We start from the raw sequence: 57,671 nt of genomic DNA on the forward strand, positions 1-57,671 counted from the left end.
TCATCTTTGCGACTCCGCGGCTCTGCGTGCAAATCCTAAAGTTTATTTAACTATAAATCCTCGCTAAGGCGCTAAGACGCTAAGATTTTAATACCCTTCTTGGCGACTCCGCGACTCTGCGCGCAATTTTAACGATTATTATAAATTATTTACCACTCTTGTTACTCCTTCTTTTATTAAGGATTCATTGAAATTAATTAGCAATCCAAGCTTAAGCCCAGTAAGCTTTAAGTAGGTTAACACTTGCTTAAAATGAACTGGTGCAATAGCACTTACAGATTTTAATTCTAGCAATACCAAGTTCTCAACAATCAAATCCGATCGAAAACCAGGCCCCATTTGGACACCTTTCCAAATTACGGGAATGGTTTGTTGACGGGAAACGCGCAAGCCTTTCTGACTTAGTTCATAATACAAAATCTCCTCGTAAACTGACTCAAATAAACCCGGGCCAAGCGTCACATGAATCTGATAACAAGTATCTACTATAATTTTAGAAAGTTCGTTTTCGGTCATCTTTTTACGGGTTTGATCTCTATATCCTCGCAAAGGCGCTAAGACAAAAAGATTTTAAATACCCTTCTTGGCGGCTCCGCGGCTCTGCGCGCAATTTTTAATGTTTATTTAACTATAAATCCTCGCTAAGACGCTAAGGCGCAAAGATTATAAATAACTCTTCTTGGCGGCTCCTCGGCTCTATGTGCAATTTTTAAAGTTTATTAACTCTAAATCCTCGCTAAGGCGCTAAGACGCAAAGATTTTAATACCCTTCTTGGCGACTCCGCGACTCTGCGTGCAATTTTTAATGTTTATTTAACTATAAATCCTCGCTAAGACGCTAAGGCGCAAAGATTTTAAACACCCTTCTTGGCGGCTCCTCGGCTCTATGTGCAATTTTTAAAGTTTATTAACTCTAAATCCTCGCAAAGGCGCTAAGACGCAAAGATTTTAATACCCTTCTTAGCGACTCCGCGGCTCTGCGCGCAATTTTTAATGTTTATTTAACCATAAATCCTCGCAAAGACGCTAAGACGCAAAGATTTTAATATCCTTCTTAGCGACTCCGCGTACAATTTTTAATGTTTAACTTATAAGTTAGCATTTTTTTCGAACTCATTCAAAAACTCGGGCTACAGCAAGTCTAGATTATTTTTTTCAATTTCCACTTAACTTATCCCAAGCATATTTTGCTGGTTTTCAGACCTTCGCCCATGAAACACCTAGGCTCCGTTTTATTTTTGGCATGGTATTGGAAAAGATTATTATCCTCGCACAGACGATTTTAAATGAAATTTGAATCCAGAAGCTTAAAATAATTCTCGCATTATGTCACAGGGCTCCAAAGAACAGAAGTACAGGTTAAAGGACACTTGGTCTTTATTGAAGGCAACTTATAAAGAGTGGTCGGATGATGACGCTTTTGGTAATGCAGCTTCAGTAGCCTACTACGCAGTTTTCTCATTACCTGGTCTGTTACTTATTATTGTATCCATAATTGGAATTTTTATGGACAGGACAGATACTGTCGCAGAAATCACTTCAGGATTGACAAGTATGATAGGCGCTGAATCTGCAGAAAGTATCGCGGAAATTTTAGTCAATGCGAATATAGCCGATCAATCCGTCCTTATGAGCATCGTAGGGCTTGGCACCATGCTTTTTGGTGCCACAGGGCTTTTTGTTCAATTACAGAAATCTTTAAATTCTATTTGGGAGGTAAAAAAGAGTGAAAAAGCTGGTATAAAAACCCTTTTGAAAGACAGGGCTACCTCACTTGGGATTATTATAGTAATAGGCTTTTTACTGCTCATTTCATTGGTATTGAGTACTACAATCTCTTCAATAGGTGGTTGGTTGACACGTAATTTTGGTGAAAGTCTTTTTATCGTGGCTTATTTAGCCAATATTGTTCTTTCAATAGTCATCATTGCACTGCTTTTTGCAGCAATATTTAAAGTTTTACCAGATGTAAATATTAAATGGCGAATGGTATGGACAGGTGCTATTCTCACATCAGTACTATTTACGATAGGAAAAGCACTTATTGCATTTTATTTAAGTGAGTCAAATCCGGGCGCAACATTTGGTGCTGCAGGAGCAATTATTCTTTTTCTGCTGTGGATTTCCTATTCCTGCCTTATTCTTTTCTTTGGCGCTGAATTCACCCAAGTATATGGAAGAAAATACGGCTATCAATTAGAACCCTCCAGCCATGCCGTTAGAACTTCTGATTTTGAACAGAAGAAAGATAAACTAATCAAAACGCAAAAAGAGGATAAAAAAGTGCTTTGAAAGCAATGTTATCCGAAAGGAATTTTTACAAATTATTTACAATTCTTGTTAGGTTATTGTTCCTCGCTAAGGCACCAAGACGCAAAGGTTCATAAGGTTAATTCTTTTTGAATTGGTAAACGTTTACCTGGTTTTCTTTTTCTTTGCGACTCTGCGGCTCTGCGGCTCTGCGTGCAATTTTTAAAAGTCCTTTTGTAAGTTAATGTTCTCGCTAAGGCGCTAAGACGCAAAGCTATAAAGGATACTTCATTTTGAATTGGTAAACCTTTACTGAGTTTTCTTTTTCTTCGCGACTCCGCGGCTCTGCGTGCAATCTATCCTATAAGTTAACAATTTTTCAAATCAGCTCAAAAGAATATATCCTACCAGCTTTTTATATATTTACCAGATAGTCACAAATGACCCAAAGCTGTATAACTTATACCATGAAGTATCTGAGAAGCATTGCCTGTATTGCCCTACTTTTTATAACCCAACACTTAATGGCGCAAGAGCCATGGAAAAACCCAATCCAGAAAGAAGAACGGCTGGGTTCACCCCTCGTGGAAACCTCGCCGTTTGTGTTTCAAAAGAAGTTATACCTTCTGGAAAATAACCAGCGATTTTGGGATATTCCGGGAGCAAAACCGGGCGACTATTTTCATGAGGACGAAATCCGTATTAGAGACCTAGAAACAGATCAAATAATTTCCACTCCTCTGAAAAACCATGGCTTTGGAACAGTTTTGACATGGGAGGGCAAGGTATATGTTTTTGCCGGGGATTATGGGGAAGGAAAACCCTGGCGAAAAATGACGGAAATCACAATGACTAGCTCTGAAGATCTTATCAATTGGAGTAAACCAAAAACTGTCCTTCGTGCAAATGACAATGAGTATTTTTTTAATACTGCTGTTACGAGGGGGAAAGATGGTTTTGTACTGCTGTATGAAACCAGTGACCAACAGTGGAAACCTTTTACCTTTAGGTACATGAGCTCTTCGGATTTGGAGACTTGGGAAGAAATTCCGGGGGCGATTTACGGAGTGGACAAGTATGTTGGCGGACCAGCCCTTTATTATGAAGGGGATTGGTATTACACACTCTACCTAGAATCTCTTAAACCAGGCTATGAAACACGCATTACCCGCTCCAAAGACCTTGTCAATTGGGAAGATGCACCCGAAGACAGACCTTTCGTTACTTTTAATCCGGAACATAAAAACATTCCATTGATTGATCCTGACATCTCTGAGAACAACGCTTCTGATGTGGAACTCTGCTATTTTCAAGGTAAAACCATCCTTTATTTCACAGGAAGCGATCAAACTACAGCAGGGGATTTACAGCGAGCTACTTACGATGGAACACCCAAGGAATTGTTTGAGCATTTCTTTAAAGCTGAAGGGCAATCCGATGTAGCACCAAAACACCAAGGAGACTGGCTACCGGTATTGGAAGCAGGCACAGAAGGTGGCGGAACAGCCATTTTTTCTACTGAGCCATTACGAACTCGCCCCACAGAAAGTCAATTGGCTTACCAAGAAAGGCAGTTGGGGGCCTTTATTCACTTTGGGCCTGCCACCTATATAGGCTCTGACATGATGAGTGTCCCCGCTGCAGAAATATTTAATCCCAACAGACTTGATGCGGAACAATGGGCCAAAACAGCCAAATCTTTTGGCGCCAAACACATCGTATTAACAGCAAAACACCACAATGGCTTTTGTCTCTGGCCTACGGAAACCACAGATTATTCGGTGAAGAATGCTACTTGGAAAAACGGTAAAGGAGATGTTGTCAGGGAGTTTGTAGATGCTTGTAGAAAGTATGACCTGGAAATTGGTCTCTATGTATCCGGTGGAGACAAGCATTTTGGCTGTACCAGCACACCCAATCCACAAGGAGAACGCAAAATTGTAGGAGACATCCACAAGTACTTCCCTATTTTTCTGGAGCAGCTCAGAGAGTTGCTGACCAACTATGGAGAAATCTCCTACCTTTGGTTTGATGGTGCCTATGATCCCTTTGGTTGGGATGTCATGGATCCTGAGACCAAGCAACCATTGGGCACGGCCTATGGCGATGCAATACACAATATGGTGCGGCTTTTGCAACCAAAGGCAATTGTAATGGGAGGAACCAAACCTGATGTTCGCTGGTCGGGAAGTGAACAAGGATGGGCGGCTTATCCTTTAGACAATGTGGTGCAGCCGGGAGAAGGTTTTGATAAATGGGTAGGTCCACAAAGTGCGGGATGGATTCCTGCTGAAGCCAACCTCCATACCCGATCAACTTGGTTTTGGCAACCGGATTCAGATAAAACCTTACGTGACCTTCCTTTTATGATGAATGTATATTCCGAATCAATCGGTCGAGGGGCCAACCTTTTGGTCAATATGACTCCTGACACCAGCGGCCTGATTCCAGCTGCTGAAGTAATGCGACTGGAAGAGTTTGGAGAAGCCATTACGGAAATTTTTTCACATCCAGTGGCCAATTATGATCAGCCGCAAAGCAATAACAATACGATTTACACCCTTACAATTCCTAAAAACCAATCACCCAACCTAATGGTTTTGGAAGAAAACATTGCCAATGGACAACACATCAAGCAATATACTCTTGAAAGTTTTAAAGGTGGAAAGTGGCAAACTGTAGCGGAAGGGCAAACCATTGGCAGAAAGCGCATCCACTATTTTGATCCCGTAAAAACGGATAAACTCCGCCTTTCTTTGGTAGGAGAAGATAGTAAAATGGAATTGAAATCATTTACAGTTTATCGAGCAGATTAAGTAAAGCAACTAATCGAAAACATTAATATTCTAATATGGCAACATTAAATGGAGCCATGGGCAGCCCTTCTTGATTAAATATACTATTGACAGGATAATCTCCCCAAGCATACCTTAAGGACTTAGCTTGTACATTTTCGGGGATTTGGAGGTGAATTTTATTTTCCTCCAAGCTTGCTTCTACAGGATGAAATTTACCCATTGCGTCCGAAACTTCAAAACCTGATTCTGTAGCATTTATTTTTAAAACCAATTGTTGGCTGGGGTCTTTTACCTGAATTACCAATTCCCTCCCTTTAATCTCATAACTTTTGAAAAAGGGACCATCAGCCACGACCTCTTTTCCATATACTTTATTCAAGGCCTGAAGCGCAAGCCGATTTCCGAAATCCTGTTTGTTTTTTGGATGTACATCAAAAGGGTCTCCGATATCCACAGACACAACCATTCCAGTTTTCACTAAATCAAGTGCTTGCTCCTGAGCTTCTCTAAGATAACTTCTGGAGAAAGTTCTCTCTTTAAAATGGTGATTGGCATAAGTTCCGGTGTTTTGAACAAACAAAAAAGGCAGTTCATTGTTGTGCCATAAATCTCTCCAGTCACTAATCAAACGCTTAAACATGGCCTTATAAAGCACCGGCCTGCCCGCATCTGCTCCCCCTTGATCCCAAATAAAACCTTTTATTCCATAAGGTATTACCGGTGCCACCATCCCATTAAAAAGATAGCCAGGCAAATTAAAATAAGAAGGCAATGCTTCTGGAATTTCCTCAGCATACTCGAGAACATTCCAGGTTCCAGCCAAAGACAAGACTAAGTCTCCCTGTCCATTGGTAAGTGAAAATGATTGTTTCGCATTATAAATGGCCCCATTTCCCCATGGGCTTGCCAAACGAATAGAGATTGTATTCTTCCCATCATTCACCAGACTATCCGGCACCATAGCTTTTACAGGAGAGGGATACTGAAAATAACCAAGAGACCGACCGTTCCAATAGACATGGCTTTGCCGGTTAAGAAACCCCAAATTCAAACTCAAATCACCAATTAAAGAAGATGTATCCAGAGAAACTTCTTTTTGAAACCAAGTAACATGGTCAAGCTTCAAGTTATCATCAGGCATGCTTACTTTTTCCCAACTAAGATCTGGCGCTTTCCCCGATAAAACGCGAGTCCTGACCTCCACATTTGGGTAACTTATGGCATTTCGCCTAAGCTTGTGGTTATCAATACTCGCCGCAACTTTTTCTTTCCACATTTCTACTTCATAATCAGGAGGAATCGGGACTAAGTTCAAGGAATCCTTGAAATCCCTTAGACTTGATGGGTCTGTCCAGGTACGGATAGAGGTTCCTCCCCAAGAACTATGGATGATTCCGATAGGTATGCCCAGTTCCTGGTATAGTCGCTTAGCAAAAAACCATGCAGAGGCTGAAAATCCTGCCAAAGTATTTGCATTGGCCCTTTCCCATTTACCTTCAGGAAGATCCTCCAAAGGTACCGGAGAAGGAAACACCTGAACGTTAAACAAACGTATGTTAGACACATATGCCTCTTCCAATACCTTTTCAGCATCCCTTATGGAAGATTGGGGAATCCGCTCCCACCCTTTAACGGCGTGCTCCATATTGGATTGGCCGGAAGCAAACCAAACATCTCCTATTAGAACATCAGTGAATTGAAGTTTTTTTTTGAGCTATTTACTGAAAGCGTAAAAGGTCCACCGGCTGCCAAGGGAGACAAATTAACCTTCCACGCTCCACTTTGATCCACAAGTGTATTTACCTTCTCCTTTCCCAATAGGATACTTACCTCTTCACCGGGACTACCCGCTCCCCAAACCGGAATGGGCTGGTCGCGTTGCAATACCATATGGTCTGAAAAAATCTTGGCCACACTAATTTCCCTAAGTGGAGCCACAGGCAATACGGTAGTTATAGTAACCGGACCAAAAATTCCGGAAGGAATCAAAGGAGCATTTTTCCATGGCACTCTTAATTTGGGAATACCTTTTATCACCGTCGCAGCTACATGTGTTTTTGTAAATTGCTCCCCTGTCAACGCATCCCCTGTCAACCTATTGGACCAGGTATTGGCTACTTCAATTTTTAATTGATTAATCCCGGGTTTAATCGCATCTGTCACATCAAACCGATAGGGCTTTGCCCAGGTAATTCCCAAGGGCTTATCATTTAACCACACCTCAGCGACATGGGAAAGATCACCTAAATCAAGGTAAATCTTAGACTTTGGAAACTCGGAAGCATGCATTTTATGAATAAATTGCTTTTCATAACGCGCTGTACCGGAGAAGTATTTGATACCTTCAATTGCTGACTCCGTCCAAGATTTTAACTCCGGAAAAATTGCTTTTTCAGTAGCACCAAAGCCTTCCGGGAAATAAACCTCCCAAGCCCCATCAAGCTCTTCCTTATGAAGTCTGGTGGATAGTTCCAATAAATTTTCATCTTGTATCAGGCCGAAATCACCCTCCTCCCAAAACTCAATACCATTTTCAGTGTAGCGAAGCTGAGGTGGGTGGATGCCATTATGTTTTACTTTTGTATAGTGCTCAGGATTACTCCCCCTTTGAAAAACCACAAATACACTTTCGTGTGGAGCAAGCGTCAAAGGCAAGGTGGTACCTTTTTCTGTTTTTTCATAAACGGGAATGCGGGTTATTTTGCCATTTTCAGGATTCCATAAAGCAGGAATTTTGTCGTGCTGTCTAAATTTTAAGTTTCTGGACATCCAAGTATCCGTGGTATTTACCAGAAAATAGAAATCCATTCCTCCCTTTTGATAATGGGTGTAATCCAAGGTATAAAAGCCTTTGTCCTTATAATCAAAGTCAGGGCATACATTCAATGCATTAAGTAGCTCTCCAATTGAAGCATTATAATAAATAGACCTGTCCCCGGGTTTGAATGTTGCTTTATTGAATGGCTTCCATAACCTTTCCAGCCAGCCATTCATGTCCGGTAGACCCTTCGTGTTTCTTTCAGGAGCTATTCGAATGGGTTTAGGTCCCGTAATAATGGCTCCGTCCTTAAGCATTTGTTCAAGTTTTGCTAAGACTTTAGGATTGATTTCATATTCCTTGGTCAAGGCCAGTAGACTAAATTCCGCTTTATTTCGAGGATTGAAAATTTTTCCGTTTCTCACTTCAAGACCAAGAAGCACTTCGGTATTCACTAATTCATAATCATATCCTTCTCCCGGATTGAAGCGACTGCGTTTGTGTCCTCCGTAATTAGGGATAGTATCTCCATAATAATACAAAACATCCGCTTTAAAGTCAGCCTCTTGAAGGACATATGATATCCGAGCCAAGTATTCATTAAAAGGTCTAATTTTCTTCCACCAAACCCTTTTGTCATTATAGTGGGTGCCTGCGTGGTAAACAATGCCCGGGTTCCCTGTGCCATCAGGGTTATGAGTAGATCCATGGACAACCACCCTGTTCATACCTTCAGCAAAAGCCCTGTCTCCCATAGGCTTCATTTCAAAAGGCCCTTCCTGCCATTGTTGAAAAGTTGTAAAGGCCTCCATCTCCACGATCCCTAATCCATACATATTGGATGCAGAAGACACCTCTTTCACTACACGTAACACATCCATCCCCTCCTCACTAAAGTTATGATGATTGATCCAAAACTCCCCTCTAGGGATGTCCAAGCCTTTACCCAAAGCCTTTAATGGTTCCACCGGAACATTATGTAAAGGATAACCCGGACCTCCTGCTTCACTATTGTTTTTCAATCCATGGGCATTGCAAATCTCCTTGGACTTCATGTAAAAGTTCTTAATCATCAACTCAGACAAAGTCCTTTGAAAGCCGGCCCTGAAAGCAGAAGTTACCTCCTCAGAAAGTTTGATTTCATCGAAAAGTATTGGAAGGAATTTCTTTATATCATACCCATTTAGCTCCTGAAATTCCCGGGGTAAAGTCGGTGTCCAATTGAAGCCCCTGGCTTCATAACTAGCCATGTATAGGTTTTTAAGGGCTGTTTTTCGCAAGTCTCCCAAAGCCGACTCCAATCGACCTATAATATAATTAAAGTGAAAGGCTGTAGCTTCCGCATCAAAATGATCTACTATCGGACCAGCAGAATACTTGCTGGGTAACACTAAGTTTTCTCCGGAATTGGAACTCACATACCTGACAATTTTCCATTCTCCCGCCGGCACTTCCCAATTCAACACCTCTTTTTTTGCATCAAAATAATGAGAAACATCATGTATCCGACTGGTGTCCATCTCCACATTTCCTTCAAGCATAGGAATCGCCAAAACGGCTATCTCTTGTGAATAAACCGGCTTCCCATCTTTGTCATAGGAAATAATACGCGTCCTTCCCCTAGGGTCCTTTTCGGGAATCTCCGGAAAAGGCAAATTAATTTTTTTCTTCGCCCCTCCGGTAACTGTCACCTTGCGTTGGTAAATGGATTTTGCAGCATGCTTTGGCCTTAGCCAATTTCCACCTGCATTCCAGCTACTCGCTGTATTCAGCCCAACTTCCATCCCGTATTTACCCGCTTCTTTCACCGCAACTTTTATCGTCTTCAGTGATTCCTCACCCAGGAATTCAGGACCTGTACCTACAAGCACGGTATCTCTTGACCCTATTTCAAAAATGGTAAAACCTGCAATCCCTGCTTCATCGAATGACCGTATTTCCTCTTTTAACCTGACAGTGTCCACATGCCCCCCTAACCACCAATGATAAACGGTAGGCTTGGCTGTGCTTGGTGGATCCTGAAAATTTTGTCGCATTTCTTTATAGATTGTGCTTTCCTGGGCCTGGATCAGAAGAGGCCATGTGCAACAAAATCCGACAATTAAACAAAAGAGGTTTGTGCTAAATTTCATGGTTATTCGTGTTTGTTTAAACGATTAAAGGACGGAGGCTACCTATTCCTCATTCACATTCGGCAAAGGATGCCATTGAAAAAAGTCATCCTCTGCGGCAACGATCCATTCCTTCAATGCCTTGTTCAATTTTATTTTAACAGGTGCATAAGCTTCCTGATAAGCAAGATTATTTTGTTCGCCGGGATCTTTCCACAAGTCAAATAACTGTTCATTTCGCTCGCCCTGATTGTACAAATTGTATTTGTATCGATCATTTCTGATCATCCTGGCCTGCCTACTCGAGTCCAACTTATCATCAGCCAGTTGTACCACCAAATATTCCCTCAACCTTTCGCCCGGATTTTCCAAAATCGGCTTAAGGCTTTTACCTGTAAATTTAGCTGAGGAAGCCAGTCCTGCATAATCAACAATCGTGGGAGCTAGGTCAATCCCTGATACCAACTGATTTCTATCAATGTTTTGTGCAGGGACCCTGCCCTTGTACCGAATAATAAAAGGTACAGTGGCTGCTTCTTCATAGAGGCTTAACTTGGCAGCCCATTTATGAGCAGCGCCCCCATCTCCATGTTCACTGGTTAAGACTACAATTGTATTCTCATCAAAGCCATTTTTCTTTAAGGCTTCCATGATTTTTCCAATTTCCTTGTCCACCATTTCAGTAAACCGATAATAATGGTACAAGTAGGCTTGCCAATCTTCATCGGTATAGTCCAAGGTCTTCAACAATTCATCTCCATAATGATCCATCAAACGCTTTTCTTTTAGGAATTGTGGTTCATCAGGATCTATTGCGTAATTAATAGGAAGGGGCGGCAAGTCTTCCAACTCATGGGCTTTGGCATACTCATCCGGCCTTCTTGGAACATGGCAGATATCATGTGGATTATGAAGAGAAACAGCCAATAAAAAAGGTTGGTCTTCTGAATAATTGTTAAGGTAATTAACAGTTGCATCCGCAATAGGTCCATCTGTATCTTCACCCAAGTCCCATTCTTTTGAAAGGGATTGAAAGGAAATTACTTCAAAACCGGCAACAGAATCCATCTCACTTTTGGCAGGATAAGATTGGGGCAAATGCCATTTCCCTGCCCAAGCAGTATTGTATCCTGCTTCTTTAAAAATCTGACCTATGGTTGGTACTTCCTGATGGATATTCGTGGAGTTCCAGATCACTCCTGTTTCATGTGGCATTCTCCCAGTAATCAGACTACTCCTTGCAGGGCCGCAAACAGGGGATGTACAATAAGATGCGGTAAAAAAGGTTCCTTCTTCAGCTAGCTGATCCATTGCAGGCGTCTTTAAAAAAGGATTCCCCAAATAACTTAGCGCATCATTGGTGTGCTGGTCTGTTAGAATAACCAATACATTAGGCCTTTTGTCCCTCTTTTCTGTTTCGCCACTTTGGCAACTTGTCAGCAGACTTAATACAGCATTTATATATAAGGCATGAAAATAAATTCTACCGTTTCTATTTCTTCTCATTGTTATTTTACGGTTTATCTAAAATACTAGAAAACATTTATTATTCATCTTACCTATTTCAACAAATCTCCAACCATGAATCATTTCAAAAAAATTACAGTCCCCATTCTTTCAAAAACAAAACTTTTAATAAGTGTTTTCATAGTCAGTTATTTTGGGTTAATCGTTAATTAAGATCAGACTACTATTACCGATTCTATATTTAAATAATCGGCAATTTTTTGAATACTCTTGGCATGGTGACCAATACCTAAAGCAAAATGATGGGTTGGCCCTTCCTTGATCCAGTTTGTTAGGAAAGTCCTAACATCCGGTTTGAAAAAGCCCCTAGTATTGGTATTTCCTGTAGGTGGTATGGGGCCTTCTACAGACTCTCCTTCGGCAATGACAAATTTGAATTTCCCTTCATAATTTGAACTAATACTCAACATGGTAATAGGCCCCTCCTTAATTTTAAATTCCACTCCTGCACCAAAACCCGGTTTGCCATGGTATTTTTTCAAACTTCGGAGAACAGGTTTACCTTGGGCTATGGAAATATTATGCGGGCCATCATGTCCCACCAAAACAAAGTTTTCTTTAAAATCTACCGGATGAAACTCAGCAAAACTTCCTCCTATACCGAAACGGTCCATGATAAACATGGCCATACAACATTTAAGATCAGATTCACCACACATGGGAAAACCGGAGCTGGTCAAAAGTGAGTTACCTACAATAAGGTTTGACATTACCAATTGTGTTTCACTGTGGTCTTCGCCATTGTAATAATAGGCAAGACCATCTAGCCCTTTGTCATTTACAAATTTCTTTAAAGCTACTGAAACACTAGCTGCTACCTTTAAGTCCTCCTTTTTTAATTTTTCTGAAATCGGGTCAGAAACCGGGTCCGGAGTATCAAAAAATGATAAAATGCGTTCCTCTTCCTCAGCCACTTCCGCATCAGAAACATTGTTGGCATAGTTACCGACAATTTCATTGGCTTCACATTGAACAATATGCACCCCAAAATGTGCAGTAAGCATCGTAGAGTCGGTGTGCATATCAAGCATGGCCTCAATGGGGTGACCTATATGGCCAATTCTAGCCGTCTTAAGCCCATGTAAAACATTTGCCATTCTACAATACTTACTGATCAAAAGCTCTGACTCAGGATCATCATGTAAAGTACCAATGATTACTTCCGGAACGTTTTTACCCATCCTAACCGCAACACCTGCAAATTCAGGTAGGGAGCAGACATCATCATTGTATAATTGCATATAAGTAGATGCCCTACTATAATCCATAGCCTTGTCCGGCTGTAGAGCCACCAGTACTATCGGTACATTAATGTTTTTAATTATCGTCCCAAAAGTACTTGAGGTGGCATAGGTGAGCATGTCACAAAATATCAAGTCAAGATTTGCAGCTTGCAATTTAGGCACTAGGTCATAAGCAGATTGAGCATCATCCACCAAACCAAAGTCAATCACTTCAGCCTTGTTTTTTTCAATTTTCTCTACCAATACCTTTTGCTTTGCTAATAAAGCCTCCAATAAACCTTCAAATTGATCCCAATATTTAAAGTACCCAACTCCAAAAACACCAATCCTTGGTAAGGATTCTTCCCTTCTTTCTATTTTATATTTACCCGCTAATGGGTTTTCATTTGCTTTTGACTCCTTCATTTCATTAGGTTTAATTATTTTTTATTTTCTTACCGCACTAGGTTAATCTCAACAAGTTTAACCCACGTTTATCAACCGATTTATTTTTAATTCTTAAATTCTACTGTTTTTATTTTTGGTATAAACACCATCATAATAAGGAAAGCCAAAGGGTACATGATTCCGGAAACTAACCAAAGCGGACCATAGGAATAATTATGAGCAATCCACCCAATCAAAGGATTGATAATCATTCCTGAAATGGCACCCGCTGTACCTGACAATCCTACAACAGAGGACGTAGCATATTTCCCAAATACATCTGCTATTGCTGTAATGTAATTTGTAATCCAAAAGCCATGAGCTAACATCATTAATGACATCAGAAGTATGGCCACTTCAACCGTAGAAACGGTAGAGATAAATGGTGCCACAAGGGTAAGTGCTGCAGCAAAACCCATCACCCACTTTCTAGCGGCATTAATGCTGAAATTCTTAGCAACCAATTTATCTGAACACCATCCGCCAAGAATATTTGAAAGTCCCAAGGCAAGAAAAGGAACCCAAAACAATTCCCCTATCCGCTCAAAGGACAAGTCTCTTTCTTCGTTAAGGTATTTTGGCACCCAAAACATCAAAAAGTAAAATACAGGGTCCAGCATAAACCTAATCAAGATAAATACTTGAACAGTTTTGTTTTTTAGCAGCTTTTTAATGGGAATTTGAACAACAGGGGATGCTGTAGTAGCTAAGGCTCTGGCTTCTCTGGCGTGCAAACTTTTTTTCCAAGATTGAGCAAACCATAGCGCCAACCAGACAAAGCCTATAAGCCCCGGAATAACAAAGCTCCAGCGCCAGCCATATTCCCCTGCAATCAAAATGGTCAAAGGAGGTGCCGCTACTGCCCCTATTGCAGCACCGCCAATAGCTATACCATTGGCAAGTGCTCGCTCTTTTTTATCAAACCATTCATAAACAGTCTTTGCTGCCCCGGGAAAACAAGCCCCTTCCCCTATACCAAGAAGAAAACGAAACCCTAACAACTGGGAAAAAGTATTCATGACCCCATGTAATACACTGGCTAAAGACCAGATACCTACAGAAAATCCAAGGCCCTTTTTACCTCCAAACTTATCAATCAGACGACCTCCAATAGTAAACATTAAAGCATAACTCACCAGAAACCCGGTATTGACCCAGCCGTATTGAACATCAGAAATAGAAAGTTCTTCTTGAATCTTAATAATGGTCATGGAAAGGACCTGCCTGTCTAAAAAATTTAGGCCTGTAGCAATGAATACCATTGCTAATATATACCATCGGATTTTTGGGTTCATCTTCTTAACGCTCTAAGTTAATTAAACAATAATATCACTTAATACTTAAATACGCAAGTAAAATAAATTAATAAGCTCATTATTAAGCTTAAAACATATATTCACCTAATTAAGTACTGAATATTATTCTATTTTAAAAATATAACTTAACGCCCTAAGAAAGTGAATTAAAAAACCTATAACTCTTGCAAACAATTATTCAAAAAACCATGATATCTAAAAAAGGAATCCTTTAGCCCTTGTATTCCGGATGTGCAATGATCGCAAATTTGTATTTATCCCCCCTATACAAGGATTTCTCTAATTCAAGCACATTGGCTTTGCCACTTATCACCACACTATCCAACACAAAAACCGGTAGCGGGTAATCCAGATCAAAATTATTTTCGACATCTTCCGGTGGAAGAATTATGGCACTCAAGGTTTGCTTAATATCAGATATCTTCAGCTTGTATTTATCCTCATAAACTTTAAAGTAGGACAGTTCAGTAGAAAGTCTATTGATTTTTGGACAAAATTTTAGAGATATATATTTGGTCTCATCTTTCAATAGCATATCATCTGCATACCTCAGCTGATGCACTTTCAAAACAGGGCCTTCAATAATATAATTTTTACCACTAATTTCTGCTGACACCCCATGATCCAAGACTGTTTTTTCTAGCACAATGGTCTTAGGCTCAAACCCCTCTACTTTCAAACTTTCATCAAAGCCTCGCCTTGTAGCATCAATTGACCCCAAGGTTCTTACCAAGTGATAATCCCCTGTTTTATTTAACACAAACGTCCCTTTCCCTTTGATCCGCTGCGCATAGCCTCTGGACTCTATTTCCTGAAGGCTTTTTCTAGCCGTAGTATTACTTACACCAAATGTGTGAATCAATTCATTTTCAGAAGGGACCTTGTCTCCGGGCAACAATTCACCACTAATAATTTTATCTATTACCTGCTCACTTATTGCTATAAATTTCGGCGTCTTGTTCTTGTTTGGATTTTTCATAAAAGAATGATATTCTCATTGACTCAAGCAGCGAACACTTGAGTAAGAATTTAAAATCAAGGGTAATTCTTGTAAATTAAATGATTTTAACCGTTAAATGTAAGGGAAAAAAGTTCAAAACACAGCATAGCTCTTTTGAATGCGCTCAATCAGCAAGAAATCAACGGGCAATTTTAACTCTCTACCAAAGGACAATTGGTAAAAGATATTATGATTCGAATCATAACGAATAGGCTATGCCTGCGTAAAACCCTGCATGCAAGGCATACCTCCCATTGTTTGTAGTTCTACCTGCCAACAATAAACCGGGACTTGGATATTCCCAGTTTTTATCAAAGACGGTAAACCCAATGGAAGGGCCTCCCACAATACTAAAACGACCCCCTAACTTATAGGCGGGAATCAATCTAAAAAAACTTGTATTGTTTGACAACTTGGAAAAATTGGTTGTTTGTCGATTGACAAATTCAAAGTCCATCAACAATTTCTCTTTATCAAAAATATGCAAACCAAACCCGAAATCGAAACCATACATTTTTTCACTAAGTTCACTCATACCCACGCCCACGATTCCATACAACTTTCTTCCACCAGATCGGAAAGTAATTTGCCCTAGTCCAGTCTCATCTATACCTACAGACAGGCTCTTTCGACCGTTTTCTATAAGATTAAGCAGACCGATAGGATAATCACTCGACTTGGCAATATTTATTAATCCGGCCAATTGAACACCCGAAACATTTTCTGCCTTGTTAATGAGCCCGGCGATCTGATAACTCACCTCTCCTTGTGAATAATTATTTAATCCTGCAATCTGGAATGCGCCGGTACTACGATCTGCACGATTAGACAGACCTGCTATTTGTAAAACATTAGCTTGGTCCGTTTTATTAAGTAAACCTGCTATTTGAATATCTGATGAACCTTGACTAAAATTATAGATTCCGGCAACCTGTCCCCCATTTACTTCTCCCATTACATGATTGTAAATTCCGCCAACCTGAAACCCATTCACCTTGCCATACACAAAATTATGAATCCCGGAAGCTTGAAAGCCATCCACATCCCCACCTGTCATATTAAAAATCCCTGCTACCTGAAAAGCTTTCACATCTTTCTGATTCATATTGAAAATGCCCGCAATTTCCAACCCCTCCACTCCGGCAGTATAGCCTCCTAGGATATTTAGGGAAAAATTATTAATCATCTGGCTATTAAAGACCCCTTGAGAACTCAACCCCGGCGTAAGGGATACCTGCATAGGGCTTTCTGCAAAAAAACCACCCAAATTAAGCCTTTGTACCCTTTGTCTAAATCCAATAAATAAACGCCCAAGCGCACTGTTTTCCATTGCTTCAACAGCTCCGCCTTCCGGATAAAACCTTAGCTTTCTGGACTTGTCCCTTAAGCCTACATCAACTGATGGTAAAATCACAAAAGAAGTATCTCGGTACTCTTCCTTGCTAACGGTCAACCAAACAAGGTCATCCGGCTGCTTTTTATATTTTAACTCGAAGTCCCCATTTTGGTCAGACAAGGAAGAAACCATGCTATTCTTTTCATAAACACTGGCAAATGGAACGGCTTCGCCGCTATGTAAATCTCTAACTTTCCCCTTAAGCATTGAGCGCTTGTTCCCTTCAATTAAATCAACATCCAATTTACCCGGTGCATATTTAATAATTACATATTTGTCATGCTCTTTAAATTCAAAATCCTCCCCAAGCAGCAAACGAAGAAAACCAGCTACCTGCCCCTCGTATGAGGGTACAGAAACCGTTTCATCCAGATCAATTAGGCTACTTTGGTAGGAAAAATAAAACCCCTGTTCCTGAGACAACTCATCCATGACATTCCCCAAGGCGGCTTGGTTAGCCACCTCATAATTCACCTCATGCAATAGAAAATCCTGGGCACTAACAAATTTTTGAGGCGTCAGGAAAATGGTGAACAACAGAAAAAACCAGCGAATTTTAAAAATCATAGCAATTATCAACAGACCCTTCGAAGGTAAAGAATTATTCAATAATTATTGCACCTCCCTCATGAGAGATGGACACCCCCAGTGTTTGACGGATAATTTCAAGATTATCTTCAAGGGGCCCAAAAGGCAGTGTAGTGGTAATAGACATGCTTCGGGCACGCTCCGAAACTAGTTCAATTTTACTGCCATAAGCTTCATTTAATCCCTCAACCAATTCTTCTAAAGCCATATCTTTTGCTACAAATTCTTTGCTAACGTAATATTTAAACAATTGATTTCTTGAAGGCTCTTTTCGAATGGATTCATCAATGGTAGATATGGTAGCCTTTTCATTTTTTGTAAGGAACAATTCATCCTTTCCGGTACTTACTTGCACCAAGCCTTCATCAACTATAACAATGGTCTTTCCTTCGGCTTTTTTAATATTAAATGAAGTCCCTAATACTCTCACCTCCACCTCATCCACTGCAATAATAAATGGCTTTTTGGGATTCTTTTGAACTTCAAAATAAGCTTCCCCTTCCATAAGCGTAACGAAACGGTCATCCCCTAAAAACTTCTGTCTGTAGGAAAGTCTGGTGTGCTTATTAAGGGTAAGCTGAGACCCATCCAGTAAAACCTCTTCCTTGGACTCTTCTAAAGAGGCAAGATCCACGCTAGCATAATACGCTTTGCCGGAATGGGGTAGAAAAGAAAAAGCTATGGCAAACACCCCCAACAACAACACAACCGAAGCAGCTATCTTAATCCATGGCCACGATAAAAACCTTTGACCACCCCTTGGTCCTGATTTTAAAAGTTTTGAATCTCTATTCTGTTTAAATTGCTCCCATGCTTCATCTACATCAAACTCGTCAGCATTGGCTATTTCTTTGGATTTTTTCCATACCCAGCAAAAGTCATTGAAATATTTTTCATTTTCTTCACTTGCCCCTACCCAGCTTTTGACAGCAAGAGACTCTTCTTTACTGGTTTCCTTGAGCAGGTATTTTATAAGTAAGCTATCTTCCATCACCTAAAATTTATCTGCCAATAGTATCAAAAATAAGGGGAGAAATTCCGCCAATTCCAGTCTTAAAGTTTTTAGCGCCTTTCCCATATGACCTTCCACCGTTTTTATAGAAATACCCATTCTTTCAGCAATTTCCGCGTATTTAAGCTCCTCAAATCTGCTAAGTTGGAAAACTTCCCTGCACTTTTCAGGCAAAGCCATTAAGGCGAGGTTCAATCTATTTTGAATTTCTTTTTCTTCCACGGAATTGTCAACAACAGCCCCAATCGACCTGTCTCCTGCATATTCATGTTGCTTTCTCTCCCTGTGTTTCATTTTTACTTTTTCATGTTTAAGGTAATTCAAGGCATCATAATAAACCGCTTTATAGAGATAGGCTTTTAATGAAGTAGTGATCTTTACAGTCCCTCTCTTTTCCCAAAGCTTTAAAAAAACAGTTTGCACAACTTCCTCCGCAAGCACTTCATCTTTTAACAGCACACGGGCATAGCCATACAAGGCTTTAAAGTGATTTTTAAACACCTCTTCAAACAACTTGTCATCCACCTTCAATGGCGGTTCTTCCTTTACATTTGAACTTACCCTCACTTACGCCTGATATTAGTATAACTGCATTCACTAAAAGGACAACCCAAAGTCGGTTTACCCTTGCTTCAATGTGAAAATTTCTCAAACAATTGGAAATCAACATCCAATTACTTTATTTTTTTTTCTAAAAATGACTTTTCTAGAAACCAATCGAGCATATAAAAAGCATTCTTGTCCATCCTTTTATTGGGTTGCACGGGATTATCTTCATAGGTTTTTATCCCACAGCCTTTTTTATATGAATTCATGCTAAATTAGTAGATTCTAAAGTTTATCCCAGCAGACAATCCCAAATGAATGGCCTTGTAAACACTTCTTCTCTCTCTGTTCCATAAACTCATCCCGGCCAATTCATCTCCTATGGCATATTTTGTATGCATATAATTGATGCTAGGCCCGGCAAAAACCTCCACTTTATTTGACAAGACGATGGCAGGAAGAACTTTAAGTCCGGATCTGGAATACTCTCCTCTTCGTTTAAAATTAGTCATAAACAGGTTGGTTCCTTCTACATCTAAACGAAAATGGCCTCCATCCACAACTTTTAAACCAACCCCGGCCTCTACAGCATAAGGAAGCTCGTGGTATTGGAGATTTGAACCTAAACCAACAATTCCGTACAATTTCTTCCCTCCGGATTTTAAAATAATCATGGAGGTGAGATTTTCATCAGCATAAAATCCAATCCTTATTTCCCCATCTTGGATAAGGTTAATAATTCCAATGGGATAATCACTACTTTCGGCAATATTCACTATACCTGCTATCTGTACTCCATTTACATTTTTAGCCCGATTCACAATTCCTGCAATTTGCACACCCTTGACACTGTCCACCTCATTGACTATGCCTGCTATTTGAATACCTTCTACCATTTTCGTAAAGTTGGCTATTCCGGCCACCTGAGCACCTTTAGCAGATTGAGACAAGTTAAATATCCCCGCAGTTTGAAAACCCTGCACCTGTCTCGCCTTATTGAATATCCCTGCCACTTGTACGGGCGCATCCATTTCTAATAAGTTAACTATTCCAGCAACCTGAACAGCCTGATTCGCACTTCGAGCTTCATTCATAAGTCCGGCAACCTGAAGCCCTTCCACATCTCCTCTTACTTTCGACCACAATCCGGCCACTTGCAGACCATTTGCATCTCCTTGCACCATCCCTGCAAGGCCATAAATTGCCAAGCCCCTTTCCCCTGCGGAAAGCCCTCCCAAAGCATGAAGGCTAAAGTTGTTTGTAATATTTGGTGCACCTAGCCCATTGGTACTGATCGGGTAAATGAACCCTATATGTGCCGGCCGTGTTGTCTGCGCCAAGACTACCGTTAAAGAACTGCAAACCAGCAAAACCAATGCTGTACAAATTTTAAATTTATAGTAATGAATTTTCATGATTATTGTATATATCGATTCATAGGTTTGACAACCCACTCGACATATACCCTTACTTTCAATTCAATTTTTTTTAACCAAGGGTAAATCATGGTCTTCTTGTCTATATTATTAGAGGCAATAAATACCTCCTAAAAAAATCAGCAATTATGAGATCAATATTATTTAGCGTCCCAATTTATATTTTCACCATAGTCTCCACTTTCGCTAGTGCCAATATGCCACCGGAATTTGAATTGATAAAAGAAGGAAATGGGCTATCCTTTTATGAACGTTGGATCAATATGGAGGATGGGACCAAAAGTCGAGAAGTAAAGTTTACCATTATGATCCAAGCCCCTTATGAAAATGTTATGGAAGTATTGACAAAGGAGGATTATGGAATGCGCTGGAATGACAATACGCTGGCCTATAAAATTAAAAGGACCGGGCCTAAGTCATGGATCAGTTATATGCGGTACAGTTTCCCTTTCCCATTATCAGACAGAGAGTGTTATTTAAACAACCGATTAGAAGAGGGAAAGGAGAGCACGAGAATTTATTTCAATTCTTCGAATAGCAGGGTTTTTTCTAATGGAGAAGAAATGGAACAGATGACGGGTTTAGAAGGTAGATGGATTGTTACAAAAAAAGAGGGTTATACCCTATTAAGGTACCACATCATTTCGGTGCCTGAAAAAGGATTACCAAGATGGATAGTTGATCCAATCATTAGAAGAAACTTATGGAATACCATGCGAAACCTAAAAAAGACCATTGAAGAAATCTAAGCATGCCAAGCTCTTTAAAGGCGATAAGAGCAACCCTATAGTAAAAGGTATTCAACCACAGTGGCTAAACAACTATCTTATGCCAAAAGTACTGAGACAAAAAAAGCCATTCAAGAGGTTCCTTGAATGGCTTTTATCTTCAATCGATATTGTTTATTCTCTTACAAATGGATAATCATCCTCTACATATACATCCTTAAAGGCATCTTCACCCTCAGGCCAAGGAGATTCCTCCGCAAATTTAACAGCATCAGCAACTTTTTGCTTCACTTCTGCCTCAATTCCCTTGATATCATCTTCGGAAAGAATACTATTTTCTAAAATTGTAGCTCGAACTTGCTCGATGGGGTCTCTTTGTTTGTACTCTTCTACCTCCTCTTTGGTTCTGTACTTCTGAGGATCAGACATAGAGTGACCTTTGTACCTGTAAGTCCTGAACTCAAGCAAGGTTGGTCCATCACCTTTTCTAGCCCTTTCGGCTGCTTCTTTCACTGCTTCATGAACTTCTTCCACATTCATGGCATCCACAGGAAAGGAAGGGATATCATAAGATTCACCCAATTTATAAAGCTCGTCTACATTTGAAGAACGCTTTACAGAGGTTCCCATGGCATAACCATTATTCTCTATCACAAAAATAACCGGGGTTTTATAAAGCATGGCCAGATTAAGGGATTCATGGAATGCACCTTGTCTTACCGCACCGTCACCCATAAAGCAGATCGATAAATTTTTGGTCCCTAGGTATTTTTCTGCAAAACCAAGTCCTAAGCCCATAGGGATCTGAGCGCCTACAATGGCGTGTCCTCCGGCAAAGTTTTTAGATTTATCAAAAATATGCATGGACCCACCTTTACCTTTGGTAGTACCAGTGGCTTTACCAAAAAGTTCAGCCATGATGGCTCCGGGATCGGTACCTAAGCCCAAAGGCTGTGCGTGACACCTATAGGCTGTTATCCATTTATCCTCTTTTTCGAGGGCAGTGATTGCTCCTGCAGCACAGGCCTCTTGACCTATATATAAGTGGCAAAAGCCCCTTATTTTCTGTTGCCCATAAAGCTGTCCTGCTTTTTCTTCAAAACGCCTCATAAGCAACATGCTTTCAAACCAATACTTATAGGTTTCTTTGGAATATTTTACTTTAGATTTACTTGTACTAGAACTCTTCTTTGCCATACCGTATTCTATAAAATATGCTAACTTTGGCCTCAAATATAGTGAAATCAAAGCAATATTGAGGCCTTTTGCGAAAATAGTAAAAAACATCCTGTGTATAAGCCATGTATTTAAAAAACTTAAAATTAATTCAATTTAAAAACTTCCAAGATTTGGATTTGGTTTTTAATCAAGGAGTTAATTGTTTTTTTGGCACAAACGGGGCAGGAAAGACAAATCTTCTGGATGCCATTCATTATTTATGCTTGACAAAAAGTGCATTTATACCTACAGACAGCCATCACATAAAGCATGGTGAAGCATTTTTTACAATAAAAGGTGAGTTTGAACTTAAAGAAAAAGAGCTGGGAATCAATTGCTTTTTTGAGGGTGGTAGAAAAAAACGCATTGAAGTAAATGGTAAACCCTATACCAAACTAAGCGATCATATTGGACTTCTCCCCTTGGTGATAATTGCTCCGGACGACACTGAAATCATCAATGGAGGCAGTGAAGAAAGGAGAAAATTTTTCGACAGCATGATCTGCCAAGCAGATCAAAATTATCTACACATACTGATACGCTACCAGCAATATTTAAAGCAAAGAAATGCGCTATTAAAAAGGTTTGCTGAAGAAAAACGTCTGGACAAACTTCAGTTGGCACCTTATGATGAACAACTCTTAAAACTTTCTAAGGAAATTAACCGAACCAGACATGCTTTTTTGAGCAAATTCATAATTCATTTTCAAACTCATTATGCCTCCATTTCCGGGTCAAAGGAAATGGTAAATATTGAATACCAAAGCCAGGTTGATAAAGAAAGTTTCGATATGGACTTTATTAACAACCTCAATAAAGACCTGTTACTTAAAAGAACAGGTTTTGGTACGCATAAAGACGACTTCAATTTCACTTTCGATGAGCAGCAAATTAAAAAGTTTGGCTCGCAAGGTCAAAAAAAATCATTTTTAATCAGCTTAAAACTAGCTCAGTTTTATATTTTCAAGGAAATAAAAGGCACCAAGCCAATTTTATTATTGGATGACATATTCGATAAATTGGATGACTTCCGTATTCATCACTTAATGACGGCCGTAGCCAATAAAGAGTTTGGCCAATTATTTATTTCTGACGCAAGACCCGAAAGATCCAAAGAGATACTTACCAGGATCACTTCTGACTATAAATCTTTCACAATTGCCAATAATACCATTGTAGAAAAAGGATAATCAATACCGGCTTCTTCTTTTTAATATTGTCCCATCTAAAGAAATCTTCCCGGGACCTAGCAGCAACAATACACTGAAGACAAGTAGGTAAATCAAGGAAAGCTCTTGTTTGCCAAATTCACTTCCACCATGAACAATAAAGGCAATAACAGCCATATTTATTATCATAGGGATAAGTATGATCCTGCTCATAAAGCCAAAAATCAAAAATATTGCACAGAAAAATTCGGCGAAAATAGCCAATTGTAAAGAGACTGCAGGCCCTAAACCAATAGGGTCAGCAAAACTATTGAGTCTTTCACTGAAATGGATTACCTTGGACCATCCATGAGAGACCAACATCAGGGAGGCACCCACCCTTAATAAAAGCAAACCAAAATCTAAAACAAAAGGCTTGTTTGAAAAGACAATCTTTTTCATGGATAGCTATTCAACTATAAATTTCAAACTAATAAGTGGTTAAAGTTAATAAAAAATAAAAGCAAAAGTAGCTGAAAGCGACATAAGACGCCCCACAGCTACTTTTTTTAGACTTTTCACTCTATTTCGCTTAAAAAATCATTATTATACTAATTGTATCCGCTTTCTCACCAGAGTTTTGCCGGATATTCACCTTCTGCGTGAAGTTTTTTCAATTCCTTCATTACATGTTCCTTATCTTGAGCATAAGTAACACCAAACCAAACTTTACCTCCCTCTAAAATTTTAACTTTACCTATACCTTCTGTGATAATAGAGTTGGCTACTTTAGGAATGTAAAATTCAGATTTTAAATTTTCTTTATTCTCTTCTAAAAAACTAAGCCAAAGCTTCTCCGTTTGTTCAAAGATGGATTGATGAAAACCCCAGCAATTCATAGATACGGGATTTTCGGCATCAATTTTTAATTTTTCTCCATCAGCCTCGTGGTAAATTCCTTCTTCCTTTTTAGATATGGCTGTTCGCTCAATCATTCCCGTAAGAAAACCTTCCGGGGAAACATCACAAACCCCTCTACTAACGGTTCCATAGTCGGACAAAACATTTTTAATCGCATAACCTACCATACAATGTAAATCCGGCTTCACTTCATGGGTTAAAAATTCCCCTAAGGCTTGAAAAGCTTCCTGACCATAAAAATCATCTGCATTAATGACCGCAAAGGGCTCATTGATCACATCTTTGGCACAAAGCAAAGCATGCGCTGTACCATAAGGTTTTTTCCTTTCAGGGTGCTGATATTTTTCCGGCACTCCATTTTTTAAAGATTGAACAACAAATTCGATTTGAATCAATTCTCCAAACCTAGGAATAAAAATCTCTTTACTTTCTTCTAGAATTTCTTGCCTAACAACAAATACCACCTTAGCAAATCCAGATCGTATGGCGTCATATATCGAATATTCTATAATTGTTTCGGCATTAGGTCCAAAGGCATCAATTTGCTTGTCTCCACCATACCTGCTGCCCATTCCTGCAGCCAAAATTAAAAGTGTCGGTTTATTCATTGTCTTTAAAATAGTTAATGGCAATACTTTACAAAAGGTAAAATTCCTTGCAAAGTTAATTTTTTAAAAAATATCATCAGAGAAATTCCACCATTAATTTGTCAAAAGACTTCTGATCTTCTTATAATATTTAGGTTAACTGATAACCTTATGGAAATATTATTTCTGCGAAAAAAACGTATTATCGATCCTTTTTTATCCATTATGATTAATTTTTTTACATTTTATACACTTTTTAGCTTCATTTTTACCCATTTTTACCATTTTCACCATCTTTTTACATTTTTTAGTTGTTAAATAAGTTCTTGATTATTATTTTTGCAACAGATAAATTTTTTAATTCTATAATTATTAATGGAATATTAATCCTGTTAAAAAAATGAAAAAAATTGAAGCTTTAATTAGAACTTCGAAATTTGATGAAATCCACAAATGCCTTTCTGGTTTAGGTGTAAAATTTCTGACCTTTTATGAAGTGAAGGGTATGGGCTTGCAACATGCAAAAATGCAACACTACCGTGGTGTGGCATATGAACCAACATTTATTCCCAGAACAAAACTGGAAATCGTTGTACAGGATGACTTAGAAGATAAAGTGGTTGCCTGTATTCTCAACGAGGGCAGAACAGGAGAAGTAGGAGACGGAAAAATATTTGTTTACGATGTAGAGAAAGCCTTTAGAATCAGAAATGACGAAACAGGCGAGAGCGCACTTTAATTTTTATCTCTTCACATCATTACAATTAAAAAACTTATTAAACATATTAATTAAATGACTCAGGAATTATTTACCATTAACAACCTATGGATTATGGTGGCGACCATTTTGGTCTTCATCATGCACCTGGGTTTTGCTGCACTGGAAGCCGGACTTACCAGAGCCAAAAACACTGTTAACATCCTATTTAAGAACACAATTATTCCAGCCATTGGCTTATTAACCTATGCATTCATCGGATTCAACTTAATGTATCCCGGCGAAATGTTTGCCGGAGGTTTCTTCGGGTTTGGCGGCTTAGGATTAAGCTTACCTGAGGGATGGGATACTTCTGCTTACAGCGAAGGTTACACCTTCTTTACGGACTTTATATTCCAAGCCATGTTTGCTGCTACTGCCGCAACTATTGTTTCAGGAGCTGTAGCTGAGCGTATAAAGCTAGGGCCATTTATTTTCTTTTCCATTCTATACGTGGGTATATGCTACCCTATCGCGGGTATGTGGAAATGGGGCGGAGGATTCTTAGATACTTTATCTACTCCATTTTATGACTTTGCCGGTTCCACTATCGTCCATTCAGTTGGTGGATGGGGAGCAGTAATCGGGGCCTACCTTTTAGGTCCAAGAATTGGTAAATACAGCAATGGTAAAACCAATGCGATCCCTGGTCACAATATACCTTTAGCCGTTTTTGGAGTATTTTTATTGTGGTTTGGATGGTTTGGTTTTAATGGAGGGTCTGTATTATCAGCCGATCCGGGAACTGTATCATTGGTATTTGTAACTACAGCCTTGGCCGGTGCTGCCGGAGCTTTTGGAGCTTTACTTGCATCTTATCTAAAATTCAAAGCATATGACATCACCATGGTACTCAACGGTATCTTGGCAGGCCTTGTAAGTATTACCGCCGGAGCAGATTTAATGTCTCCCACTGAAGCAGTAATCATTGGTTTCATTGGCGGAATCCTTGTTGTATTTGGTGTTATCTTGTTTGACAATATTAAAATTGATGATCCGGTAGGTGCCATTTCTGTACACCTTATTTGCGGAATTTGGGGAACACTTGCGGTAGGTATTTTCGGAGACCTTGCCAGTGGATCACAGATAGTATCACAACTAATTGGAATAGTATCTATAGGCGCACTTTGTATCGCCTTCAGCTTTATACTTTTCTTCCTTCTGAAGAAAACCACAGGAATTAGGGTTGACGAACAAGAAGAAACCGAAGGACTTGACATCAACGAGCATGGCATGCATGCTTATCCTGATTTTGAAACTAAAGAATAATTCGGACTACAGCTATATAAAAGTTGAAAAACAGGCAGATAGTATCTGCCTGTTTTTTTTGTCCTGTATTTCCAAAAACCAATCCATTATATGCCCTTCTACTTTTTCACTTAGGGCAACTTATCAATAGCATTAATCAATAGTAACAGCAATTATTACCTACTCGAAGACCTCAACACATCGGGTAAAGCTTTCACACCACCTCCACCTACCAACCCTAAAAAGAAAGTAAGCCACATTGGAGACAATACCATATTAGTTGAAATCCAGGTTATTTCTCATTCCTGAGAATTTAAATCAGGCATTGGTCTACAACTTCTTTGGATTGTAGACTTCTTTAATTATGAAAATACCTAGTTGTTTCCTTGTAAGAAGTCTATTAAGAAAAAGCTCGTTACCACAAGTAATAAAGACATAAAAAAAGAGCGACTTCCGCCGCTCTTTTTTATGTTCCTTAGCCTTTATTTCTTTTCTTTCTTCATAGGGCTGGGACCGGAAGAAGTTCCCCTACCGGCAGCTCCTTGCTTGAACATTTCAAACTTAGAAGGTATAAATCTTTGAGGCCAGTAATTATTGGCCGCATCAATATCTGCTGTTTCACGGTATGGATCCAAAACGATCTGAACTACTTCTTTATCCTTTGCAAATACCTTGGTAACCTTATACTCATCCATTCTCCAAATTTGAGCAGGAATTGTTTCCACCTCACTTGTCCCATCCACATACTGAAATTCAATGATTATTGGCATCACCAGTCCACCAATATTTTCAAAAGATATCTCGTAAAAGTTGAGTCCACTGTCTAACATTTCAAGTTCTTCTTTCCTCAATTGGCTCCTAAAGGCCTTGTATGCGCTCTCCTCCTCAGGCCATATTTTAAACCTTTCAAACTTATTGTAAAAATCCCCCACAGCAGGGTCAGCTTCCAAATAAGTTTGGGCTATATCCTCTTTATTTCTTGTCCTTGTTATGTAGGACTCTTCATGTTCGTAGGCTGTTTTAGCATCTTGCTTGACCTCACTTGGCTTTTTGCTATCAATTTTGTACCATTTCACATCTTTAATAGCTATATCTACCGGTTCAGTTCCAAAAAACCATCCACGCCAAAACCAGTCCAAATCTATGGCAGAAGCATCCTCCATTGTTCTGAAAAAATCATCGGGAGTAGGGTGCTTAAACATCCACCTTTGTGCATACTTTTTAAAGGCAAAATCGAATAGTTCTCTACCCATAATTGTTTCCCTTAAAATATTAAGGGCTGTTGCCGGTTTTGCGTAAGCATTAGCCCCAAACTGTATGATGTTTTCAGAGTTGGTCATGATCGGCTCTAATAAGTGCTTCTCTCCTTTCATATAAGGGACAATTTTATGCGCGGGGCCTCTTCTTGAGGGATAATCTCTTTGCCATTCCTGCTCTGCCATAAATTGCATAAAGGTATTCAATCCTTCATCCATCCAAGTCCATTGTCTTTCGTCTGAATTGACAATCATTGGGAAAAAATTATGGCCAACCTCATGAATAATTACTGAAATCATTCCATATTTAATGGCTTCAGTATAGGTACCGTCTTTGTCCGGCCTTCCATAATTAAAACATATCATTGGATATTCCATTCCATTGGATGCTTCCACGGAAATGGCTTTAGGATAAGGATAATCAAAAGTTTTGGCAGAATAGGACTTCAGTGTGTGTGCTACAACTTTGGTAGAATATTGTCCCCAGAGCGGATTGGCCTCCTTTGCATAATAAGACATGGCCATTACCTCTTTGCCATTCTCTAATTGAACTGCCATGGCATCCCAAATAAATTTTCTTGAAGATGTCCAAGCAAAGTCCCTTACGTTCTCCGCATGAAAAACCCAAGTACTTTTTTCAGTGGACCTTTTCTTTTCAAGCTTTTCGGCTTCAGCCTGTGAACGGATTATTACAGGTTCATCAAAGGACGATTTGGCCTGCTCCCAACGGTCCAATTCTTTTTGACTTAAAACATCGGCAGGGTTTTGCAAAACACCTGTAGCTCCAACCATATGATCTGAAGGTACAGTAATGGCTACTTTATAATCCCCAAAGACCAAGGCAAATTCTCCTCTACCTACAAATTGTTTGTTTTGCCAGCCTTCAAAGTCTGAATAAACCGCCATTCTAGGAAACCACTCTGCTACGGTATAGATATAATTTCCATCTTCTTCAAAATATTCATACCCCGGTCTGGTAGCTAAAAATCCGGTCCTGTCATGACTATTGAAACTCCAGGCCATATTGAATTCAAACTTTTCTCCCGGCATTAATGGCTCTGGTAGATCCAACCTCATCATGGTTAAATTAACCGTGGCGGGTATATCATTACCATTGGCATCTGTAACAGAATAAATTTTTAGACCCAAATCCATATCATGCCATATGATATCCTCCAATTGACCTAAATTCATTTTTGGGTGAATTTTATTGGAAGCGATTTTTGGTGTTTCAGAGTCTTTATCCCTTTGGTTTTGATCCAATTGCACCCATAAGTAATCCAAAGGATCAGGGGATTGGTTGTAATAGGTCACTTTTTCTTTACCACTGATGGATTGATTTTCATCATTTAACTCCACCTCTATTTCATAATCTGCCCTTTGCTGCCAATATTCATGACCAGGGGCTCCAGAGGCTGTGCGGTAAACATTTGGCGAGCGAAGGTCGGTACCTAGTTGCTCAAACCTATTGCCATGTCTTTGTTCATCGACCTGTGCATAAGCCCCGATATTACTCGTTAATATTAGCAGAAAAAAGAATATAGTTTGCTTCATAGTACACAAATTTCACTAATTAAATTAATTATAAATCCTATCCGATTAAAGATGAATTTACTGAAATTACATTAAAATTGCTTGAAAAACCGGCATTATTGTATGGAATGCTACCAATACACACTGTCCAATAAAATCATAAAAGACATTCCCAGTATTATTGATGATATCACCAATACCCATTCTTTTCTATTGACCCGAAAAATGCCTGTGATCAAAGTAGATGCCAACAAAAACAACACAACAATCACTACTTGCCCTACTTCAAGCCCTAGGTTAAAAGCCAATAGAGGAGTGAAAATAGATTGCTCTTTACCCAATAATGTTCTTAAGTAATTGGAAAAACCAAGTCCATGTATCAAACCGAAACAAAGCGCAAATAAATAATTGATCTGAACTCCTCTTCCCGAAGAAGATTTAGGCTTAAAGATATTTACCAAGGCAGTAATGGCAATGGTTACCGGGATCAAAAATTCCACTAAATCTGTATTCACACGGATCACATTCAGTGTGGCAAGCGCCAAGGTTAAGGAATGACCGATTGTAAAGGCCGTTACCAACACAAGGATTCTGCCCCAATCCTTTAACATGTACACAACTGCCAATGCCAAAACAAAAAGAATATGATCAAAACCTTTTAGATCCAAAATATGCTGGATACCCAGATTAAAATACAACTGAAATTGGTTCATAAGAATTAGGCGATTTATTTACTATAGGTTTTAAAATTTTGTTGTAATATTAACGCATTATTCGCACATTATTAAAAAACAACCCCTATTAATGCTTGTAATTCAACTATTCTTAGTTCTCTTTTCTTTCGAATTGGAAGCCCACCCTTTTTATATAAGCCTTACTGACATGGTGTATAACGATGATCGGCAGCGAATAGAGATTGCTCAAAAGATATTTTGGAATGATATGGAGGTTGCACTTTCCAATGCATCAGGCCAACAGGTTAATTTTCTTCGCCCGGAAAATCCGGAAGAGCTGGAGCAAATAATTGAAAAGTATATACTTCATCATAATAAAGTGGAGGTAAATGGAAAGCCTGTAAATCTCAGCTACCTGGGACATGAAATAGAGGAAGATGCTGCTTGGTTTTATATGGAATCAGAAGAAGTGGCAGTTCCCCAGCAAGTAACCATTTTTAACTCTTTATTGATAGCGGATTTTCCCACCCAACAAAACATTATCAATTTTTATAAAAACCGCAAACCGAAGAGTCTAATAACTAGAAAAGACAAAACCAGCGGTCTTTTAGAACTGGATTAAACAAAAAAGGTCACTCCCCATCTGAGAGTGACCTTTTTTAAGTTTAGTAAATTATTCGTATCCGGGGTTTTGAACCAAACCAGTATTGATATCCAATTCCCTTTGAGGGATCGGAAGAATGGTTTTGTTTTCTCCCGGCTTAGACGCATCAAAATACGTGTCACCTTCAGGTCTAAGTGGTAAATTATTTCTCAAAAGATCCATCCTTCGGTGACCTTCAAAAGCCAATTCCTTTCTTCTTTCTTCAAGGATTTGAGCAATAAAGGCATCTTCACTATCAAAATCTCCAGCACTGAAAATTTCAAGACCGGCTCTTTCTCTTAGCTCATTGATCAATTCCAATGACTCATCATTGATCCCGTTAAGCTGCGCCAAGGCTTCTGCCCTATTCAGCACAACTTCTGTAGTCCTAATGATAGGGGAATTGTCAGAGTGGGTAACCACGTCAGGGAATTTAGTTGTATAAAGTAAAGATACACCCTCAGCGTTTACATTTTCCTTAGAAAGGGCTGTTAGCCTTTCATCGCTTGCAGCGTAGGCTTCCAATAGGTAGTCAGAAAAAGGAGCATCACCCCTTCCACCATCTTCTGCAGAATTGTAGTAGGAACCCCAACCACCTGAGCCGGTTCTTCCATTATCAATTTCAGAATTCTGAATTGAAAACACATACTCGCTATTGTTCTCACCCCAAAAGTTATAATTGCTTGCTAGGCCATAAACATCTTCAGCATCAAGTACAGCTTTGGCTTTCTCTGCGGCCAATTGCCACTCTCCTCTATAAAGGTGGATCCTAGAAAGCAAAGCATTGGCTGCGCCTTTAGTCGCCCTTCCTCTAGTGAAAGCAGAAGTAGCATAAGTATCGGGCAAATCAGCAACAATTTCATTTAGTTCATTGATAATAAAAGCATGAACTTCTCCTACAGTATTTCTGGAGTAACCTGTGATTTCTCCGGAAAAAGCATCAGTAACAATAGGAATACCCAAGGCATCCTCACCACCTACATTTACCGGCTGAGCATAAAGATTAACCAATTGAAACATCAGTAAAGACCGCATGAACTTTGCCTCAGCCACATACTGGTTTCTTTCTTCAGTTGTAAGCGTTTCATCCGGAGAATCAGGGGTAAAAGCTACCACTGCATTGGCTGCTAAAATTGCACGGTAATGTGCTTTCCATAAATCCCTTAGGGTAACATTATCTGCCTGAGTTGTGTAGATATTGATTTCCTGTAGGGTAGGAAAAGAACCTATAAACCTCACATTGTCAGACTGAAAGTCAGCGATAACCTGAGGCAAAGAGCCAAATACCTCCCATTCCTGGGTCAAAGAATAAACACCTAATAATGAACCCTCCACTGACTGTTTATCAGCAAATGCGAGCTCTGTTGAAAGGGATTGCTGGGGATCAATGTCAAGATTCTCGCAAGAGAATAGACTTCCAAACAAACCTATAAATAATATTGTTTTTAAATTTTTCATCGTAAAGCTTTTTTAGAATCCTAAAGAAACACCCAAAGTGAATGATTTTGCCTGCGCAGGAGTAAAGAAAGATTCACCCTGAATTTGGTTATCGCTTCCATTTCCGCTGATTTCAGGCTCTAGACCTTCCTCAAGATCTGAGAATGTTAGCAAGTTTTGCGCCATTCCATATATCCTAGCACTTCTAAGGACCTTTGTTCTCTCAAGAATTTCAGCCGGAACATTATAAGTAAGCGATAGGTTTCTGAGCCGGATGTGATCACCTTTCCTAATGTGAATCGTAGATCTTTGTCCAAAATTAGCTTGAGTGGTTCCATCTAGGCGTGGAGCAAAACTATTCGGATTGTCTTCTGTCCAATAATCCAACAATTGAGGATCCAAGTTAAAGGAGTTCAGGTTGTTTGGATTGTACAAAAACCTAAGGTCATCATACATGATGTAGTTTCCTTGCGTAAAAGTAAACAAGGCAGAAAGATCAAATCCCTTGTAAGAGAATGTATTGGTCAGTCCTCCGGAAATTCTTGGAATCGCAGACCCGATTATCTCCCTATCATTGGTACTGTATTCAGTTGTTGGCTCTCCATCACTGTTTAGCCATTCTGCCTCTCCTGTCTCAGGATTAATCCCATTGTATCTCACCAAGTAAAAGGTATTTACTGAATAACCTTCGATTGCTCTTTGACTGGAAGAACCTTGAACAAATCGTCTTCCTTCATTGTCTTCAGAAGCACCCGGAAGTTCCAAAACTTCATTTTCTAGAAAACCTACATTTAAAATTGTTCTCCACTCGAAACCGGAGGTTTGAACATTTAGGGAATTTATCATTAAATCAATCCCTCTGTTTCTCATGACCCCTGCATTTTGCGCATAACTTGCATAACCTGTAGTGTAAGGGATTGGAACATCTAAAAGTAATCCTGTTGTACGTTTGTTCCAAACAGATGCTTCTACATCAAGCTTGCTGTTGAACATTGTAGCATATAAAGTAAAGTCAAACTGAGCGGACTCTTCCCATCCTAGGGTTGGGTTGGCCGGCTGACTTGGATAGATACCAGGACTACCTGCATAGTCACCTAAACTTCCGGCTTGGTACAAGCCTAAAGAAGCAAAGTTATCTACTCGATCATTTCCTGCTGTACCGTAACTTGCGTTGATTTTAAGGAAGTCCAAGAAGCTGTTATTTTGCAAAAATTTCTCTTCTGAAAGTACCCATCCACCGGATAGGGCCCAGAAATTACCATAACGGTTGTCCATCCCAAATCGAGAAGAACCATCCCTTCTTGCACTACCTTCAAATAACAATTTGTCCTTGTACCTGTAATTTATCCTTGCAAAATAAGATGCAAGTCTCCATCCTGTACCCGTTGCACTTGTGATGGTAGGTGTAGCAGCAGAAGCTACGTTTGGTAATTTATCACTTACAAATCCCGACCCTTCAACTGTCATGCTGCTAAAATCAGACTGCTCATATGAATATCCCAATAGGGCACCAAAGTAATGGCTTTCTCCAAAATACTTCTGATAATTTAGTGTATTGGTGCTTAACCATTTATAATCTTGAATGATTCTTTTGTACCCTTGCCCTGTAGGCTCAATGATATCAGGATAACGCATGGTTTCTTCCGTCTGAATCTGATCAATTCCCCAGTCTGTTTTGAAAGTCAAGTCAGGAAGAATATCAAACTCAAAGTAAGTATTTGCAGTAGTTCTTCTGGTGATATAATCGGTCTGAGCTAAATCTGCAAGCGCAAGTAAGTTAGGAATGAAGCCTAACCTTGTGTAATTTCCATTGTCATCAAATGGCTGGGTGTAAGGCAGGTGCAAAAATGCAGATGTTAAAGGTGCAAAAGTACTATTGTCCGAATTGATTCGGTCGTTATAAGTTTTAGCCAATCCAACATTTGCTCCAAATCTTGCTTTTTCTGAGAACTTATGCGTCATGTTTAACCTTCCGTTAAACCTATCCAACTCATTACCAAGCGCATAAGTATCTTGCATAAAGTAAGTACCAGAAATAAAATAAGTGGTATTTTCACTTCCACCTGATGCACTAACGTTCAAGTTAGAAATCTTACCTTGTTCGATCACTGCATCTGGCCAATCAAAGCCTGTTTGAGGGAAACTGCTCACAGGATCTCCTGTTCTGGCAGAACGGTATTGATTGTATTGATCTAAAGACATATAAGGTCTTACAGTAGTTGGATTTTGAATCCCCCTGTAGAAATCTACATTGATTGTTGATTTACCACTTTTTCCTTTTTTAGTCTTGATAAGAATCACTCCATTGGCACCCCTAGAACCGTAAATAGCTACTGCAGAAGCATCTTTTAATACGGAAATGGATTCAATTTCATTTGGATTTAACTCCATCAATGGATTGAGCGTTACTGCTCCGGATTCATTCGCATAATCGTCACTACTTCCGTCATTCAATGGCACGCCATCCACTACAAACAATGGTGAACCTCCTGCGGTTAACGAAGCTACACCTCTAATTCGAATGTTTTGTTGTGCACCACCTACACCGGAGGTCCCTGTTAACTGAACACCTGCAGCTTGCCCTTGTAAGGCTTCTTGCGCTGTAAAAATTGGCATTCGCTCAATTTGAGAGTTGTCCAAACTCGAAATACTTTGCACGGACATTTTCGCCGATTGAGTACCGTAGCCAACAACCACTACTTCTCCCAACGTCTTCACATCAGGCATCAAAAACACATCAATTTGACTTTGGTTATCAATCACTTTTTCTTGGGTCTCCAACCCAACAAAGCTAAAAGACAATACATTTGATCCTTCGGGAATCGATAAAGTGTACGTACCATCAATATCTGTAATGGTACCCACCATCGTTCCTTTCACGCTTACATTCACGCCTGGTATCCCATTGGGCTCATCTTCAGAAGTAACCGTTCCGGTTACCGTCCTGCTTTGAGCCATCACTGAGATTACCGCCAACATAGAAAATGCTAAGCTAAGTAAAACTCTCTTCATAGTTAATAGTAGATTAAGGTTTTTTAACAATGTTTATAATGCAAATTTCCATCAATTTATTAATAAATAAAAATGTTTATTATCTGATAATACAAACCTCCAACCTAAATATTTTGTAAAACTTTCTGATACAAAAATTTATTTTCTGTTTAAAAATATAAAATAGAATAATATTATTTATTTATTATTTTTTATTTAAAATATGATTAATTTATAATTTTATTACTCCAATTTAGTATTTTTCAAATTTAAAACGTATTTCTACCGTTAATGTAAATTTTATTTTATTTCGTTTTATAATTAATTAAAATTACAAAATATGGTACTTCATTTCATTTGAAAAATTTTTTATTGGTTCGATGAATTGACGGGATTTCAAAAAAATCTAACATTCAAAATATAATTGGCGCTAAATTAAAAAGGTCGAAACAATATTTTTTTCGCCATTTTTTAAAAAAAATCGAAATCCTACCATTACTACAAGCAGTAACCCCCAATTTGGATTAATAATAATCAATTAATCAACTTGAAATCAGCGATTCTCAGCCAGCGCCCATCCACTTTTTTTAACAATGAAACTTGATGGATCAGGAGAGATTCTTTGATCCCAGCTTGCTTCACGAATTCCATGACGTCAGAAAACTGTCCTTTTTTAAAATCCTTAAATGCCACGGTAAGATGCGGGTGATAATTGGTATCGCTTAACTCAAGGTTCTTCTTCAAATTTCTTTTAAAAAAAGTAGTAAGGCCTTGTTGAAAAAGCTTTAACTCCGGTGGATACTTTACCTTTAAAAAAGCCACACGATTTCCAAAAGACCCCACCCCTCTAACCGTCAATGGGAAAGCGTCCTCTTTAACAATATAGACCTGTAATGCTTTAATCAATTCTCCTTCTTTCTTTTCATTATGAACGAAGGGCATTTTTAATGTAATATGCGGTGGAGACCTCAAGGCATATTTCAATCCAAAAGATTCACGCAACTGCTCCTTCAATAGCGTCACCTTTTCGCAGGTCTGCTCATCAGGCACAATAGCCAAAAAATATTTACCCATTTTTCCGGACATGCTTTAATCGTATCTATATCAGCTGTATTTAGGCATAAATATCAATTGCACCTGACTCATTTAACAACCGGTATATAAAACCATTGAAACCTATAATTAGAACAATGGCTCAAATCCACCAACAAAGTTCATGTACCAATTGTATTTAAATTTTATTATTTGAAGGAAAACTTCTTTCAAAGAAGCAATCAAAAAGTTAAATTCATAAAAAATTACCATATACACAATTTAAAAAGCAAAACGGATTAAAAGGCACGGTCAATGAAGCAATTCAAAAAAGTTATGGTTGGCTTGGATCTATCTCAGTTAGATGAGGTATTGATTTCCAACATCAAAATATTTGTCCCAATTTTAGATATAGAAAAAGTATACTTTATTCATTTCTCTAAAAGTCTAATACTTCCAGAAGAGGTTACTACAGCTTACCCTGACTTATTGGCACCACTGGACGAAACCATCGAAAGTCAAATTCAATATGAAATCGATAAAAGCAAACCTGCTTTAGACTTTAATTATGAAATCATTGTGAAGGAAGGAAATGCTCAGGAAAGCATGCTTCGCTGGTGTAACATCAAAGAAACAGACCTTTTAATATTGGGTAGAAAAAAAGGAAAAACTCCTTCCGACTCATTGGTCAAAAATTTATCACAAAAATACCCTAGACCTGTTCTTTTACTTCCTGAAACACCTCCAAGCGGAGAAATCAATAGCATTTTGCTTCCAATAGATTTTTCCAAACACTCAAAGGTTAGTATCCAAATAGCACTGGAAATCAGTAAAAAAACCAATGCAGCTATCCAATGTTGCCACATGTATGAGGTTCCAAGTGGCTACAGTAAAACAGGGAAATCTTTTGATGAGTTTGCTAAAATCATGCTTGAAAACAGTAAAAAAGACTTCAAAAAATTTCTTCAGGAAAATAATTTACCCGATCTGCTTTGTACTTTTATCTTACATGACAAAAAAGATGAGGCCGAAAACATTCTTGAATTTGCACATTCCATCCAAACCGATTTATTGATTGTAGGCAGTAGGGGAAGGTCTAAATCTGCAGCCGTATTATTGGGAAGTGTTGCTGAAAAATTGGTGAATAACAACCAAGACATCCCTATGCTAGTAATGAAAGAAAAGGGAGAGAACATGAGTTTCCTAGAGGCACTATTGAGAATATAAGGTTACCTATTAGCAAACAAACTTTGGGAAGCCTTATCCTTTAATTTGGACAAGGTATCCTTTTTGCACTAATAAGCAGTCTCACCGCCTCTAAACATTTGATTTAAGGTTTTTAAAACAATTTTTATATCCAATAAAAAACTCCAGTTACGCACATAAAAATAATCCAACGTAACTCTGGACTTGATTTGCCAGTGATTAATGATCTCACCTCGGTAACCCAACACCTGTGCCAATCCTGTAATCCCGGGTTTGATACAATGCCTGTTGTTGTATTTCTCTAACCTTTGTTTGAAATCTTCATTCATGGGAACGGTATGGGGTCTTGGCCCCACCACCGACATATCATTTTTCAGCACATTGATAAATTGCGGCAATTCATCCAATGAAAACCTACGCAAAAACTTGCCAACCCTAGTCACCCTGGGGTCATCTTTTGACGCCTGCAAAGTGTCCGAAAAAGGATTTTCAAACATGGTTCGAAATTTAATGCATGTAAACTCCTTATTGTTTACTCCTGTTCTTTTCTGAAAGAAAAACACCGGCCCTTTGGACTCTAGTTTGATCAATAAAGCAATAATTGGCATCAACCAACTAAAAACAAAAACCATGGCAAACAATGAAAAAACCACATCAAAAGCCCGTTTGAAAATTTGATTCCCCAACCTATCCAAGGGGACCTCATTGAGATTAACAACTACAAATTGACCATAACTACTAAAAGTTAACTTTTTATTCCATTGTAAAGCCGGGCCGGGTATAATCTTTACCTTAAAATGATTTTCATCGGCATGATCAACAATTCTTTTCACAAGTTGCCCGGGCATTTTCTGGCTAAGATAGACGATATCCAAAGAACCGATTCCAAATGAATTAAAAAAAGAATCAAAGCCTCCCAGCACCTGTTCATCTTGTACTTGATCGTCAAAAAAACCGAGTAACTTAATTCCATATGCCTTGTTTTTAACAAGGGTTCTGGCCAATTGACTACTCCATTCATCTTTTCCCAAGATAACAGCTTTGCGATAATTTCTTCCACTCATTCTATACCTACGCAAAGCCATATGCACAGCGACCCTAAAAAATCCTACTACAAAAAGTGTAAGGGGATACAAATAAAAATCCAATTTATCTGCCTCAAAAAAACTCAAATGTTCACGCAGAATAAAGAACACCAAAACTACCCACACATACGACACGAGGAATTGCTTTAGGGTATCCCAATAGACGGAAGTCCTAGACAGTTTATAGTCTTTTCTAACCCAAACTACAAGCACCCATACTAGTCCTAGAAGTCCTAAATCAAACAAGAAACCGTTAGAAAAAAGTGCAACCCCGGATTTTGCCCAGACAAGAAGTCCTAAAACCATGAAAACAACCAGAAGCTCTACTGCGATAAACAGCCAAGGGAAATATTTATAAAAGCGTTTTGCCATGAATACTCTTCAATAAAAAAACATTAAAAAACTAACCCTCATTCAAAATTAAAAAGGACCGAAATCTCTGATGGCCCCTTATTGATTTAGTAGGGTCAATTGATCCGATGGCAAAAATACTATAAAAATGTGCACATTCCGCAGATTTTCCGCTATTATTAATTAAATAAGTATTGCTAATGATCAAGGAAAAAATAAATATTAAAAATTCCGCGCAAGGTTGGGAAGGCACAATGATGAGGTTTCAAAACCTTTGCTTCTTAGTACCTTAGCAAGGATAAAGAATTAAATAAACAATAATAACTGCACGCAAAACCTTTTCTCACAATTAGACGGGTACTTTCTTTGTAAAAGGATTAAAAGCGATGTCATATGGTTCCAAGAGAATAAATAGGACAAAAAAAAACCGGATAAAATCCGGTGTATTTTTATGTAATCAATAATAACAATGCGATTCGGGCTAAACTGATTATTATATCAATAATAACATAAATCGTATAATCAATAGTTGATTTCTACTAAATTCTCTTTTATTTTTCTTTTGCACAAAGATTTGAACAATGCTTCATATTCATCTGTCACCACTTCCCAATTGTATTTATCTGTCAAGCCTTCTCTGGAATGCTTTCTCAAATTTTCAACTTCCTCTGGTAGATTTTCTGCGCGCTCTGTAATTTCTTTTACAGAAGCAGCATTTTTCTCAAAGTACCAACCATACTTGCCTTGTTGCAGCATTTCTTGGTTAAATCGAGTATCTAAGGCGAGAATGGCACATCCGTAGCCCAAAGCTTTTAGCATGGCCGGGTTGGTCCCCCCATATTCATGCCCATGATAATAAGCAAAGCAATTGTGATACAAGGCAGCCAATTGCTCTTGGTCTCTTACATATCCCGTAAAGACCAACCTTTTATCATCAATTTTCTTCATCATTTGGGCAAACTTATCATGATAAGGTACATCCCCTACGATCACCAGTTTTCGCTTAGATTTTGATTTCACAAAACCTTCAACTATTAAGTCAGCATTATTATCTGGAATTAAACGCCCAACTATTAAAAAATAGGACTCTTTTTGAAGGCCCCATTCTTCAATCAAGCTGCTATCGGAAGATAATCTAGGATTAGCTCCATAGGCAATCATTTTGGAGGGGGCATTGAATTTCTCCAAATAAATCTTCTCCATCTCATCCGAATCAGTGATTAACTGATCATAAAGCTTTGTGGCAAGTCTGGAAGCAAATAAATAATACCTTGCCCCCAATCCTTTCCATTTTGGTCTTAACCATTCTAAACCATCGACATTTATTGTGGATGGTTTTCCAAATAGTTTGGTAAGAATTCCAAATGGTCCATTGGCACTATTTACTACAAATACAACATCCACTTTTGAAAAACAAACGTGGAGCATCGAAAGTAAAGAATTGGTCAATTGACTTAGAGATTTGGTTTCTACGCATGGTATATATACCAAGTTGATTCCATTTACCTTTTTCGGTTGTTTTTCAAACAATGGTGCATGACAATAAATGGTAACTTCTATTCCCCTTTGCACCAACCGTTCGCCCATTTCTTTTACAAAAGTTTCGTAACCTCCGTAAACGTAAGGATACCCTCTTGTACCTACTATGGCAACATGCAACGGCTTGTTGTTTTTTGACATACTCTGTTTATTTACTTCTCAAGAAAAAATACTCAAAATTTCCTGCCTATATTTAGACAAGGAAAAATTCCCCACAACGCTTTTTCTAGCCTCTTTCCCTATTCTATTTATTTGGCTTTTATTGCCAATCAAATCACCAATTATGGCAGCTGACTCAGACGCTTTATGCAAAGGTATATGGTACCCTGTTGTGCCATGATCTATCATCTCCAATGCTCCGCCCTGTGCTGTAGCTACTACCGGCTTTGCAGCAGCCATGGCTTCTAATATTACTGTGGGAAATGGGTCCGGCAATATGGATGGAAGAATAAAAATATCCATAGTAGCCAAAACATCGGATATATCTTTTCTAAAACCTAAATTATAAATTCTATCGCTAAATTCTTTTTCCAAAATCCTTTGTTCTAACCCTTCAAACAAATGTTCCTCTCCGGGAAATGCATCTCCAATTAAAAGAAAATATAAATTTAAAAACTTTTTATTTAATTCTTCCGAAATTTCCAAAAAGTATTCCTGCCCTTTCCAACTGTTTACTCTCCCAATCATTCCAATTACCATCGCTTCCTCAGGAATTCCTAACTCTTTTCGCAAACCCACAGATTGGCAAAGGTAAGGATTATAATCTATCCCATTATAAATCAATTGCAGTTTATTTCCACTTACATATTTTTCCCAATGATTTTTAACAGCTTGAGACACTACAATCACCCTATCAGAATTATACTGAACCAGCTTTCCCATCCACAAAGAGAAGAATTTGGGTTTCACAATTATCTCATGTAAGTGCCAAACGTGGGTATAGCCCTTTACCCTCGATAGAAATGCCCCTACCCACACCGCTGCTGTATTTGAGTATATATGTGTGATGTTTTCCGCTTTAGCGAGTTCGCCAAGTTGCTTATAGGCTTTAAAGATCACTTTAACCCTGTTAATCAACCCCTTTGCATTAAAGTATTTTCGCCTAATGATCCCTAACCTTATCAACTTCACCTGTACACCCAGTTTCCTTAACTCATCAGCAAGTGGCCCTTCCTCAGATAAAATGACAATAACATAGACCCCGCTTTCCTTCAAAATGGATGCTGTAAACAAAAATATTTTGCTAGCCCCATATAGATCAGATGACCCATGCAACATCATCACGCGCTTCGTCCTAGATTTACTCTTCATTTATAATTATTATTCTAGATGGTTTGAGGTGTAATAGCTCCGATTTACCTAAAACTTTTTGCACCGGAATGGTATTCGAAAGCAAGCTGATTTGGAACTCATTTTTTAAGCGGCCATACTAATCAAACCGGATCCATAAATCTCACCTTGATTTTATCAATTTCGCAGGATTTCCCCCAACAATGCTGTAGGGTGGTACATCCTTGGTTACGATACTCCCAGCAGCGACCACCGAGCCTTTCCCAACTGTCACACCTGCCAAAATTACAGCATTGGAAGCAATCCAACAGTCATCTTCAATCTTTACAAATGATCGCTTTACTCCTTGTTCAATCATGGGCAATTCAGCATCTGCAAAAATATGATTCTCTGCATAAATACTAACCCTAGGCGACATCATTACATTATCCCCTATTTCGATGTATCCCGAGCAACCAATGTACGCATAGGGACCTATACTTGAATTGTCCCCTACCTTTAGTCCCAGCCCAAGCTCACCTCCATATAGATTGGTGGGTCGAATAATGGCATAACTCCCTACAGTCACCTTGTCTCCGAAAACAATGCCTTTTTGGGAAAGACAATTTATTTCACAATGATCTTGGGCTACAAAATTTCGCCCAACTTTAAAGCTACCTGCTTGCCTTATGGTAACGCCCTTTCCCACCAATAACATCCCTTTTGAAGATCTCATACGTAGTCTCAAAAACAAACCTCGGAACCACCATATCCCCATTCTCAGCAAAACCGAAAAGGTAGACGCTTTATCCCAACCGGGCCCAAACCGATCAGAAAAGTCCAATCCTGAAATCTTAGAAATAAATTTCCCGGGTAAGCTACTCATTGCTAATGCGATTAAAATAATCCGTCAAAGATAGTAAAAACTTCTGCCCTGTAAATAATGATAGCCGCTGATAGCCCAATTGCTTTAAAGATATGCTTAGTTGGGGATCCTCAGAGATTTTAAGCATAATGCTTGCAAAATCTTTTGCATCAAATCTTTCACTTACCAAAACAGCATCGCCTCCAATTTCTTGCAAGGCTCCTTGGGGACCAATCAACACAGGTAATCCATAAGAAAATGCCTCCAAAACCGGCAGTCCAAACCCCTCGTTTGTAGAAGGAAAAACATAGGCCTCAGCAAATTTATAGTAGGTAGAAAGCTGTTTATTGCTCAGATACCCCGTGAAAATAACCTTATCCTCTAATTGATGTTTTTTGACCACGGACAAAATCCCATCATAATCATCAAGTGCTGCCCTTGGCCCTCGTTGCCCTACTAAAACGAGTAAATAGTCAGCTTCTCTCCTTTCTAAAAAAATAGCAAAGGCTTCAATTAGCATCCGGAGATTTTTCCTCTTCTCCATCACCCCAACATGTAGGAAATAAGGCTTTGGAAGTGGCGATTGCTCAGTTTTACCCCGGTCTTTTATCTCTAGGTCCAAGCCGGTAGGTATTGCCGTAATTGGTGATGCTAAAAGATACTTAGCTACCGTTGTTTTGGCATAATGGCTAACTGTGATTACTTCGGTTCCTAAATTAACACTGGTCTGTAAAAGGAAAAGGTAAAACTTCCTCCATAACTTATTGTAATGTTCAGGAGTCTCCCAAAAAAATGCATCATGAATTACCGACACCCGCTTCCCCCTGCTCCAGATTGGAGAAAGGATGTCAGGAGATAAAATAATATCCGCTTTGTACCAAATGGAAAGTAGAGGTAAAACAAATAGTTTATGGGAAAAATAGCGCAATTGAAACCACCAATTTTTCCAACGCGCCGTCTTACCTTTAAACATTTTACTTTTATTGATACTTTCCTTGGAAGGGGTAACAATAAAAGTAAATGAATCACCCTTATACATTTCGATTTGATTCAGAAGGTTATCTGTATAAGTTTTTATACCCGTTTGCGCCAGGTGTTGAAAAAAAATATCAACAAGAACAACCTTCGTTTCTTTGTTTTTCATGGTAGAGGTTGAGAAAGATTGACTGGAAAAGTTTCTCCCTCAGAAAATATTCTGTTGTATTCTGCTAAGGTGTAGCCCATCATCCACCAAGTAGTCAAGGAAACATAGGTGTACAATTCTGCATTTGCTGTAAATAATGGAAGCAATAAACCGAATTTAGTAGCTGCCGTCACAAAAGCAATACGGGCTGTATTTCGGTTTCCAGTTTTTCTAAAAACTATTAAACTCTTGTAAATCCCAAACCCAAGTATTGCGATGTATAAAAACATGCCAATTACTCCCAATTGAACGCCATAAATCAAAAATTGGTTTTCACCACCCACACGTACTTCATCGGTCACACTTCCAGTATTTCCACTCATGGCTAGCCCTATCCCTTCAGGGTTGCTTATGATGGAATCCAATGCAAGAAACCACTCTACCAAATGACCTACACTAGAGGCATTTTGAAAAGTAAGCGTATCATAAATAAAATAATAAAACTCATCTGAGGCAAAAAACAAGACGTAAATACCAAAACAAACAAAAATCGCCAAGCCTAAGCCTAGTAGTTTATAAAGTCTAAATACCAAGGCAATAAAAACCAACATTACAAAGAAGGCTCCAAATGCTGCTCTAGAGGCTGTCATCATCAAACTTCCGAAAGCCGCCAACATCACAATCACGTACAGCCAGCTCTCTTCTCTTTTTTTGCTAAAATACCAAATCAACCCTGTGGAAAATGCCAGCAAACAGGAGCTGGCAAGTTCTAAGGGATCAGAAAAGAAAGAGGCCAACCGCATGCCTGAAGTCTGCGTTTCAAAGGTCCAAGACAAACCGTAGTTACCTGTAGGCTCTATGCCGTTTACAGCAAAATTAAATAATGCATAACCGGAAAATTGTTGAAAATGGAGGCCTAAAACTTTCTCTACAATATTTAAAAGGAATGCTGCAACTCCAATTAACATAATCAAGCCAAAAAGCCTGCTAATGGAGGCCGAACCTATACTTGAGTTTCTACCTAAAAAATAAAACAATGGAATTAATAGAATTCCTTTGAGATACAATAACTTGCTAAGAAAAGTCGCTTCTCCTAAGGGTAAAAATAAATACAGGGTGGACAAAGCAGTAAAAGCTATAAACAATTTGTCCACCAAATTAAGACGAATGGCGTAATTCCAAATATTCCTCTGGTAAAAGACAAACCCCAAGAGCGCTAAAAAAAGTATTAGTTCTTTAATGTACTGAAAAAACGCTACCGCCAACTCAGAGCCTGTGGTTTGGTAAACAATGCTGAGGATGGAGGTATAAAAGGGCAAATAAAGCACCATGAAGAATAAGATATAATCCCAGTCTCCCTTAAAGGCAATTTTCTCCACAGTGATAAATAGCAGTAGAAACACATAAACTACTACAATTATGAACAGTAGTAGCCCTATCATTTATTTATTCCCAATGGCGTTTTCAATCCTTCCTTTATTCCTTTTATCACTGCTTTACTTTTAGTGTGGCGACCTTTTAGTGTAAAATAAATTATAAATAGCGCAAATTTAGCAAAGTGGAATGGCCAGGCCAGCCATTGCTTGGGGCCAACACAGTATTTTCTGAGCTGAAAAACTTGGTTCCTTACATTTAGAAAATGAACTTTAGGGTCTAAAAATCCCTCCACTCCTTTGGTTTCGCTTTTTGAAGCGGCTCCGGCTTCATGGTAAATAATTGACTGGGGATGAACTTTTAATTCAAAACCTTGACTCCTCATCCGCAAAGACCAATCAACATCTTCAAAATAGGCAAAATAATTATGATCCAGCAAACCTATTGTTTCAAGTACGGTAGACCGAACCAAAATCGCACAACCACTAATCCAGTCTGTCAAATAAGGTTGATCACTTTCAATCTTATAATTTGTTTGTGAATAGCCCAACCAAGCGTGATAATCCCCCCCTGCATTCCAAATTTCATCCTTAGCCCCCAAATAGTAAATCAGGGGTTGTATCGCCGCCAATTTCTCAGAGGCCTTCATTTCTTCAATCAGTCGTTCCAAAAACCCCGGTAAGACTTGGGTATCGTTATTTAGCAACAATACAAAAGCATAACCTTTTTTTATTGCATATTGGATTCCTCTATTATTTCCACCTGTAAAACCTTCATTTTCCTTATTCAGGATAAGGTGAGCTTTGGGAAATTGTTTTTTGATATTCGGGATTGAGCCATCGGTAGAGGCATTGTCCACAATAATTAGATCATCTTCCGAATAACCCGCCTCGAGCAGAGATTTTATGCATAATTGGGTGTAATCCCAACCGTTCCAATTAAGAATAACTATGGCTACTGAATACTGCACGATAAAATTGAGATACGGTGGTAGGCTCCTTTTTACTTAAAAGAAGGGTAGTAACAATAAATATAATTACCTCAGTAGAAATTAAAGCAATGGCAAGCCCCACTCCTCCATAAAATTCTGTAAGGAAAAAGGAAGCTCCCAACATATATACAGAAAAAAACCAGGTAGAGTGAAAAAGCACCTTCTTCTGTTCTGTCACCAAGATCATTAACATATTGCCCAAGTTTAGGCCTGAGGCCAAGGGTATAAACGATAAAATCTTTAGGAAAAGCACGGCATTGTCCAACGCTTCACCGGCTATAAGTTGAATAATAAAAGGTGCTGTGAATTGAACGCCAAGTATGATAATTAGGCCAACAGCTAAAGTTGCCAATTCTACTTTGGCGAGAAAAGAGAAAAACTTTCTCCTATCTTCATAATATAGAATGCTTGCTCTAGGGAAAACCGCCTGACTAATCAATACAGGGGCCATTCTTAAAACCATTGCTATTCGCTCCGCTATACTATATGGCCCCAAAACGGCCGCAGAAGCAAAAAAGCTTAGTATTATTAGTCCTCCATTAATGGCTATATGTGAGGCAAGGCTTGAAAGAAATAAAAGCAAGTTTGCTTTTAAAGACTGAATAATCCGATAAAACTTAGGCCTTATCAGATGGATTTTCATTCCATGGTGAATAAAAATCAGCAAACCTATATTTCCTGCCAATGCCGTCAATCCAAGAAAAAAATTGGGCAAATAACTGTCATTTGCGTTTTGTACCCACCAAATAATTAGCAGCAAATAAGTAAGTTTAGCTACCACATTAATAACAGAAACCCATTGCAAACGTTCTTTCCCTTGAAAGAACCAAATGCTGGCAGTGGCTTCACTAAACAATAAAACCGTGGACCACCATAAGATCAAGAAGAAATCTTCGAAGAAGCCAAATACAAAACCCAGCAATCCGAGTATAATAAGTGAAGTGAAGGCGAGGAAAAGCTTACTCCACAGAATTTCAGAAACCTTATGGCTTAAGGCAGATAAATTTCCTTGGTTGAGCGCAACACTTTTTGGGGCAGTTAAACTATAGCCAAAACCTACCAGAACATTCACTAATAAGATGACTGAAAAAGCCAAGTTGATTCGTCCAAACTCCTCTACCCCCACAGCCCGAATCAACACAGGCATCGCAATGATTGAAACCAGAATATTTGAGGACTGGATTAAGAATAAAAATATTAAATTTAATAAAGATTTATGCCTTAATAAATGATAAAAAGGGAAAAGGGGCTTATCCGACATGTTTAAAAAGAATACTCAAGATTTGAGATGTGTCACATACAAAGTGTTCAAGTATACCCAAACAAACCCTAAAACAAAGCATATAAATGCTCCAAGAACAATTCCTACTTTAAGTTTTATTTCAGCCCGCTCTAGCGGATACCGCGGTTGATCTATTATTTGAATTAAAGGTGTATTGTTTCTGTCATTGATTTTAGCAATCTCAAGGTTTTTCACGATTTCCTCATAAACTGCGGCAGATGCCTGAATGTCTACCTGAATACTTTTTGAGGGCACCATACCTTCTTGTAGCAATGGGTTGGGGTTTGGCACCCTATCCTGAAAATTAGCCAAGGCTTTTATTTTACTGTCCAACACTTTTCTAACACTATCAGATTGGTGTTGCAAAACCCGAACATTCTCTGAAGTTTTTTTAGTCTTAGCCTTAAGGTAAAATTCATTGACTGTAGCCACCAAATTCTTATTGAAGCTTTTTGAAAAGGCTTGGTCTTTACTGGCGATGGTCACTTTGATAATGTTAAGTTTTCGATCCGGTTTTTCTACCATTAGATTACTTTTCTTAATCTCCTTTACCACCTCTTTCAATACACTGTCTTGCTGAATAGAGAATTTGACCATTGGTAAGGAAAAATCAATCTTGCTGAAATCAACATCATCCTCCCATTTTTCTTCCAATTCGTTAAAATTTATGTAACGATCTATCAGCAATTCACCGGAGTTTTGATTAGAAACAGAGTCAAAAGGTTTGAGTAAAGTTTTACTAAGCATGGACTCTGATTTATAAAGCTCCATAATATTGTCCCCGGTAAACAGCCCACTTTCTCCACCTATGGAACCAATGTTAATGCCTAACATGGAGGCCAGGCCGGAAATATTTCCCATACCTCCCATTCCGGATTGTTCAAGCACAAAGGTGGTGTCAGCATGGTAAACAGGCTTTTTTAGCACAGATACAATGGCTCCTAATACAGCACCTACGAGTGCAAAGGCCATCAATAACTTCCACTTTTTTTTGAACACAACAAACCAGCTTTGAAAGCGGAGCACCAACTCTTTAAGCGTGATTTTATCAGATAATATATGTTGATTCTCCCCCATAATTAATTTATAATCTGAGTAATAAGAAAGGCTATTGTAGCTAAGCCGGTTGTTATACCAACCAAATCACTTGGTCTTATAGGTATCCGCGGGCCTTTGGTGGGCACAATAATTTCGGAACCTGGCTCTATCTTTGGATAGGCATTGAAAAATAGATAATTTTTTGTCCGGGCGACTTCCCCATTTGCATAAACCACATAAGTCCGCTTCCTTTTGGCTCTCACATTGAAACCTCCTGCTTTGTTGATATAATAGGGCAATCCTTTGAGGTTTTCATGACGGATAGTGGTGGGATAGATCACATCTCCCCTAAGCCTAACCGTTTGTAGTTTTCTGGGGACACTTAATATATCCCCTTCCTCCAAAATCAAATCATATTTGGAGCCCGGATTGTTCATGATGGACACCAAGTCAATGGCAACAGTCTCTGTTTCTCTTAATTGAATAGGATTCACCCCATCTCGAGAGGAAGAGATGTCATTAAACAATCGCTCTCTCGCTTCAACCACTGATTGATCTAGTCTTGCTTCAACAGAATCGCTCATTCCAAATAGGTAATTACCAATCCTATCTATCATTTGCTTTTGGGATTCGGTAGGCTCCAAATTTTCCCGATTTAACCTTTGAAGCAGATTGAGCAAATTGTCCTTGCTTCTCGCCTTCTCGGATTGATTTTTATAAAATTCAGTCCTTCTTATCAAGGTTGCACCTTTCGGATAAGCAAATTCAGTCAGCCCACCTGATCTGGAAATTAAACTGGAAATCCGCTCTTCTGCCTGACTAATGGCAAAGTTTCCGGGTGATTTAACCTGCCCTTCTATTTTCACCATTCTCTCTAAGCTAAAATTCGTTTTTCTTCGGACTGTCAAATGATCAAATGGAAGTAATACCTGTGGATTACTGCTTAGGCCAAGATCATTATCTAAAGCAACAGGGATAATATCTGCATAGGCTCTTCCGGCTTGATCTGATTTTCTCCTTGCGATCTCTACATCCTCTTTCGAAGCTGATTCTTTGAGCCCTCCGGCCATTAAAATCAAATCAGCAGGGGTCATGTTCTCAGAATATAGGTAAGTGCCCGGATTCAACACTTCGCCACTCACTTTCACATAAGTCTCCTCCTTTAAATCATATATGGAGGGGACATGAATGACATCCTCCCTTGAAATGGTCACATCGGTAGCTGTTCCTTTCATAATGGCTTCCAAATCTACTTGGATCAAGCGGGTACTTAAATCGGCCTTAGTTCTGAGAATATTTACACGGTTAGTAAAAGCCTCTCCCTTCAAGCCTTCAGCTTTTTCTATCAACTTGGTAAGGGTTAGCCCTTGCTCAAAAGCATAGTTTCCGGGTCTATAAACAGCTCCTTTCACCTGTACTCTATTGGTGTACCTATTCAAAATCTTTCCTATTGTATAATGATCCCCACCTTTTATAAGGAACATAGAAAATTGATCGCTGTAGACATCCGAGACTGCTTTCTCCTTATTGGTTACTCTGGTAACTCCTACTTTTTCTTTGAAAGCTATATCTGTAAATCCTCCGGCAAACTCAAGCACATCAGCAAAAGTTTCATTTTCTTTCACTTCAAATACCTTGGGACGCTTCACTTCTCCCTCCAGACTTACCCTAGCCAAGTATGGAGGCACCAAGATGATATCTTGATCCTGCAAGGTCATATTGACCCCCGGATCTCCATCAATTAAAAATGCATAAAGGTCAATCTCAGCAATTTCTTTTTGGTTTCTAATCAATTTCACTCTTCGCATACTACCATTAGTATTTGGCCCTCCGGCAGCATACAAGGCATTAAATACATTACTAAAAGCACTCAAAGTGAAAGTTCCGGGCAACCTTACTTCCCCTACTAAATTTACTTTGATCGTTCTAATATTGCCCAAGGTAATTTGCAAAAAAGTATTGGGTTTGCTTCCTCTCAATCCCGTATAATATGTGGACAGTCTATTCCGAATTACTTTGCTTGCATCCTCTATTGTCAGACCTGAAACACTTATAGGGCCAATATTTTCTAAAATGATTTGGCCTTCAGGAGTGACCGATGTTTGGTAATAGGTTTCAGATTGTCCATATATATCAATATTTACCTCATCCCCGGGCCCTAAAATATAGTTTCTTGGGGTGGCAAGATTTAAATTGGGTTCAAAGGTTAACCTCCTGGTCTTGTTATAAAAAAGATCCATCCCGAAATAAGGTTGCTTATCTGAAGACAATTTATCTAAATCCGTCTGCGGTGAAATCATTCCTTGAGTGATTTCATTGAACTCCATTTGCCTTCTAGGGCTTCTAGAGGGAGACTCCGAGGAATTCTTACCTTCATAAGAATTCATAAGAACCAAGCCATCCAATCGTTCCTTAAGCTTTTCGACTTCTGATGAGGGAAGCCCTCTAAGCTGAGCCATTTGCAGAAGCTCAGCTTCAGAAAAACCAGCTTCAGATGCTCTATTGACCAATTGCTCCAATTGCTGGTCTGTCAAGTCATCCACATTTATTGAGGAAATGTCTTCCAATGACTGAGGTAATGCTAAATGAGATAACATGACCAATAGAAAAAAAATCGCATAGTGGAACCAATGGTGGTTCACAAGTCTTTTAGAAATCATATCTAATATATTTTTGGTGGCTATACAGCTTCGCCACATTACCCACACCTATTTATGACATGAATAATTAAGGTTATTCATAATTTTTACCGTAAAGCAACTGTAAAGATAATTATTCCTTGCTTTAAGGGACAATCTTTGGGCATTAAAGGCATAATAATAAATATAAAATATCACTCTCCAAGTCAAAGAACTGAAACATCAGATTTTAAGATTGAAAAAGGCTTATAAAAAGCGGAGGGATAGTAAGCTTCAACTTGTGAAAAATTTACACAAAAAAAAGCCGAAACCTAGTGGCTCCGGCTTTTAAATAATCCAAATTCTATATTATGGTAACATCACTTTATCAATAACATGTATGACACCATTGGTGGCATGAATATTAAGCAAATCAGTGTTTAAACCGGCTTCCTCTATACTTAATTCTCCCAAATCCACCGTTAAAGTGTTGTTCGAAAGCAAGGTAGGAAGCTCAGCTTCGTCTCTCAAATCTTGAGAAAATGCTCTTGCCGGAACTACATGATACATGAGCACGTTTTCTAAAGTTTCTAAAGGAATATCCTCAAAACCACCTACACCCAAATCATCGTAAAGTTGTTGAAAAGCTGCATCTGTTGGAGCAAAAACAGTCAAATCATCCTCCATTCCACCATTTACTGCATCCACTAAATTGGCTCTCGATAAGGCTCCAACGAGCTGTGTAAATTCCGGGCTTGTTTCTTGCGTATAATCGATAGCTATTTCTGCAATGGACATGGTCGGTTTCATGATCACTTGATTGATTACGTGAATGATCCCGTTAGAAGCATCTAAATCGGTTTCTATAACTTCTGCATGACCATTGATCCAGACTTTACTGTCAGGGTCTATACTTAAATAAAACGGAGCTCCTTCTAAAGATGTAACTTTCCCACTACTTACCGCTGAAGATGGTATTTCCGAAGGCACAACATGGTAAATTAAAACATCCTCCAAATCATCTACTGCAATGGCACTAACATCCGTTATTCCTGCATCGGTGAAAGCTTGATCAGTTGGTGCAAAGACCGTTATTGACCCATCGGCACTTAAAGCATCAATCAATTCAGCTCTCTGAGCAGCGGCAACCAAAGAGGAAAACCGGCCATCACTCTGGGCGAGTTCAACAATGCTTTTATCATCTGATTCCATAGGAACTGGGTCATCATCTGAACAACTTGAAGACATAAGAACCATCACTGAAAAAAGCAGTCCTAACAAATTTTGATTTTTTTTAATCATTGAATTCATAATTAAAATTAGTTTAGTTATTGTTGGTTTAATTCATTTGTAACCAAACTGATAGATGGTAATAATGTTTAATTTTTATGGATAAAAATTAAACAAAGAAGACTGAATAACCTGACAATCCCTTGAATTTTTATTCAGAAAAAAATGAGAAAAGCAGCAAATTTAAAATAATTGAAACCAGAATAAAAAAAGGGAAATTTCGATGTATTTGTGCCGCAAATCAACCGTGGCTATAAAGGAAATTGAGTTGATTTCTTGTTAACTTTGTTCTCTTTAGCTTGTATTTGAATAGTTACATTTATTGAACGCTAATGCCTAACTTTGTAAACATGACACGATTCAAATTCTTATTTGCCGGGCTATTCTTTTTTACCTTTTTTATTGGTTGCACATCATCCAATGAAGAATGTGAAATTCCTATAGGATATCAAGAAAACTTAACTCCCATTGACATCCAAAGAATGGAAGGGTTATTTTTTGAACAGATAACCAAAGAAAAAATACTTGAGAATTTGGAAACTTACCCTCAATTCTCCAAAGCTATGTTCGCAAATATGGGCTTTGAAAATCAAGAGCAACTTGCAGAAGAATTGCTCTTGATTCATCAGGATAGCGGAATGGTGGAATTGTATCAGGAGGTTCAAAAGCATTTTGGTGACATTAGTAAAATAAAAATGGATTTAGAAATTGCCTTTGCTGGTATAAAATACCATTATCCCGATTATACCATTCCCTCAATTTATACATTCGTTAATGGTTTTGGAACTGACCTTATTGTCTCCGATGAGGTGATTATTATCGGACTAGACTATTTCTTACCCAATGACCATAAATTTCAACCTGTAGATTTGCCTAATTATATATTAAGAAGATACAATAGTGCTCATTTAGTGCCTATGATAATCACGGCAATATCCACTCAGTTTAATAAAACAAAGCTTTCTGACAATAGCTTATTGGCAGAAATGGTTTTCTATGGCAAGTCTTATCATTTTACCAAAACCATAATGCCATGTACTGCTGATGAGTTTATAATTGGCTATGAAACCAATGAGATACTTGGAAGCTATGCCAATGAGGAAATGATATGGGGACACTTTATTGAAAATGAGTTGCTCTTTGAAACCAACCCTTTTGAAATAAGAAAATATACCGGTGAAGCTCCATTTACAGACGAGATCAGTCCTGACGCCCCGGGAAGAATAGGAAGGTGGATAGGCTGGAATATAGTTGATGATTATCAAGCCAATAATGACATGGCCCTACCTGAATTAATGGAACAAGACGATGCCAGATTGATCTTCAAAGAATCAGGTTACAAACCAAGAAGGCCCTAATCTACTGCTAAACTTTAGTGCAATTAGGGAGGTAAAAGTCCTTTCAAAGTAAAACATAGGGCATTGGCTATTCCGGTCAACCATTTAGATTTTTAATACCCAAAAAAGCATACAACTTTTCTTGTGCAGTATTTTTATCAAATTTAGTTTCAGCGATTCTCCGAGAATTTCGACTCATATAATAATATTGGTCCAAATTTTTCCGCAAATGTTCAATATTTTCAATCAACAATTCATGATCCTCCATTGGATGGAAAAGGCCTATTTTTTCCTTTTCAATAAGGTCATATATCCAACCTTTAAAATTAACAATTACAGGTAAACCCATTGCCAAGGCATCAAAAAATTTATTGGGACTACTATTTTCCAAAACCTCTAATGGAAGAAAAGAGATGTAAGCAAAGTCAGCTTTTCCCAACTTTGTTTTGACAGCATCTTTATCTCCAAAGGGAAGAAAAAAGACATTGGACAGTTTCAAATCTAGGGCGTACTTCTTTAATTTACTCAGTGCATTTCCGCTACCCATTAATTCAAACCTCCAATTTTTGCCCTGAGATTGGGCAGCAAATGCCAAATCCAAAAAAGAGTCCAAGCCATTGACCTTTCCTACCGCTCCTGCATATAAGATCCGCAATGGCTGCTTATCGAAATCCCTGCTGCTTAGATTGTGTTGATTGGCAGTAAAAAATTCATTGTTTGCAAAATTGGGTATCAAGGCTACCTTTTTCTCCGGAAATAAAACTTTGATATAATTTTGGATTCCGGGAGATAAGGCAACAATTTTTTCTGCTTCTCGATAAATATTAGCCTCCATATCATACAAAACCTTTTTCAGGAAAGTATTGCTGATTTTTAAAACCTGAATAGGAGCTTCCGGCCAAAGGTCTCTCACCTCAAAAACATAGGGGATTCCATATTTCTTTTTCGCCCAAACACCAATCCAGCCTGTGGTCAGGGGGGTAGAAGAAATATAAAACAAATCAGGTTTAGCCAATTCTTTGATTAACTTTTTCGCTTGTCTAAAAAAGCTGTAAAAAGCCAAAACCCTCTGCCGGTTAGAATAAGTTGACAGATAAGGCACGGGAAGGTAATGTACAGTCACCTTCCCATCTTTTCGAAGCATATATTGTTTCTTATTGTGCGCAGTAATCACCTCCACCGCCACTCCTTCTTTCGCCAATCCTTGGGAAAGGTGATAGGACCTAATTGCCCCTCCTTGTTCAGGATTCAGGTAATATTGATGAATATAGATTATTCTCATTGGGAATTTAAATTAATCCACTCTGAAAGTAGAAACACATTGAATAAAAGCAAATAATGGTATTGAATGTGTTTTTCAGGATGTTTTAACAAAGGCTGCCATTCGTTGGAAACAAAATTGCCATATTTTTCCCCAAAAGCGATAACGGATGAACTTAATTTATTTCTAAACTCCGGATGATTATTGAACCAATCAAGTATGGGCAAACCAAAACCCCTCTTTTCTCTTTTAGCAATGCTTTCCAAACCTTCTTTTACTAAGGTATCCTTGATCCATGACTTGGCCGTGGTGCGCATAAAAAACTCATTGCTCATGGAATCACTTAAGCCAATTAATGACCAATCTAAAAATGGAGCTCTCCCTTCAATCCCATTTGCCATGCATGCATTGTCATGAATTTTCAACAAATCCTGTACCAGGTAAAGGCTTTGGTCATAGGCCAATGCATTTTTAAAATCCCCTTCGGAGGTAGGATAGCGCTCTTTAAGTCTTATCCCCAATTCTTCAGGTACTGGATAAAGTGCAGCAAAATTTATAAAAGTACGTGAAGGCTCAGGATGAATTCCTTTTAAGAATTTTTGCCGGCTTCTAGATAACTGAGGGAAATGCTTAAGAAAACCTGAAATATTTTGCCACAACTGAGGGTGCTTAAGATAAGCTTTAAAAGCTTTGTGTCTATTATAGCCGGCAAACAACTCATCAGCCCCTACTCCGCTCACCAGTACTTTCACCTCTTTCTTGGCTTCTTTGGCAATGGCCCAAGTCAAATAGCCGGCACTATCTCCAACGGGCTGGTCCAATTGAGAAATATACTCTTCCCAAGTAGCTAAAAAATAATCCGGCCCAATATTGATTTCATGATTCCCACCACCCATGGTCTTGGTCAGGTTAGCAGCATATTTTGCATCGATTGAGTTTTTGCCCTTGGCCCTTTCAAAACCAACGGTATAGGAAGGCAATGGCACACCGGTTTCCTTGTACCAAATATGATACAAAAGTGAACTATCAGCTCCTCCACTCAAGATCATTCCTACCGGCACTTCAGCTGTAAAATGTGTAAGCACAGCTTCTGTAAGTTGCTGTTCAAATAGGGATTGATCGGTAGCTACTTCCTTTCCGGCCAGCCGCTTCTGAATAGGGAGTTTTAGGGTGCTTTTTCTTTGGCCATCAAAGCCAAACTGTAAAACTTGCCCAGGCAATAACTCCTTAATTTCTTTATAAAAAGAAGCCGAAGGTAAGGAGGTCCGCAAATACCAAAAAGGCACGATTTGCTCGGCATCAAATTCTTTTTTTACCGCTCCGGATTTTAACAAGCAATTTACTTCCGAAGAGCACAAGAGTTTATTTTTCTGCTGGTAAAAATACAGTGATTTCATGCCCACAGGGTCTCTCGCCAAAATAATTTTACTATTTTGAACATCAACAAATACCACGGCAAACATTCCTTCAATAGATGAAATCCCCTCTATCCCTTTCTGTTTCAACCAGTGAAACAACACCTCTCCATCTGAGCGGGTTTTGAAAACCACGCCCTCTTCCAACAGTTGATTTTTTAGGTCTTGGTAATTGTATAGAAATCCATTCCATGACAAAAATGCTGTCCGCTCTTCATTGAAAATAGGTTGATTGGCTTCATCCCTAAGGTCTGAAATCTTCAACCTATTGGAAGCAAGAAATATCCCTTTTTTGATTTGTATAACCTCAGAATGGTCAGGACCTCGATGTGTACAATTTTCGACCATATTGGTGATAGCATCATCTGAAACAGATGAATCCACCAGCAAATGAACACCACACATTATTTGGTAGGAGTTTTTTTATTGACCCCTTCCTCAAATGCTATTTTGTCTTGGTTTTTCTCATAGTACCGGCAAATAGCGGTGATGGTACATTCATTACACTTAGGTTTTCTGGCTAAGCAAACATATCTACCATGTAATATTAACCAGTGATGTGCTTTATGAATGACTTCTTTTGGAAGGTGCTTAACCAAATCTTTTTCAACCTCTAAGGGTGTTTTCACTTTTTGTGCAACCAAGCCTAGTCTTTTGGAAACCCGAAATACATGTGTATCTACGGCCATATTGGGTTGGTTCCATACCACACTGGTAATTACATTGGCTGTTTTCCGTCCCACTCCGGGAAGTTTTATTAGGTCATTTACAGTGTCAGGTACTTCAGAATTAAAATCTTCAACCAACATTTTACCTAAACCCAAGAGGTGTTTGGTTTTGTTATTGGGGTAAGATACTGTTTTTATATAGGGGAATAACTCATCAAAATTACTAGCTGCCAAATGTTCAGGACTGGGGAAATCCCTAAAAAGCGCAGGGGTTACCATATTAATTCTTTTATCTGTACACTGGGCACTGAGCACAACTGCAATAAGCAGTTGGAAAGTTGACTCAAACTTCAACTCTGTTTCAGCCACAGGCATGTT

At 38.8% G+C, this 57,671-nt stretch carries 43 protein-coding genes (1 of these 43 running past the window's edge); 9 read left to right on the plus strand and 34 right to left on the minus strand.

Going from position 1 to position 57,671, the window contains the following annotated elements:
* Positions 1-138: 138 nt before the first annotated feature.
* Positions 139-516 (minus strand): GxxExxY protein, encoded by a 378-nt coding sequence (locus tag Q4534_RS19445; protein ID WP_303614820.1) that lies wholly within the window; start codon positions 514-516, stop codon positions 139-141.
* Positions 517-1,326: 810 nt separating this feature from the next.
* On the opposite strand from Q4534_RS19445, the gene Q4534_RS19450 reads away from it, so the two are divergent.
* Together Q4534_RS19450 and Q4534_RS19455 are read left to right on the plus strand one after the other, a co-directional pair.
* Positions 1,327-2,292: a YihY/virulence factor BrkB family protein gene (locus tag Q4534_RS19450; protein ID WP_303614821.1), complete on the plus strand. Its 966-nt coding sequence runs from the start codon at positions 1,327-1,329 to the stop codon at positions 2,290-2,292.
* A 425-nt stretch (positions 2,293-2,717) separates the two neighbouring features.
* A complete protein-coding gene (locus tag Q4534_RS19455) occupies positions 2,718-5,066 on the plus strand; it encodes an alpha-L-fucosidase (protein WP_303614822.1) in 2,349 nt (782 codons plus the stop codon).
* Positions 5,067-5,088: 22 nt separating this feature from the next.
* On the opposite strand, the gene Q4534_RS19460 is transcribed toward Q4534_RS19455, so the two are convergent.
* The 11 genes from Q4534_RS19460 to Q4534_RS19510 all read right to left on the minus strand — a co-directional run bounded on the left by Q4534_RS19460 (position 5,089) and on the right by Q4534_RS19510 (position 20,387).
* The gene (locus tag Q4534_RS19460; RefSeq protein ID WP_368509164.1) at positions 5,089-6,693 is read right to left on the minus strand and encodes a sialate O-acetylesterase; all 1,605 of its coding nucleotides are present in this window, start codon (positions 6,691-6,693) and stop codon (positions 5,089-5,091) included.
* Between the two features lie 35 nt (positions 6,694-6,728).
* Complete coding sequence (locus Q4534_RS19465) at positions 6,729-9,842, minus strand: glycosyl hydrolase (RefSeq protein WP_303614823.1); 3,114 nt, start codon at positions 9,840-9,842, stop codon at positions 6,729-6,731.
* 138 nt (positions 9,843-9,980) lie between these two features.
* Positions 9,981-11,423 carry a sulfatase gene (locus tag Q4534_RS19470; RefSeq protein ID WP_303614824.1) on the minus strand — a complete coding sequence of 481 codons (1,443 nt, stop codon included), beginning with the start codon at positions 11,421-11,423 and terminating at the stop codon, positions 9,981-9,983.
* A 176-nt stretch (positions 11,424-11,599) separates the two neighbouring features.
* Complete coding sequence (locus Q4534_RS19475) at positions 11,600-13,093, minus strand: L-fucose/L-arabinose isomerase family protein (RefSeq protein ID WP_303614825.1); 1,494 nt, start codon at positions 13,091-13,093, stop codon at positions 11,600-11,602.
* An 86-nt stretch (positions 13,094-13,179) separates the two neighbouring features.
* On the minus strand, positions 13,180-14,409 hold the full coding sequence (locus Q4534_RS19480) for an MFS transporter (RefSeq protein WP_303614826.1): 1,230 nt from the start codon (positions 14,407-14,409) through the stop codon (positions 13,180-13,182).
* 232 nt (positions 14,410-14,641) lie between these two features.
* Entirely contained in the window at positions 14,642-15,409 is a 768-nt protein-coding gene (locus tag Q4534_RS19485; protein WP_303614827.1) for a GntR family transcriptional regulator, read from the minus strand.
* Positions 15,410-15,629: 220 nt separating this feature from the next.
* Positions 15,630-17,393 (minus strand): hypothetical protein, encoded by a 1,764-nt coding sequence (locus Q4534_RS19490; RefSeq protein ID WP_303614828.1) that lies wholly within the window; start codon positions 17,391-17,393, stop codon positions 15,630-15,632.
* 34 nt (positions 17,394-17,427) lie between these two features.
* Positions 17,428-18,405: a FecR family protein gene (locus tag Q4534_RS19495; protein WP_303614829.1), complete on the minus strand. Its 978-nt coding sequence runs from the start codon at positions 18,403-18,405 to the stop codon at positions 17,428-17,430.
* Between the two features lie 3 nt (positions 18,406-18,408).
* The gene (locus Q4534_RS19500; RefSeq protein ID WP_303614830.1) at positions 18,409-18,993 is read right to left on the minus strand and encodes an RNA polymerase sigma-70 factor; all 585 of its coding nucleotides are present in this window, start codon (positions 18,991-18,993) and stop codon (positions 18,409-18,411) included.
* Between the two features lie 107 nt (positions 18,994-19,100).
* Positions 19,101-19,241 (minus strand): hypothetical protein, encoded by a 141-nt coding sequence (locus tag Q4534_RS19505; protein ID WP_303614831.1) that lies wholly within the window; start codon positions 19,239-19,241, stop codon positions 19,101-19,103.
* Between the two features lie 6 nt (positions 19,242-19,247).
* Positions 19,248-20,387, minus strand: coding sequence for a hypothetical protein (locus Q4534_RS19510; RefSeq protein WP_303614832.1), 1,140 nt, complete (start codon positions 20,385-20,387; stop codon positions 19,248-19,250).
* Positions 20,388-20,536: 149 nt separating this feature from the next.
* Between Q4534_RS19510 and Q4534_RS19515 the strand changes: the two genes are divergently transcribed.
* Entirely contained in the window at positions 20,537-21,157 is a 621-nt protein-coding gene (locus Q4534_RS19515) for a hypothetical protein (protein ID WP_303614833.1), read from the plus strand.
* Positions 21,158-21,310: 153 nt separating this feature from the next.
* Here the strand turns inward: Q4534_RS19515 and pdhA are convergent, their stop codons facing one another.
* Complete coding sequence (gene pdhA, locus Q4534_RS19520) at positions 21,311-22,333, minus strand: pyruvate dehydrogenase (acetyl-transferring) E1 component subunit alpha (protein ID WP_303614834.1); 1,023 nt, start codon at positions 22,331-22,333, stop codon at positions 21,311-21,313.
* A gap of 104 nt (positions 22,334-22,437) precedes the next feature.
* Between pdhA and recF the strand changes: the two genes are divergently transcribed.
* Positions 22,438-23,544, plus strand: coding sequence for a DNA replication/repair protein RecF (gene recF / locus Q4534_RS19525; RefSeq protein ID WP_303614835.1), 1,107 nt, complete (start codon positions 22,438-22,440; stop codon positions 23,542-23,544).
* On the opposite strand, the gene Q4534_RS19530 is transcribed toward recF, so the two are convergent.
* Positions 23,545-23,964 (minus strand): DoxX family protein, encoded by a 420-nt coding sequence (locus Q4534_RS19530; RefSeq protein ID WP_303614836.1) that lies wholly within the window; start codon positions 23,962-23,964, stop codon positions 23,545-23,547.
* Between the two features lie 167 nt (positions 23,965-24,131).
* Positions 24,132-25,031, minus strand: a complete 900-nt coding sequence (locus tag Q4534_RS19535; protein WP_303614837.1) for a sugar phosphate nucleotidyltransferase — start codon at positions 25,029-25,031, stop codon at positions 24,132-24,134.
* A gap of 379 nt (positions 25,032-25,410) precedes the next feature.
* Here Q4534_RS19535 and Q4534_RS19540 point away from each other — a divergent pair, with 379 nt between their 5' ends.
* Both Q4534_RS19540 and Q4534_RS19545 read left to right on the plus strand, forming a co-directional pair.
* Positions 25,411-25,749 (plus strand): P-II family nitrogen regulator, encoded by a 339-nt coding sequence (locus tag Q4534_RS19540; protein ID WP_014020371.1) that lies wholly within the window; start codon positions 25,411-25,413, stop codon positions 25,747-25,749.
* A gap of 54 nt (positions 25,750-25,803) precedes the next feature.
* Positions 25,804-27,036 (plus strand): ammonium transporter, encoded by a 1,233-nt coding sequence (locus Q4534_RS19545; protein WP_303614838.1) that lies wholly within the window; start codon positions 25,804-25,806, stop codon positions 27,034-27,036.
* 461 nt (positions 27,037-27,497) lie between these two features.
* Here the strand turns inward: Q4534_RS19545 and Q4534_RS19550 are convergent, their stop codons facing one another.
* Both Q4534_RS19550 and Q4534_RS19555 read right to left on the minus strand, forming a co-directional pair.
* Positions 27,498-29,825 carry a M1 family metallopeptidase gene (locus Q4534_RS19550; RefSeq protein WP_303614839.1) on the minus strand — a complete coding sequence of 776 codons (2,328 nt, stop codon included), beginning with the start codon at positions 29,823-29,825 and terminating at the stop codon, positions 27,498-27,500.
* A gap of 110 nt (positions 29,826-29,935) precedes the next feature.
* Positions 29,936-30,517, minus strand: coding sequence for a HupE/UreJ family protein (locus Q4534_RS19555; protein ID WP_303614840.1), 582 nt, complete (start codon positions 30,515-30,517; stop codon positions 29,936-29,938).
* A gap of 91 nt (positions 30,518-30,608) precedes the next feature.
* Here Q4534_RS19555 and Q4534_RS19560 point away from each other — a divergent pair, with 91 nt between their 5' ends.
* On the plus strand, positions 30,609-31,100 hold the full coding sequence (locus tag Q4534_RS19560) for a DUF6702 family protein (protein WP_303614841.1): 492 nt from the start codon (positions 30,609-30,611) through the stop codon (positions 31,098-31,100).
* Between the two features lie 51 nt (positions 31,101-31,151).
* On the opposite strand, the gene Q4534_RS19565 is transcribed toward Q4534_RS19560, so the two are convergent.
* The 3 genes from Q4534_RS19565 to Q4534_RS19575 all read right to left on the minus strand — a co-directional run bounded on the left by Q4534_RS19565 (position 31,152) and on the right by Q4534_RS19575 (position 36,635).
* Positions 31,152-32,579 carry a RagB/SusD family nutrient uptake outer membrane protein gene (locus tag Q4534_RS19565; RefSeq protein ID WP_303614842.1) on the minus strand — a complete coding sequence of 476 codons (1,428 nt, stop codon included), beginning with the start codon at positions 32,577-32,579 and terminating at the stop codon, positions 31,152-31,154.
* A 12-nt stretch (positions 32,580-32,591) separates the two neighbouring features.
* On the minus strand, positions 32,592-35,570 hold the full coding sequence (locus tag Q4534_RS19570) for a TonB-dependent receptor (RefSeq protein WP_303614843.1): 2,979 nt from the start codon (positions 35,568-35,570) through the stop codon (positions 32,592-32,594).
* 513 nt (positions 35,571-36,083) lie between these two features.
* A complete protein-coding gene (locus tag Q4534_RS19575) occupies positions 36,084-36,635 on the minus strand; it encodes a 2'-5' RNA ligase family protein (protein ID WP_303614844.1) in 552 nt (183 codons plus the stop codon).
* 261 nt (positions 36,636-36,896) lie between these two features.
* Here Q4534_RS19575 and Q4534_RS19580 point away from each other — a divergent pair, with 261 nt between their 5' ends.
* Complete coding sequence (locus Q4534_RS19580) at positions 36,897-37,808, plus strand: universal stress protein (protein ID WP_303614845.1); 912 nt, start codon at positions 36,897-36,899, stop codon at positions 37,806-37,808.
* Positions 37,809-37,876: 68 nt separating this feature from the next.
* Here Q4534_RS19580 and Q4534_RS19585 read toward each other — a convergent pair whose 3' ends face one another.
* The 11 genes from Q4534_RS19585 to Q4534_RS19635 form a co-directional block, all read right to left on the minus strand.
* On the minus strand, positions 37,877-39,244 hold the full coding sequence (locus Q4534_RS19585) for an exopolysaccharide biosynthesis polyprenyl glycosylphosphotransferase (protein WP_303614846.1): 1,368 nt from the start codon (positions 39,242-39,244) through the stop codon (positions 37,877-37,879).
* Positions 39,245-39,745: 501 nt separating this feature from the next.
* The gene (locus Q4534_RS19590) at positions 39,746-40,903 is read right to left on the minus strand and encodes a DUF1972 domain-containing protein (protein WP_303614847.1); all 1,158 of its coding nucleotides are present in this window, start codon (positions 40,901-40,903) and stop codon (positions 39,746-39,748) included.
* An 18-nt stretch (positions 40,904-40,921) separates the two neighbouring features.
* Entirely contained in the window at positions 40,922-42,073 is a 1,152-nt protein-coding gene (locus Q4534_RS19595) for a glycosyltransferase family 4 protein (protein WP_303614848.1), read from the minus strand.
* A 142-nt stretch (positions 42,074-42,215) separates the two neighbouring features.
* The gene (locus Q4534_RS19600) at positions 42,216-42,917 is read right to left on the minus strand and encodes a DapH/DapD/GlmU-related protein (protein WP_303614849.1); all 702 of its coding nucleotides are present in this window, start codon (positions 42,915-42,917) and stop codon (positions 42,216-42,218) included.
* The gene (locus Q4534_RS19605; RefSeq protein ID WP_303614850.1) at positions 42,910-44,040 is read right to left on the minus strand and encodes a glycosyltransferase family 1 protein; all 1,131 of its coding nucleotides are present in this window, start codon (positions 44,038-44,040) and stop codon (positions 42,910-42,912) included. The genes Q4534_RS19600 and Q4534_RS19605 overlap by 8 nt, the downstream gene beginning before the upstream one ends.
* Positions 44,037-45,461 carry an O-antigen ligase gene (locus Q4534_RS19610; protein WP_303614851.1) on the minus strand — a complete coding sequence of 475 codons (1,425 nt, stop codon included), beginning with the start codon at positions 45,459-45,461 and terminating at the stop codon, positions 44,037-44,039. The genes Q4534_RS19605 and Q4534_RS19610 overlap by 4 nt, the downstream gene beginning before the upstream one ends.
* Positions 45,458-46,363 carry a glycosyltransferase family 2 protein gene (locus Q4534_RS19615; protein ID WP_303614852.1) on the minus strand — a complete coding sequence of 302 codons (906 nt, stop codon included), beginning with the start codon at positions 46,361-46,363 and terminating at the stop codon, positions 45,458-45,460. The genes Q4534_RS19610 and Q4534_RS19615 overlap by 4 nt, the downstream gene beginning before the upstream one ends.
* Positions 46,332-47,645: an oligosaccharide flippase family protein gene (locus Q4534_RS19620; protein WP_303614853.1), complete on the minus strand. Its 1,314-nt coding sequence runs from the start codon at positions 47,643-47,645 to the stop codon at positions 46,332-46,334. Before Q4534_RS19620 ends, Q4534_RS19615 begins: the two co-directional genes overlap by 32 nt.
* 15 nt (positions 47,646-47,660) lie before the next feature.
* Entirely contained in the window at positions 47,661-48,743 is a 1,083-nt protein-coding gene (locus Q4534_RS19625) for a Wzz/FepE/Etk N-terminal domain-containing protein (RefSeq protein WP_303614854.1), read from the minus strand.
* Between the two features lie 2 nt (positions 48,744-48,745).
* Positions 48,746-51,364 (minus strand): SLBB domain-containing protein, encoded by a 2,619-nt coding sequence (locus Q4534_RS19630; protein ID WP_303614855.1) that lies wholly within the window; start codon positions 51,362-51,364, stop codon positions 48,746-48,748.
* Positions 51,365-51,691: 327 nt separating this feature from the next.
* Positions 51,692-52,624, minus strand: coding sequence for a fasciclin domain-containing protein (locus tag Q4534_RS19635; RefSeq protein ID WP_303614856.1), 933 nt, complete (start codon positions 52,622-52,624; stop codon positions 51,692-51,694).
* A gap of 338 nt (positions 52,625-52,962) precedes the next feature.
* Here Q4534_RS19635 and gldB point away from each other — a divergent pair, with 338 nt between their 5' ends.
* Positions 52,963-53,970: a gliding motility lipoprotein GldB gene (gene gldB / locus Q4534_RS19640; RefSeq protein WP_303614857.1), complete on the plus strand. Its 1,008-nt coding sequence runs from the start codon at positions 52,963-52,965 to the stop codon at positions 53,968-53,970.
* A 76-nt stretch (positions 53,971-54,046) separates the two neighbouring features.
* Here the strand turns inward: gldB and Q4534_RS19645 are convergent, their stop codons facing one another.
* The 3 genes in view from Q4534_RS19645 to nth are tightly spaced (each overlapping or abutting the next) and all read right to left on the minus strand, a layout consistent with a single transcriptional unit that may run on beyond the window.
* Positions 54,047-55,231, minus strand: coding sequence for a glycosyltransferase family 4 protein (locus tag Q4534_RS19645; protein ID WP_303614858.1), 1,185 nt, complete (start codon positions 55,229-55,231; stop codon positions 54,047-54,049).
* Positions 55,228-57,030 (minus strand): asparagine synthase (glutamine-hydrolyzing), encoded by a 1,803-nt coding sequence (gene asnB / locus Q4534_RS19650; protein ID WP_303614859.1) that lies wholly within the window; start codon positions 57,028-57,030, stop codon positions 55,228-55,230. Before asnB ends, Q4534_RS19645 begins: the two co-directional genes overlap by 4 nt.
* Positions 57,030-57,671, minus strand: the 3' portion of a protein-coding gene (nth, locus tag Q4534_RS19655) for an endonuclease III (protein ID WP_303614860.1). The gene runs 48 nt beyond the window's last position; only the last 642 of its 690 coding nucleotides appear in the window; its start codon lies off the right edge, out of view — the gene reads right to left on this strand; the stop codon is at positions 57,030-57,032. Before nth ends, asnB begins: the two co-directional genes overlap by 1 nt.

It is taken from the genome of Cyclobacterium sp. 1_MG-2023, assembly GCF_030546805.1.
Taxonomy (GTDB): domain Bacteria; phylum Bacteroidota; class Bacteroidia; order Cytophagales; family Cyclobacteriaceae; genus Cyclobacterium.

Excerpts from the sequence above, each read along its gene's own strand:
- Q4534_RS19445 (WP_303614820.1), bottom strand. The coding sequence starts at position 516 with ATGACCGAAAACGAACTTTCTAAAATTATAGTAGATACTTGTTATCAG.
- Q4534_RS19450 (WP_303614821.1), top strand. The coding sequence starts at position 1,327 with ATGTCACAGGGCTCCAAAGAACAGAAGTACAGGTTAAAGGACACTTGG.
- Q4534_RS19455 (WP_303614822.1), top strand. The coding sequence starts at position 2,718 with ATGAAGTATCTGAGAAGCATTGCCTGTATTGCCCTACTTTTTATAACC.
- Q4534_RS19460 (WP_368509164.1), bottom strand. The coding sequence starts at position 6,693 with ATGGAGCACGCCGTTAAAGGGTGGGAGCGGATTCCCCAATCTTCCATA.
- Q4534_RS19465 (WP_303614823.1), bottom strand. The coding sequence starts at position 9,842 with ATGCGACAAAATTTTCAGGATCCACCAAGCACAGCCAAGCCTACCGTT.
- Q4534_RS19470 (WP_303614824.1), bottom strand. The coding sequence starts at position 11,423 with ATGAGAAGAAATAGAAACGGTAGAATTTATTTTCATGCCTTATATATA.
- Q4534_RS19475 (WP_303614825.1), bottom strand. The coding sequence starts at position 13,093 with ATGAAGGAGTCAAAAGCAAATGAAAACCCATTAGCGGGTAAATATAAA.
- Q4534_RS19480 (WP_303614826.1), bottom strand. The coding sequence starts at position 14,409 with ATGAACCCAAAAATCCGATGGTATATATTAGCAATGGTATTCATTGCT.
- Q4534_RS19485 (WP_303614827.1), bottom strand. The coding sequence starts at position 15,409 with ATGAAAAATCCAAACAAGAACAAGACGCCGAAATTTATAGCAATAAGT.
- Q4534_RS19490 (WP_303614828.1), bottom strand. The coding sequence starts at position 17,393 with ATGATTTTTAAAATTCGCTGGTTTTTTCTGTTGTTCACCATTTTCCTG.
- Q4534_RS19495 (WP_303614829.1), bottom strand. The coding sequence starts at position 18,405 with ATGGAAGATAGCTTACTTATAAAATACCTGCTCAAGGAAACCAGTAAA.
- Q4534_RS19505 (WP_303614831.1), bottom strand. The coding sequence starts at position 19,241 with ATGAATTCATATAAAAAAGGCTGTGGGATAAAAACCTATGAAGATAAT.
- Q4534_RS19510 (WP_303614832.1), bottom strand. The coding sequence starts at position 20,387 with ATGAAAATTCATTACTATAAATTTAAAATTTGTACAGCATTGGTTTTG.
- Q4534_RS19515 (WP_303614833.1), top strand. The coding sequence starts at position 20,537 with ATGAGATCAATATTATTTAGCGTCCCAATTTATATTTTCACCATAGTC.
- pdhA (WP_303614834.1), bottom strand. The coding sequence starts at position 22,333 with ATGGCAAAGAAGAGTTCTAGTACAAGTAAATCTAAAGTAAAATATTCC.
- recF (WP_303614835.1), top strand. The coding sequence starts at position 22,438 with ATGTATTTAAAAAACTTAAAATTAATTCAATTTAAAAACTTCCAAGAT.
- Q4534_RS19530 (WP_303614836.1), bottom strand. The coding sequence starts at position 23,964 with ATGAAAAAGATTGTCTTTTCAAACAAGCCTTTTGTTTTAGATTTTGGT.
- Q4534_RS19535 (WP_303614837.1), bottom strand. The coding sequence starts at position 25,031 with ATGAATAAACCGACACTTTTAATTTTGGCTGCAGGAATGGGCAGCAGG.
- Q4534_RS19540 (WP_014020371.1), top strand. The coding sequence starts at position 25,411 with ATGAAAAAAATTGAAGCTTTAATTAGAACTTCGAAATTTGATGAAATC.
- Q4534_RS19545 (WP_303614838.1), top strand. The coding sequence starts at position 25,804 with ATGACTCAGGAATTATTTACCATTAACAACCTATGGATTATGGTGGCG.
- Q4534_RS19550 (WP_303614839.1), bottom strand. The coding sequence starts at position 29,825 with ATGAAGCAAACTATATTCTTTTTTCTGCTAATATTAACGAGTAATATC.
- Q4534_RS19555 (WP_303614840.1), bottom strand. The coding sequence starts at position 30,517 with ATGAACCAATTTCAGTTGTATTTTAATCTGGGTATCCAGCATATTTTG.
- Q4534_RS19560 (WP_303614841.1), top strand. The coding sequence starts at position 30,609 with ATGCTTGTAATTCAACTATTCTTAGTTCTCTTTTCTTTCGAATTGGAA.
- Q4534_RS19565 (WP_303614842.1), bottom strand. The coding sequence starts at position 32,579 with ATGAAAAATTTAAAAACAATATTATTTATAGGTTTGTTTGGAAGTCTA.
- Q4534_RS19570 (WP_303614843.1), bottom strand. The coding sequence starts at position 35,570 with ATGAAGAGAGTTTTACTTAGCTTAGCATTTTCTATGTTGGCGGTAATC.
- Q4534_RS19575 (WP_303614844.1), bottom strand. The coding sequence starts at position 36,635 with ATGTCCGGAAAAATGGGTAAATATTTTTTGGCTATTGTGCCTGATGAG.
- Q4534_RS19580 (WP_303614845.1), top strand. The coding sequence starts at position 36,897 with ATGAAGCAATTCAAAAAAGTTATGGTTGGCTTGGATCTATCTCAGTTA.
- Q4534_RS19585 (WP_303614846.1), bottom strand. The coding sequence starts at position 39,244 with ATGGCAAAACGCTTTTATAAATATTTCCCTTGGCTGTTTATCGCAGTA.
- Q4534_RS19590 (WP_303614847.1), bottom strand. The coding sequence starts at position 40,903 with ATGTCAAAAAACAACAAGCCGTTGCATGTTGCCATAGTAGGTACAAGA.
- Q4534_RS19595 (WP_303614848.1), bottom strand. The coding sequence starts at position 42,073 with ATGAAGAGTAAATCTAGGACGAAGCGCGTGATGATGTTGCATGGGTCA.
- Q4534_RS19600 (WP_303614849.1), bottom strand. The coding sequence starts at position 42,917 with ATGAGTAGCTTACCCGGGAAATTTATTTCTAAGATTTCAGGATTGGAC.
- Q4534_RS19605 (WP_303614850.1), bottom strand. The coding sequence starts at position 44,040 with ATGAAAAACAAAGAAACGAAGGTTGTTCTTGTTGATATTTTTTTTCAA.
- Q4534_RS19610 (WP_303614851.1), bottom strand. The coding sequence starts at position 45,461 with ATGATAGGGCTACTACTGTTCATAATTGTAGTAGTTTATGTGTTTCTA.
- Q4534_RS19620 (WP_303614853.1), bottom strand. The coding sequence starts at position 47,645 with ATGTCGGATAAGCCCCTTTTCCCTTTTTATCATTTATTAAGGCATAAA.
- Q4534_RS19625 (WP_303614854.1), bottom strand. The coding sequence starts at position 48,743 with ATGGGGGAGAATCAACATATATTATCTGATAAAATCACGCTTAAAGAG.
- Q4534_RS19630 (WP_303614855.1), bottom strand. The coding sequence starts at position 51,364 with ATGATTTCTAAAAGACTTGTGAACCACCATTGGTTCCACTATGCGATT.
- Q4534_RS19635 (WP_303614856.1), bottom strand. The coding sequence starts at position 52,624 with ATGATTAAAAAAAATCAAAATTTGTTAGGACTGCTTTTTTCAGTGATG.
- gldB (WP_303614857.1), top strand. The coding sequence starts at position 52,963 with ATGACACGATTCAAATTCTTATTTGCCGGGCTATTCTTTTTTACCTTT.
- Q4534_RS19645 (WP_303614858.1), bottom strand. The coding sequence starts at position 55,231 with ATGAGAATAATCTATATTCATCAATATTACCTGAATCCTGAACAAGGA.
- asnB (WP_303614859.1), bottom strand. The coding sequence starts at position 57,030 with ATGTGTGGTGTTCATTTGCTGGTGGATTCATCTGTTTCAGATGATGCT.